Raw genomic sequence first — 57,671 nt, 5'->3', positions numbered from 1 at the left:
TGGAAAGCACATTATAAAGCCACTGGTCCAGAAATTTGGAGAGATACACAAGGTGAAGTCACTCATTTTGTGTCGGCCATGGGAACTACGGGGACTATTATGGGCGTTTCAACCTATTTAAAAGAGAAAAATAAAAACATTACTATAGTTGGGGCACAACCTGATGATGGTTCTAAAATTCCAGGCATAAGAAAATGGTCGCCAGAATATGTGCCTAAATTTTTTGATAGATCGAAAGTAGATATCGTTATTGAAGTAACGGAAGATGAAGCAAAAACCATGACCCAACGCTTAGCAAAAGAAGAAGGCATTTTTGCAGGTATGAGTAGTGGTGGGGCTGTTTTTACAGCTTTAAAATTAGCAGAAACTTTAGAGAGTGGTGTTATAGTTGCCATTATTTGCGATAGAGGCGACAGGTACTTGTCTTCAACATTATTTGAATAACACTATTTGAGACCTGTCAGGTTTTTAAAACCTGACAGGTCTGAGAACGAAATTAAGTAGGATAACAAAAATATAGTTAGTATTTTTGCACACGAGTTCATAACCTTATTAATTGTGTTATCAAGAAAGGTTGAGGGAATAGACCCGTTGAAGCCTTGGCAACCCTTTACATGTCCTGATGGCCATCAGGGCCTTAAAAGAAGGTGCTACGTTCTACTGCTTGTCCTGAATTTATTTCAGGAGCTATTCAGAAAGATAACGAAAAGTGTTTCTTTTACTTTTCTTGATGACATTCAGATATAAAAACATCAACATGTCTAACATACATAAAGCTTTACAAGACCGTATTCTAGTACTCGATGGTGCTATGGGAACGATGCTTCAACAATATAAATTTACTGAAGAAGATTTTAGAGGCGAGCGCTTTAAAGATTATCCAACACCATTGCAAGGTAATAATGATTTGTTGTCTCTTACACAACCAGAGGCTATTAAAACGATTCATGCTAAATATTTTGAAGCAGGTGCGGATATTGTAGAAACCAATACATTTTCGGGAACAACGATTGCTATGGCAGATTATCAAATGGAAGATTTGGTGTATGAGTTGAATTACCAATCGGCTAAAATAGCAAAAGAAGTTGCTGATGAATTTACCAAAAAAGAACCTAATAAACCTCGTTTTGTGGCAGGTTCTATTGGACCAACAAACCGTACGGCTAGTATGTCACCCGATGTAAACGATCCCGGTTATAGAGCGGTCACTTTTAATGAGTTGCGTATTGCATACAAACAACAAGTGGAAGCACTAATTGATGGTGGAGTCGATTTACTTTTGGTTGAAACCGTGTTTGATACATTGAACGCCAAGGCGGCATTATTTGCGATAGAAGAAGTTAAGGAAGAACGCCATATTGATGTGCCTATTATGCTAAGTGGTACAATTACCGATGCGTCTGGTAGAACATTGTCGGGACAAACTGCCGAGGCATTTTTAATCTCGGTGTCGCATATTCCACTATTATCTATTGGGTTTAATTGTGCTTTAGGAGCTAATTTATTACAGCCTCATTTAGAAGCTATAGCCAATAAAACAGACTTTGCTATTTCTGCACATCCCAATGCTGGTTTGCCAAATGCTTTTGGTGAATACGATGAATCTCCAGAAGAAATGGGTGAACAAATAGAAGAGTATTTAAAAAAGAATTTAATAAATATTATTGGCGGTTGTTGTGGAACAACGCCAGAGCATATTAACGTGATTGCGCAATTAGCAGCTAAATACAAACCAAGAAAGTTTGTCATTCCTGTGGAGGCAGGAATCCAATAAAAGAACTGATTATGATTCTAGAAGTTGCTGTTTTAAATATAAAAAAAGGACTTTCAAAAGATTTTGAAAAAAGTTTTCATGAAGCACAAAGAATAATCTCATCCATGAAAGGATATATATCCCATGAATTGAAGTCATGTATAGAGCAACAAGATAAATATTTACTATTAGTGAATTGGGAAACCATTGAAGATCATGAAGAAGGATTTCGTAAATCTGAGGCATACCAAGAGTGGAAAAAATTATTGCATCATTTTTACGAACCATTTCCAACAGTAGAACATTATAAATAATGAGCACCAACACCCAACACCCAACACCCAACACTCAAAGAAAGTTCATGAGACTTTCAGGATTAGAACCTCTAGTCCTAAATGAAAACAGCAATTTCATAAACGTTGGTGAGCGTACTAATGTAGCTGGTTCCAGAAAATTTTTAAGACTTATTAAAGACGAACAATTTGATGAAGCCTTAGATATTGCGCGTCATCAAGTAGATGGAGGTGCACAAATTATTGATATTAATATGGATGACGGACTTATAGACGGTAAAGAGTCTATGGTACGTTTTCTAAATCTTATTGCTGCTGAACCCGATATTTCCAGAGTGCCTATTATGATCGATAGCTCTAAATGGGAAATCATAGAAGCCGGTTTGCAAGTTGTACAAGGTAAATGTGTGGTGAATTCTATTTCCTTAAAGGAAGGCGAAGACAAATTTATTTGGGAAGCCAAACAGATAAAACGTTACGGTGCTGCCGTTGTAGTTATGGCGTTTGATGAGGTTGGACAAGCCGATAATTATGAACGTCGATTAGAAATATGTAAACGTTCGTATGATATTTTAGTAAATAAAGTAGGCTTTCCTTCCGAAGATATTATTTTTGATTTAAACATATTTCCTGTAGCAACAGGAATGGATGAACACCGTAGAAATGCCATCGATTTTATTGAAGCCACACGTTGGGTCCGTCAAAATTTACCAAACGTAAGCGTTAGTGGAGGTGTGAGTAACGTGTCGTTTTCGTTTAGAGGAAACGATGGGGTTCGTGAAGCGATGCACTCAGTGTTTTTATATTATGCTATTCAAGCGGGTATGAATATGGGTATTGTAAACCCGTCGCTTTTAGAGGTGTATGATGATATTCCAAAAGATTTGTTGGAACACGTTGAAGATGTTATTTTAGACAGACGTGACGATGCTACCGAACGCTTATTGGACTTTGCGGAAACCGTAAAAGGTTCTAAAGTAGAAAAAGGAGTTGATTTATCTTGGCGAGAAAATCCGATTCAAGACAGAATCACTCATGCATTAGTAAAAGGTATTGATGCGTTTATCATTGAAGATGTAGAAGCCGCTAGATTGCAAGCTGAAAAACCTATAGATGTTATTGAAGGTCATTTGATGATTGGAATGAACGTGGTAGGTGATTTGTTTGGAGCAGGAAAAATGTTCTTGCCACAGGTCGTAAAATCGGCACGTGTTATGAAAAAAGCCGTTGGTTATTTAAATCCGTTTATTGAAGCCGAAAAAGGTGAGTTTCAACAAGCTATTGGTAAGGTGTTGATGGCAACAGTAAAGGGCGATGTACACGATATTGGTAAAAATATAGTAAGTGTTGTTTTAGCATGTAACAATTATGAAATAGTCGATTTAGGGGTTATGGTACCACCTGAAAAAATTATATCTGAGGCAAAAGCACATAATGTAGACGTCATTGGACTATCTGGACTAATCACGCCATCTCTTGATGAAATGGTGTATTTGGCAAAAGAAATGGAGCGTCAAAATTTCAGCTTGCCTTTACTTATTGGAGGAGCAACCACATCAAAAGCGCATACAGCTGTAAAGATTGATCCACAGTATAAAAATGCCGTGGTTCATGTGAACGACGCATCTAGAGCTGTAACCGTTGTGGGTGATTTACTGAACAAAAAAACAGCCAATGCGTATGTAGCAAACTTGAAAAAGGATTATGATGAATTTCGTACCAAGTTTTTAAAACGAGGCAAAGAGAAATTATATATTTCAATAAATGAAGCTAGAAAAAGAAAGTTTAAAATTGATTGGGAAACATCGGAAATTGTAAAGCCAAACGAACTGGGTATTCAAGTTTTAAAGCAATTAAGCTTAAAAGAACTAGAGCCTTATATCGATTGGAGCCCGTTTTTTAGAAGCTGGGATTTGCATGGTAAATTTCCAGATATTTTAACTGACGATGTTGTTGGCGAACAAGCTACCATTATGTATAATGAAGCGCAAGCCATGATAAAAGAAATTATTGCTAAACAATCATTAAAGCCTAGAGCCGTTTTTGGTTTGTTTGAAGCAAACACTATCAATCATGACGATATTTCAGTTCAGAAAAAAGGAAAGGAAATAGCTGTTTTTAGAACCTTACGTCAGCAATTAAGTAAAAGAGAAGGGATTCCAAATATAGCTTTAGCCGATTTTATAGCGCCAAAAGACACGGGGAAAACCGATTATATGGGTGCGTTTTGTGTGGCTATTTTTGGTGCACAGGAGCTAGCCGATAGTTATAGAGCCAAAGAAGACGATTACAATGCGATTATGGCGCAAGCCATTGCCGATAGGTTTGCAGAAGCTTTAGCCGAATACTTACACAAACAAATACGAACCAAACACTGGGGCTATGATGCCAATGAAACGCTTTCAAATGATGATTTAATTAAAGAAAGCTACAAAGGGATTCGTCCAGCACCAGGGTATCCAGCATGCCCAGACCATTTAGAAAAGGAAACGATTTGGAGTTTGTTGGATGTTGAAAAAATTATTGGTGTCCAATTAACCGAAAGTTTAGCGATGTGGCCAGCAGCAGCGGTTTCGGGTTATTATTTTGGAAACCCCGAAGCGAAATATTTTGGCTTGGGAAAAATAACAGATGATCAAGTGACAGATTATGCAGTACGTAAAGGCATCACAAAGGAAAAAGCTAGAAAATGGTTGCATCCTACTATTGCAGATGAATAATCCCCACCTAGCCTCCCCATTTCGACTGCGCTCAATGCAGGCTTGGGGAGGGACTGTTGCGGTTTAGACCTCACAGGTTTTTAAAACCTGTGAGGTCTGGTAAAAAAAACGATATGAAAGACAAATTTATAGAATTAACATTGGGTAGCTACATCATTTCCCATGGCTATAATGCCAAGAATAAAGAAATGATGGAACCTATTTCTTCTGAAAATTTTGCAAAAAAATTAGTGCCTATTTCCAGGATAAAATCGGTTAGTGAGAAATATATTTTAACAGATTATGTTGATGGTAGATGGATTTATTGGGAATATCAAGAAGACTATGAAGCCATTAAAAAGTTATTGCTTTAATTTGCGTTAGCGATTGCAGTGGAAAGCCCGCAAGCAACGCAGGAGCGAGGACTTGCAACGAAAAGTGCGACCCTTGTGGTAACGCCCAAAATAATTAAAAGTTTTAGAAATTTATTCGTGTATTTTTGGCGAATAAAAATAAGAATTAATATTAAATAAGATTCCTGCCTTCGCAGGAAATGGGAATGAAAGTAACAGATCACATAAAAAAAGCTAACGGAAAAACATTATTCTCTTTTGAAGTGGTACCACCTCAAAAAGGCAAAAATATTCAGGATTTGTATAACAATATAGATCCGTTAATGGAGTTTAATCCGCCGTTTATTGATGTAACGACCTCTAGAGAAGAATATGTGTATGTTGATAAGGGCAACGGACTTTTGGATAAACGTATTACGCGTTTACGTCCGGGAACCGTTGGTATTTGTGCTTCCATTATGCATAAATATAAGGTAGATGCTATTCCGCATTTGTTATGTGGTGGTTTTACTAAAGAGGAAACCGAATATGTTTTGGTAGATTGTCACTATTTAGGCATTGATAATGTGGTGGCATTGCGTGGTGATTCAAGAAAAGATGAACCTTATTTTGTTCCTACCAAAGGCGGAAATGCTTTTGCAAGCGAATTGGTACAGCAAATTACAAACTTAAATAATGGTAAATATTTACACGACGAGATAGAGGTTGAACACAATTACGATTTTTGTATTGGTGTGGCTGGTTACCCAGAAAAGCACATGGAAGCACCTTCATTTAACTCCGATTTAAAGCGTTTAAAAGAAAAGGTAGATGCTGGTGCCGATTATGTTGTAACACAAATGTTTTTTGATAATAAAAAGTATTTTGACTTTGTAGAAAAAGCTAGGGAAATTGGTATTACGGTGCCTATTATTCCAGGCATTAAACCACTTGCCATTAAACGTCACTTACAAATTTTACCGCAGGTTTTTAAAATAGACTTACCCGAAGAACTTATTGAAGCGGTTGAGGCTTGTAAAGATAATATTGCTGTAAGGCAAGTAGGTATTGAATTTGCCATTCAGCAATCTAAAGAATTGAAAGCAGCAGGTGTGCCGTTTTTACATTATTACTCTATGGGTAAGAGCGATAATATAAAAGCGATTGCATCGGAATTGTTTTAATTAATCTGTTACTTTTTCGTAACTGCAAATCTTTTAATGAAGCACTTTTTAACCTACACTTTTTTAATAGTAACGCTTTTTGTTTTTTCACAAGAAAAACAACATACATCTTACTTAGATGTTAACTATTTTAGAGGTAATATAGCATTACATAACAACGATATTCTGCATTTAATTAATGGGCATCCCGAAGGTTATATATTAAGTTGGAATAAAAAAACTTATGGATTTAATGCTTGGGAACAACGTTATAATTATCCCGATTATGGTGTGACTTACATTTACCAAAACCTGAAAAATGAGGTTTTAGGTAGTAATGCATCCCTTTATGCACATTATAATTTCTATTTTTTAAATCGGAATTTAATGTTCAGAATCGGACAAGGTATTGGGTACACTCCAAATCCATATAATAAAGAAGAAAATTATAGAAACATTGCGTTTGGCACTCATTTATTGAGTAGTACCATGATGATGCTTAATTACAAAAAGGAACGAATCATTGGTGACTTTGGATTACAAGCGGGATTTTCGCTAATTCATTATTCAAACGCAAATGTGAAAGCACCAAATGCGAGCGTTAATACCATTGCTTTTAATTTGGGTGTGACCTATAATTTAGATGACGAAGCACCTGAATATATTACAACCATAGCAGATGGTGAAAAGGAAAAATTTACCCAACACATAAAGTATAATGTTGTTTTTAGAGGTGGTGTTAACGAAAGCGATGTTGTTGGTAGTGGTCAATTTCCGTTTTATATCGTTTCAGCTTATGCCGATAAACGTATTAATATTAAAAGTGCGTTGCAATTAGGAACCGATGTGTTTTTTTCAAACTTTTTAAAAGAATATATTCATTATAGGTCGGTGTCTTATCCAGAAGAGCTCATAACAGGAAATGAAGACCATAAGCGTGTTGGTGTTTTTGCTGGTCACGAACTGTTTGTTAACAAAACGTCATTGGTTACACAATTAGGGTATTATGTGTATTATCCATTCGATTTTGAAGGGAGAACCTATTTCAGAATCGGTTTAAAGCGTTATCTTAACGAAAAGTGGTTTGGTGCGCTAACTTTAAAATCGCATGGAGCAAAAGCGGAGGCTGTTGAATTAGGAATAGGTGTGAGATTATAATTTAGATGAAAAAAATAACATACATAGTGATTTCTGTTTTGATGATTGCTTGCAACAGCGAACAAGCGGGCGACTGTTTTCAAACTACAGGAACTATTATTCGACAAGAAGTTTCAGTTTCTAATTTCGATAAAATATTAGTCAATAGAGCTATTGAATTGATCATAAAAGAAGGTGCGGAGCAAAAGGTAATTATTGAAACCGGTAAAAACTTATTGAATGATGTTGAAGCGGTGGTTACCGATGGAAAACTCATTCTAACAGATAATAATAGTTGTAATTATGTGCGAGATTATGGTATTACAAAAGTGTATGTAACATCTCCAAACATCACCGAAATTAGAAGTTCTACACAATATGACGTGCGTTCCGAAGGGATTTTGACATACCCTACTTTAACTATTTTGGCGGAAGATTATAATGCTCCTGATACTTTTACCAGTGGCAATTTTAAGTTGCAAATTGATAATGTGACGTTCAGATTGGTATTTAATAACTTGTCCAATTGTTATATTTCAGGGAAAACCGATAACCTTGATATTACATTTGCAGCAGGCACATCACGTTTTGAAGGGGCTAATTTAGTGGCTCAAAACGTCACACTTTGGAACCGAAGTTCTAACGATATGATTGTAAACCCGCAACAATCTTTAGCAGGAAAAATATCTGGTACAGGTAACGTTATTTCGGTAACGCATCCACCAATTGTTGAGGTTCAAGAATTATATAAAGGACGCTTAATTTTTAATTAAATCCACCGACTGCTTAGCTATTTCCAATTCTTCATTAGTTGGAACTACCAATATTTTCGCATGAGAATCTTCTTTGTTTATAGCTCGAATGGTTCTTAAATCAGAATTATTTTTTTCAGCATCCAAATTAATTCCTAAAAACTCTAAATCTTCACAAATTAACTGGCGCATAAATTTTGAGTTTTCACCAATACCGCCCGTAAACACAATAGCATCAAGTCCGTTTAGTACTGCAGCATAACTCCCTATATATTTTTTTATTCGATAGGCGTTCATATGTAAAGCCAATATGCAATCTTTATTACCTTTCGCTGCCATAATTTCTATATCTCTTAAATCGCTATATCCAGTAAGTCCTAACATACCACTTTTTTTATTCAATAAGGTGTTTATATCCTTTAAATGATATTTTAGTTTGTCTTTTAAATAAAAAATTATGGAAGGGTCAATGTCTCCAGATCGTGTACCCATAATTAAGCCGCTAAGAGGCGAAAAACCTAAAGAATGATCAATGCTTTTTCCATTTTTTACAGCCGTCATACTGCAACCATTTCCTAAATGAATGGTGATGATTTTAGACTCTTTTTTGCCTAAAAACGCCATGGATTTTTCTGAAACATATTTATGGCTTGTTCCATGAAAACCATACAATCGGATATTATGTTCTGTTAAAAACTGATTAGGGATGGCATATTTATAGGCATGTTCTGGAATGCTTTGGTGAAAAGCGGTATCGAAAACAGCTACCTGTTTTGCTTTTGGAAAAATATCTTCGGCTACGACGATGCCTTCTAAATTAGCAGGATTATGTAAAGGTGCTAAAGATGATAAGGCTTTTATTTTCTCTTTAACTTCCTCTGTGATTTCGGTAGTGTTACTGAAATAAATACCACCATGTACTACTCTGTGGCCAACTATGGTAATATCTTCGGGCGATTTTATAACACCTACATTTTTATCTAAAAGATGCTGCGCTACTAACTTCAACCCCATTTTATGGTTTAAGATTTTCGATTCCAATTCAATGGCATCTTTACCAGTTTTAAATTTAAAAATAGCATCGTTAAAACCAATACGCTCCACAATTCCAGAGCATAAAATGGTTTCATCTGGCATTGAGAATAATTGAAACTTTAGGGAAGAACTCCCAGAATTTAATATTAATACTTGCATGTTTAATTTTCTTGAGCTTGTATAGCAGTTATTATAACGGTGCTGTAAATATCGTCTACGGTGCAACCTCTACTTAGGTCGTTAACAGGTTTGTTCAATCCTTGTAAAACTGGACCAATGGCTAGTGCACCCGTTTCACGTTGTACTGCTTTGTAAGTGTTGTTTCCTGTGTTTAGATCTGGAAAAATAAGCACGCTGGCACTACCTGCAACTTCAGAATCGGGCATTTTACTTTTTCCTATGCGCATATCAACCGCAGCATCATATTGAATGGGGCCTTCTATTTTTAAAGTTGGTGCTTCCAATTTAACTATTTCGGTTGCTTCCCTAACTTTTTCAACATCGGCACCTTTTCCCGACGCACCCGATGAGTACGATAACATAGCTACTTTAGGTTCAATTCCAAAATCTTTAGCAGTTTGCGCCGATGAAATGGCGATTTCTGCCAATTCTTGGGCATTGGGGTTTGGGTTAATGGCACAATCACCAAAAACCGAAATTCTATCTTCTAAACACATAAAGAAAATCGACGATACAATATTCACGCCCGGTTTTGTTTTAATAAACTGTAAAGCAGGGCGTAAGGTGTGTTGTGTCGTGTGTACAGCACCAGAAACCATACCGTCGGCATGCCCTTTGTAAATCATCATGGTTCCAAAATACGATACATCAGACATGGCATCTCTTGCCATTTCTAAGTTGACGTTTTTATGTTTTCTAAGTTCGTAAAAGGTGTTTACGTAATCCTCAAAATATGACGATTTTGTGGGCGATACTATATTTACGGTATTTAAGTCTAAAGAAATATCGAGCTTTTCAATACGTTCTTTAATTAATTCTTTATCACCAATAAGTGTTAATTCTACGACTTGTGCATTTATTAATCGGGCAGCGGCTTCTAAAACGCGTTCATCGTAACCTTCAGGCAATACAATATGTTTTTTGTTTTTTAAAGCACGTTGTAATAAATTGTATTGGAACATTCTCGGTGTGAATACACCCGATTCAAAGGTTATTAATCTATCGGCTAGTTTATCAGTATTCACATGTTTTTCAAAAGTTGAGATGGATGTGGTTATTTTTTCGGTGTTTTCGGCATATATTTTAGATTTAATATTTCCAATTTTGTTGGTAACTAAATACGTGCCGTCTTTTACACTAATAATGGGTACAACACTGGAAAGACCTTCAATAAGTTTTAAAATAGGTGCTTCGGGAATAAGACCGCCAGTTAAAATAATTGCTGAAATTTTAGGATAATTTTTAGATATATTGGCTTGTAACGCTCCTAAAATGATGTCGGCTCTATCGCCTGGGGTAATAACCAAAGCGTTTTCTTTTAAATGGATAAGATAGTTGCGCAATTGCATCGCACCCACACTAGAGCTGTCTATAAGGTTGTTTAGCATGTCCTTACCAAAAAGCACTTTACCATCAAGCAATTTCATAACCTCTTTTACAGTGGGACTCAATAAACTGTGGATTTTTGGAATGACCGTGATATCGGTATTGTTTATACGCTTGAGCAGTAAATTTTTTAAGTTTGAAATGTCTTCTGGGTTTACCTTGTTGGCCATTATGGAAAGTACGTCAACCTCATTTCTAAAGGTGTCATGTGCCAATTGAACGCTATCGACAATTTCTTTAAAGTCTTTTTTGTCGCCTTGCATGACTATAATAACCGGAAGCCCCAAGTTTTTTGAAATTAGAATATTTAAATCTAATTCTATACTGGAGTTTTCATGCGAAAAATCGGTGCCTTCAACTAAAACAAAATCGAAAAGTTGCTCAAGGTGTTTGAATTTTTTAATGATTTCATCAATAACCTCTCCAGATTTACCTTGGTTATATAGGTCAAGCACTTCATTTCGGGTAAAGGCAAAGGTTTTTTTATAATTGATATCAATCTCAAAATGTGAAAGTACGGTACTGATATGGTTGTCCATTTCGCCATCGTCTAAATCTTCAATAATAGGTCTGAAATATCCAACTTTGGCTGTTTTTCCTAAAAGCATACGCATTAAACCTAAAACAACAACCGATTTTCCGCTGTTTGGTTCAATGGTAGTTACATAAATTCCTTTACTCATCTGGTGTTTTGTAGTTTTATAAAGATAATTGTTTGCTTTGTTTTAAGCCAACAACATACTTATTTTTATTGTTGAAATAGTGATGCTACAAAATTAATACCTACATTTTTTAGTAAAGATGATATTGGTCATACTTCCTTTTTAATACGAAAATTTAAACAATCTCTAAATATTTGCTGGTTTATTTTGAAGTCAATTCTCTAAACAAACTTTCTAAACTCGCATTTTTTTGGTTGAGTTGTAAAATCTTTAATTTATTGTCGTGTGCAAAGTCAAATACATGCGAACGCATGTCTTGAGATGTAGAAAAAGTGATTTCATAAACAAAATCGTGCGTATTGACCACCGTTTTAACTTTTGGTAGTTTTAATAAAAAAGTATCTTCGACACGGTAATCAAACTCGACCACAACGATTTGTTGTTGGTTTTCGTGTAAGTCTTTTAGTTTTTTGTCGGCTACAATTTCACCTTTATTAATAATTATAACACGGTCACACATCGCTTCTACTTCTTGCATAATATGCGTGGAAAGAAATACGGTTTTGGTTTTGCCAATAGATTTTATAAGGTTTCTAATTTCTACCAATTGGTTGGGGTCTAAACCTGTGGTTGGTTCATCTAAAATTAAAACATCGGGGTTATGCAATAGGGCATTGGCTAAGCCCACACGCTGGCGATACCCTTTTGATAGTTGTCCGATTTTTTTGTGAGCTTCGGGGGTTAGCCCAGTAAGTTCTACAACTTCATCTATACGTGCTTTGCTAATCTTATAGATGCTAGCATTAAAAGCCAAGTATTCTTTAATATACATGTCCAAGTACAATGGATTATGCTCGGGCAAATAACCAACACTTTGTTGAACTAGCTGTTTATTAGCTTTTACATCAAAGCCATTTACGGTAGCGAAACCTTCGTTGGCATCTAAGTAAGTGGTTAAAATTTTCATCATCGTAGATTTTCCGGCGCCATTTGGTCCCAGAAAACCAACAATTTCAGGTTTTTCAACTTTAAAAGAGATGTTGTTTAGTGCTTTTTGGTTTCCGTAAAGTTTTGAAATGCCTTCTACCTGTATTGACATATTTAAAATTATTTATTCAAAAATAATGATTATATAATGTAATGTGAGTTTTGCTGTAAAATATTTAAAACTTTTAATAAATATGAAAAAAAGGTTTTAAGCTGTTTTGATTTCTTAAAATATTAATTACTTTAGCCGCATAATTATGAAGACAACAGTAGGTTATACATATTTTAGCGGATTTTATTTTTTCTTTAGCGGAAAAAACGAGACGTTGTATGTATAATTTATAAACATAAATTTTAATACTAAGTCTCGATGAAAATCGGGACTTTTTTTTGTATATGATAAAAACAGTGGCCATACAGGGCGTAAAAGGATCTTTTCATCATATTGTGTCGCAGCAATTTTTTGATAAGCCTGTTGATGCTATAGAATGTTTGACATTCGATCAAGTTGTTGATTCTTTAATAACTAAAGAAAGCGACGCTGCTATTATGGCTTTAGAGAATTCCATTGCAGGGTCTATCATTCCCAATTATGCTTTAATTAACAAATTTGGGTTGCATATTGTAGGTGAGCATTATTTAGATATTCAGCACAATTTAATGGCGTTGCCCAATCAGAATATCAAAGAAATTAAGGAAGTGTATTCGCACCCAATGGCATTGTTACAGTGTATGGAGTTTTTTAAACTACACCCACATATTAAACTGATTGAAGATAAAGACACTGCCGAGGTTGCCCAACGTATTCAAGAAAAGCAACTAAAAGGTGTTGGAGCTATTGCTAGTGCTGTGGCTGCCGAAATTTTTGAATTGGATATTTTAGCACATAGTATTCAAACTATAAGACATAACGAAACACGTTTTGTAATTGTAAAGCGTACAAATTCTGAAGTGCCGGAAAACCAAATTAATAAAGCGTCGGTTAAATTTGAAGCAGACCATAAAAGAGGAAGTTTAGCCGCTATTTTAAATGTGATGAGCGATTGTAAATTGAATTTAACGAAAATACAATCGTTGCCAATTGTTGAAACACCATGGAAATACGCCTTTTTTGTTGATGTTACTTTTGAAACGTATAACGAATTTAAAAAGGCAAAATCTATTATAGAAATTATGGCACAAGGATTTAAAGTTTTGGGTGAATATAAAAATGCCAAGATATGATTGAAGCAGCTAACAGATTAAACACCGTTGAAGAATACTATTTCTCAAAAAAATTGAGAGAAGTGAATTTGCTTATTGCAAGTGGTAAGCCTATTATCAATTTAGGTATAGGTAGCCCCGATATGCAACCGCCACAAAAGGTCATTGATGCTTTAAATGAAGGGTTTTCTAATCCAAGTGCGCATAAATATCAAAGTTACCAAGGGTTGCCTGAGTTGAGAGAAGCCATTGCAGGATTTTATAAAGCACATTTTCATGTGAATTTAAGCCCTTCAACAGAAGTGTTGCCGTTAATGGGAAGTAAGGAAGGAATTATGCATATTTCTATGGCATATTTGAATGAAGGGGATGAAGTTTTAATACCAAATCCTGGGTATCCAACCTACCAATCGGTTACAAATTTAGTTGGTGCAGTTCCGGTTTTTTATGAACTGGATGAAGCTAACAATTGGTTGCCTGATTTTAAGGCTTTAGAGAAATTGGATTTAAGTAAAGTGAAAATAATGTGGGTTAATTACCCACACATGCCGACAGGTGCACAACCAAGCAAATTTTTATTTGAAGAGTTGGTGGCCTTTGGTAAAAAACATGATATTTTAATTGTTAACGACAACCCATACAGTTTTGTTTTAAACGATACATATAAAAGTATATTAGAAGTTAAAGGTGCTAAAGACGTTTGTTTGGAGTTGAATTCGTTAAGCAAAACCTTTAACATGGCAGGATGGCGTGTAGGTATGGTGGTTGGTGACAGTACACACATTAATAATGTTTTAAAGGTAAAAAGCAATATGGATTCCGGAATGTTTTATGGCATTCAAAAAGGAGCTATCGAAGCTTTAAAATGTTCACAAATGTGGTTCGTTACCTTGAACAATGTTTACAAACAGCGTAGGGATTTAGTATGGCAATTAGCCGATGCGTTAAATTGTACTTACGATAAAAATGCGACAGGATTATTTGTTTGGGCAAAATTACCATCAGGTATAAAATCGGAAGCATTTATAGATTTGGTACTTAAGAACAATCATATATTTATCACACCAGGAACTATTTTTGGTAGTAAAGGTGAAGGGTACATACGGTTTTCGTTATGTGCTTCAACCGAGGTTTTAGAAGAAGCCATTACAAGAGTAAATAATTAATAATTGATATTTCTTCCCTTAGGGAAGATGTCTCAAAGAGACAGAAGGAATGAAAAACATATACATCATAGGAGTTGGGTTAATAGGCGGAAGTCTTGCTATTGATATTAAAAATAAATATCCAGATGTGGTTATTCATGGTATCAGTAGAAAAGAAACAACGCTTGACGAAGCATTAGCTCTTAAATTAATTGATAAAAAAGCAACATTAGACGATATTGTTCATGCCGATTTAGTCATTATTTCAATACCTGTTGATGCTACGGTAAAATTATTGCCGTTAATTTTAGATAAAATACAAGATACTGGTTTGGTGGTAGATGCTGGATCGACAAAAGCCGATATTTGTAAAGTGGTTGAAAATCACCCCAAACGCCGTAATTTTTTAGCAATGCACCCTATTGCGGGTACTGAATATTCGGGACCTAGTGCAGCAATTCCTGATTTGTTTGTTGGAAAAACAAATATTATTTGTGAAGTTGAAAAAACAACATTCAAGCTTCAAGAAAAAGCTTTAGAGTTGTTTAAATCTATTGGCATGCGTATTCGTTATATGAATCCGGAAGCACACGACAAACACATTGCTTACATGTCGCATTTATCGCATATAAGTTCTTTTATGCTGGGTAAAACGGTTATTGAGAAAGAAAGAAATGAACGCGATATTTTTGATATGGCTGGAAGTGGATTTGCTTCAACGGTACGATTAGCAAAAAGTTCACCTGAAATGTGGACACCCATTTTTAAACAAAATAAACAAAACGTTATAGAAACATTAGAAGAATACATCTACAATTTGACGCATTTTAAAGACTTAATGAAGAGTGACGATTTTGAAGCTATCTTTAATGAAATGAAAGAAACCAATCATATAAAAGATATTTTAAACGGAATAAATTAAAGTAAAATCAATATAAAAAAATTATTTTGAAACATGTGATGCCCCACATTTAGTAGATTTAAAGTAAATTAAATAAAATGGAAAACAAAAAAGAAATGAGAACGTGGTTAGATGATTTAAATTTAAGTCATCCACTGGTAATTGCAGGACCTTGTAGTGCTGAAACAGAAGAGCAAGTATTAAAAATAGCACATGAGCTAAAAGATACAGATGTAAGTTATTTTAGAGCAGGTATCTGGAAACCAAGAACACGTCCAGGCATGTTTGAAGGCGTTGGTGCATTAGGCTTAAAATGGTTGCAAAAAGTAAGGCAAGAAACAGGTATGAAAATTTGTACCGAAGTTGCAAACGCTGCCCATGTAAAATTAGCTTTAGAGCATGATGTCGATTTGCTTTGGATCGGTGCACGTTCTACAGTGAGTCCATTTATCATGCAAGAAATTGCCGATGCTTTAGAAGGGACCGATAAACCAGTGCTAATTAAAAACCCTGTAAACCCAGATTTATCCTTATGGTTAGGTGGTATTGAAAGAATTTACAAAGCAGGTGTTAAAAATATTGGTGCGATTCACAGAGGGTTTTCAACATATGAAAAAACAAAATACAGAAACAATCCAGAGTGGCAAATGGCTATTGAGTTTCAAAACAAATATCCAGACATTCCTTTAATTAATGACCCGTCGCATATTACAGGAAAACGTGATATGATTTTTGATGTATCCCAAACGGCTTTGGATTTGAATTTTGATGGATTAATGATTGAAACCCATTACGATCCAGATAATGCTTGGAGTGATGCGTCTCAACAAGTAACACCAAAAACCTTAGTTCAAATTATGAAAGATTTGAAAATAAGAAAAGAAACGGATCCGGAAGTAGATTATAATAAAAAACTTGATAATTTAAGAGCACAGATTGATGTGGTTGATAACCAAATTATCGAATTGTTAGGTAAACGTATGAAAGCTGCCGATGGTATTGGAGCACTTAAAAAACAGAAAAACGTTGCCGTTTTACAAAGTAAACGTTGGAACGAAATTTTAGGAAAAATGGTCATTGAAGGAGAAGCTCAAGGGTTAAGTGAAGAGTTCATTTTAAAAATGTTTAAAGCCATTCACCAAGAATCTATCAATCATCAGGAGAAGATAATTAATGGTTAATAAAAAAAAACGCCTCACAACTGTGAGGCGTTTTTTTTATGCGCCCTTATTTGTTGTGAATTGCTTTAGCTCATTAAATATTATTTTAAATTGGTATTCGCTGATTTACGCTTCGCTTCAATTCAAAATTGGTTTTTACTTATAATTCCCAACTGATGGCTGTGACTGTAAAAAGTCTAATTCTATATTCCTATTGAGTTTGTCGAAATATTTTAACTTACTGGTGATTAATATCGGTTTCGGCAAGCTCAACCTGACAAATTAAATTTAAAGGACTTTTTTGGCAGCCTCTTTTTGTTTTATATCTTGAACTCGTTTAAAGTTTTTCAGTTTGCTAAAAAATTGCTGATTTCAGCTCTGTTTTTGCCTTTTCTTCCTTCCGTAGCACTGCTATGCAACTCAAAAAAGTTTTCAACAAAACTAAAACCTCTTAATTTTCACTTATTTTCAAAAACTTTAAATGAGTTCCTTTTCTAAACGTTATAATAATTCCAAAGTACGTTCTAAAGCCATGCCTCGCGACCCTTTTATTAAAAGTGTTGTGTTTTTAACTTGGGTGATATCAAAATCATTTTTAAATGCATCGAAGGTTTTAAATGGAATGATCTTTTTTGATTTGACTACGGTTTTATAAAAATTCTCACCTATTAGTATGGCCTTGTCGTAGTTTAAGGTTTCTAAGAGTTCTACAATGTTTTGATGTTCTATTGTGGCATCTTGTCCCAATTCAAACATATCGCCTAAAATGGCAATTTTTGAAGTGTCATTAAGTTTTTCAAAGTTTAATAAAGCAGCCTGCATGCTGGTTGGATTGGCGTTGTAGGCATCCAAAATAATTTTATTTGATGCTTTTAATAAAACTTGAGAACGGTTATTGTTGGGTATATAGTTTTCTATAGCAGATTTAATGGCTTTATCTTCAACTTTAAAATAATTAGCAATTGCTATAGCCGCAGCGATGTTATTGAAGTTGTATTCGCCAATTAGATGGCTTTGAATGGTTAAATTATTATAGCTAACGCATACATTTGGTTGTGCTTCAATAAAACTGATTTGAATATCAAAATCGTCATTGTTTCCAAATATATATGCATTTGATTGTTTGGTTTTTTCAAGCTGAATGGCATCGTTTCCATTTACAAAAATGGTTTTATTGTTTTCAATTAAAAAATTGTAAAGTTCACTCTTTCCTTTAATAATGCCTTCAACACTTCCAAATCCTTCTAAATGTGCCTTTCCAAAATTAGTAATATAGCCATAATCCGGTTTTGCAATGTTGCATAAAAACTCAATTTCTTTTAAGTGATTAGCACCCATTTCAACAATACCAATCTCGGTATTTTTGGTCATTGAAAGTAGCGTTAAAGGGACACCTATATGGTTGTTTAAATTGCCAACTGTTGCAGTGGTTCTATATTTTTGGGATAGGGTAGCGTTTATAAGTTCTTTGGTGGTTGTTTTGCCATTGCTACCCGTAAGTGCTATAATGGGAATGTTTAAAAATGTTCGATGAAATGCTGCTAACTCTTGAAGTGTTTCAAGCACGTTATCGACTAGAATGGTCTGAGTATTTTTATAATACTCGGGTTCGTCAATAATAACATATTTTGCACCAAGATTTATAGCTTGTGCGGCATATGTGTTTCCATTGAAATTATCGCCTTTAAGAGCGAAAAACATGTCATTTTCTTTTATTTTTCGAGTATCTGTGCATGCTGAATAACATTCTAAGAATAAGGTGTGCAGTTGTTGAATTTTCAAGAGTAAAAAGCTTTTAATTATAAAATTAAATGTATTAAAAAAGTCCTAACATTTGCTAGGACTTTGAGTAATATTTAAAAGAATTTATAAGAGACTGTTTAAATTAATTCTTTGTTTTATTTTTTTCTTTGGATTTTGAACCAACACGAGACATGGCACATCTAAATCCAATATAATCGGTAGCCATATCTTGAGGGAAATAGCGTCTTTGAGCCGGGTCTAACCAGTACTCTCTGTCTTTCCAAGAACCACCTTTGTAAACTCGAACTTCATCATTTATTAAAGAAGTTCTCGTGTTGGATTTATCATATTCTCTAATGATATTTCCTAATGAATCTCTACTAATAACATTTTTAGGTGAGTTATACATTTTACTGGTTTGGGAAGCTTTAGTGTTTCCATTCTCATCATCTTCATTGAAACTTTCAAAATTACGTGAAGATCGTTTGTCACCATCTCTAAAGTTTATTTGGTTACTCTTATCAAAGTTGGTGCGTAAATAAGTTTCGTTTTCATCAATAGGTACTTGTAATATTTCTCCTGGTAAGTCTCTAGCAACTACTTTACCGTTTGATAAAGTATCATAAACAATATCGTCAGCAGTTACTACTTTTACGGTACCATCTTCATTGATGGCATTTTTTGTGTAAACGTTACCTCTGTAGTAGTTGAAATCGTTAAACTCATCATCTATAATTGGTCTATAAACATCGGCTACCCATTCGGCAACATTTCCGGCCATATCATATAAACCAAAGTCGTTAGGTGCGTATGATTTTACTTTGTTTGTAATATCTGCACCATCGTCGGACCATCCTGCAATACCGCCATAATCACCTTTGCCTTGCTTAAAGTTAGCCAATTGGTCTCCTCGGTATTTGCGAGAATCGTTACGTGTATATTGTCCATCCCATGGGTATTTTTTACGTCCACGGTACAAATTATAACTTCTAATTTCACTTAAACCTAAAGCGGCATATTCCCACTCAGTTTCGGTTGGGAGTCTATATTTTGGTGTAATTAGACCCGTTTCTCTGGTTGCATAGATATTACTTTCGTTACCGTCTGCATCCGTTCTAACAAATCTTTTATTGCCTCGCTCTGGGTTAATAATTTCTTCGTTGCCTCCGTAAGTTAAACTAGGTGCGTTTATGTAGGTGTCTGTGTTGAATGTAGATTCGGCATTAACATCAACTATTTTAGCATCACGTTTTAAGTAGCCTGCTTGTTCTAAATTATATTCATTAACACGGTCTGATCTCCAATTAGCAAATTCGACAGCTTGTATCCAGCTTACACCAACTACAGGATATTCTCCATAGCCTGGGTGACGTAAATAGTTATCTGTCATCACTTCATTGTAACCTAATCGGTTTCTCCAAACAAGTGTGTCTGGTAATGCACCGTTATAAATGGCTCTAAAATTTTCATCAGACGGTGGGTAAACACGCTTAATCCAATCTAAATACTCCATGTACATAGCATTGGTGACCTCTGTTTCGTCCATGTAAAACGACTGAACGTGTTGTTGGTTAGGGGTGTTGTTCCAATCGTGCATCACATCGTCCTGAACGCGACCTTTTGTGAAAGTTCCACCTTCAACAAATACCAATCCTGGAGAAGTTTCTTGTTCTTTAAAGTCAGTATTGTACTGAAAACCACCCTCTCTGGAGTTTATTTGCCATCCGGTAGCTCTAGAACTATTCTTTGAACTCGAAGATTTTTTACAACCAGTTGTAGCTATAGTTAATGCTAAAACTAATAAAACCTTGAATGCTACTACTTTTTTCATATCCATACGTTTAAGTAAGCTAATAATATTTTTGGTGCTGCAATATAAGAATTAAACCGAATACTGCAAGCTATTTTCTGCATTTTATCTAAAAAAAAGTGTATTTCACCCTATTTTTTAGTCATTACAACGATGTTTTTGCTGTTTTTCACCGTTCATTTGAGTTATATTAACGTATGATTTACTCATTTATTATTGTATTTTTGTTTCAGTTTTTAATTTTGTTATTTTTTTAATAATAACACGACATTAATAACGTTATTTTAGCAATGAAAGAGAAAATTTTACTTCTATTATACATTAGTTGTTCTGTTGTGTTTGCGCAACAACAAAAGTTTACTATCAATTGGGAGTCTTCTCAAAAGATCTCTGGCGGTACTTATACGTTAGAAATCCCATCTTTTAATAAAGAAAATTTCAGTTTTGGTTTTGATGAAGGGTTACAGTTCGTAGCGCAATGGCCTGTTTCAAATACCGTAAACGAATCTTCAATTGCAGTTAGTAATGTTTCTTATGTATCTATTTCTAAAAACGATTTAAAGGATTTAGATGTTAATACCATTCCTGCGCAATTAACTTTCAGTTTAAAAAATTCCATAGCACGAGATAAGCAGTTTGCTGTTTTTAGATTATCACCTATTATAAAAGAAGCAAACGGGAGTTATAAAAAAGTAACGTCTTTTCAAATTAATTATACAGTAGGTGGTAACACCAATAGAATTTCTTCATTAAACAAAATAAGTAAAAGCAATGCCATTACAAATTCGGTTTTAAGTACTGGTGAATGGTACCGATTTTACGTAGATACTACGGGTGTTTTTAAATTATCGAAAAGTTTTTTACAACGTTTGGGTGTTAAAGTGAATGAGGTAGATCCAAGAACCATTAAATTGTATGGTAATGGAGGACGCATGATTCCAAATTCCAATGCGGTTGCATATCCGTTTGACATTGAAGAAAGTGCTATCAAGTTTGTGGGGGAGACCGATGGCGTTTTTAATAATGAAGATTATATTTTGTTTTATGCCGAAGGACCAAAAGGCTATAATGTAGAAAGCAACACCAATATAAATTGTTTTACCGATAAAACATACTATTATATTAATGTGAGTTCGGGCTTAGGGAAACGTATGCAGCCATTTACACAGCCAACAGGTTCTGTAAACTTAGAAATTAATACGTATGAAGATTATAAATTTCACGAAATTGATCAATATAACATTGCCTTTTTAGGAAGGCGTTGGTTTGGAGACCGTTTTGATATTGATACAAACAAAACATTTACTTTTGATTTTCCGGATTTAGTTACTTCAATACCAGTAAGGTTAAAGGTTTATGTGGCATCGGCTTCATCGACACAAACATCTATGCAATTGTTGGTTAATGGGGCATCTATAACGACGTTATCTATAGCGGGTGCGTCTAGTCCAAGTTTGGCAAATGAAGCTGCTTATAATAATACGGTTAATGTAAATACCTCTAAAATAGTGGTAGGGCTGAATTACAACAAGCAAGGAAACCCAAGTGCATTGGGGTATTTAGACTATATTTCTATTGAAGCCACTCGGGCATTAAATTTTAATGATAAACAATTTCAGTTTAAAAATAGTATGGTAACATCGGCGTCAGGTATCGGTCAATATACCATATCCAATGCTGCCAAAATTTCTGAAGTATGGGATGTCACCGATATTTATAATGTGTCAAATTTTTTAAATCCCGAGGCGACTTCAAGTTTAAGTTTTACAGCAAACATGGGTGTTTTAAAAACCTACGTTGCAGTGACTCCGCAAGATTATTTTGAACCTAAATTCGATTCTAAAACAACAATAGCGAATCAAAACATAAAAGGAACGGTGTTTTTAAATAGTCAAGGAGAGTTTCAAGATGTCGATTATATTATCGTAGCACCCAACAATATGCTTGCTCAAGCAGAACGATTGGCTCAGATAAATAGGAATCAATACAATTTAAATGTGAAAGTTTTTGGGCTAGACGACATTTATAATGAGTTTAGCACAGGCAATCAAGATGTTGGAGCTATTCGGAATTTAGTTAAATATGTTTACGATAATGCCAGTGCTCCAGAGAAAAAAATAAAATACCTGTGCTTATTTGGTGATGGCTCTTTCGATTATAAAAACAGAGTACCCAACAACACCAACATAGTGCCTTCATGGCACTCTTATAGTAGTTTTAATTTAACAAGTTCTTTTGTGTCTGATGACTTTTATGGCATGATGGATGCCAATGAAGGTACTATGTCAACAAACGATAAGTTAGATATAGCTGTTGGTAGAATTTTGACCGACACCCCACAACGTGCCAAAGAATTAGTTGATAAAATAGAATTGTATTACAGTAAAGAGTCTTTTGGCAGCTGGCGGAATAATTTTGTAGTGGTTTCTGATGATGTTGATCAAGATTGGGAAGGAATATTGCAAGAAACTACTGATAATGTAGGTAATTTGGTTACGCAGAATAAGCCATTTATGAATGTGGTTAAAATCCATTCAGATGCTTACAAACAAGAAACATCTGCTGGTGGTAATAGATATCCACAAGTAACTAATGAGCTGGTAAATGCTATTGATAATGGTGCGCTTGTGGTTAATTATTTTGGTCATGGCGGAGAAGATGGGTTGGCTCAAGAACGTATTTTGTTAAAAACCGATATAGAAGGATTTCGTAATTTCAACAAATTTAATTGCTTTGTAACAGTAACCTGTGAGTTTACAAAGTTTGATAATCCGTATAAAGAAACGGCTGGCGAGTTTACTTATTGGAACAAACAAGCAGGTGCCATTGGCTTAATTACCACAACAAGGCAAATATTTGTGAATTTTGCCATTTCGTTTAATAATTTATTGGGGCAATATTTGTTTTCTTACAGCGATAACGATACTTATGAAGATTATGAATATCCTTCAATGGCTGAAGCTTTAAGGTTGACAAAAAACAATCCTTCAATAACAGGTCAAAGTCAAAATCGATTAATCTTTTTTATTGGCGACCCCGCCATGAAGTTGGCATTTCCTAAGCCTAATGTTCAACTTACAAAAATTAATGATGTGCCCATTGGACAATCAACCGATACTTTAAAAGCGTTGAGTTATGTGAAACTTGCAGGTGAGGTAACCGATTTGTCAGGAAGTTTACTTACTAATTATAACGGTACACTTGCTGTAACCATTTACGATAAAGATATCGATAGGCAAACATTGGCAAATGACGGCACGCGATTAAATGGCGAATTGGTAAAGTTAGATTTTAAAACCCTTGGCGAAATTATTTTCAGAGGGCAAGCATCGGTAAAAAATGGGCTGTTTGAATTCGATTTTGTGGTGCCAAAAGATATTAGCATTCCTGTTGGTTTTGGGAAGGTGAGTTTTTATTCAAAAAATGATGCCCTGTTAGAAGATCAAGCAGGTGCAAGCGTCAACACTGTTAAAATTGGCGGATTGAATAGCAATGCTGAAGAAGACAATATAGGACCTGTAATTGTTCTTTACATGAACGATGAAAACTTTGTATCTGGTGGTATAACCAACGAATCACCCACGTTATTAGCAAAGTTAGAAGATGCAAACGGTATTAATACGGCAAGTGGTATTGGGCACGATATTGTAGCCATTATTGATGGCGATGAGACAAACCCAATAATTTTAAACGATTATTACCAAACCGAAGTTGACGATTATCAAAAAGGCGTCGTTAGTTTTCCGTTTCGGGATTTAGAGCCAGGTCTTCATACATTAACACTTAAAGCTTGGGATGTGTATAATAATTCATCAATAGCTGAAATTCAATTTGTTGTGTATGATAAAGATGAAGTTTTACAAATAAATAACGTACTTAATTACCCAAACCCGTTTGTAAATTATACCGAATTTTGGTTTAATCACAATAGTTCAGCACCTTTAAACGTTTCTATACAGATATTCACCGTCTCAGGTAAGTTGGTAAGAACCTTAAACGGGCAAACGTCTGGTGGAGCCATAACCAACAGTTCATTGTCAAGAGATCTTGTTTGGGACGGTAGAGACGATTTTGGAGATAGAATTGGTAAAGGCGTTTATATTTATAAGCTAACAGTCCAGTCCGAACTCCTCAATAAAAAAGTAGAAAAAATAGAGAAACTTGTAATACTATGAACCCATTTAGATTTTTTGGATTGAAGCGAAAATTATTCATTTTGTGTCCATTTGAAGGCTTTTTTGAGTTGCATAGCAGGGCTACGGAAGGAAAAGAAGATGAAGAATGGGTGCAAAAGGGCAATTTTTTAGCCAATTGAAAAAGTTTAAATGAGTTCAATAATAAACATTTATATTTGTCAAATAAAATTAATTCATGAAGAACCAACTATTACTATTAATCGCCTTTGTTTTTGTGTTAAAAGCAAGTGCGCAAGAAGTTATTCCGTTACCAAATCAGGATAGAAGAGTTATCACCACAGGAATGCCATTTACATTAATTGCACCAGATGCTAGAGCTGCAGGTATGGGCGATATGGGGGTTGCTACCTCTGTTGATGCGTTTTCACAACAATGGAATTCATCAAAATATGTATTTTCCGAAACAAAATCAGGCATTTCTTTAAGTTATACGCCATATTTAAAAAAATTAGTCAATGATATTGGAGTAGGTTATTTGACTTATTTTAATCGTTTAGATGAGCGTAGTGCGTTTGCTGCAAGTTTTAAATACTTTGGCTTGGGAGATATCGAGCTTACTGATATTTCTGGAAACGTTCTTGAAACAGTAAAACCAAATGAGTTATCGTTAGATGTTTCTTATGCTTTAAGATTATCCGACCAGTTTGCTATGTCTGTTGCTATGAGATATTTACTTTCTGATTTAAGACTTAATTATGATGAAAATAGTGACGCTAGTGCAGCCAGTTCCTTTGGTGTTGATATTTCAGGTTACTATCAAAGTGAAGAAGAAGCTTATGCCGATTTTAATGGACGTTGGAGAATGGGTTTTGCACTTCAAAATATTGGGCCAAAATTTAAATATGATGAAGGTGGTGAAGAAAACTTTCTGCCTACCAACTTGCGTTTAGGAGCAGGATTCGATTTTATATTTGATCAATATAATAAAGTAGCAGTAACTGCCGAGGTTACAAAGTTATTAGTGCCAACACCTCCTATTTATGGTTTTGTTGATTCAGATGAAGATGGAGAATATGATGAAGGTACAGAAGAAGTTGTTATTTATAAAGGTAAAGACCCGAATATAGGTTTTTTATCGGGCATGTTCCAATCGTTTGGTGATGCACCCGATGGTTTTAGTGAAGAGTTAAAAGAATTCACATGGTCTTTAGGAGCTGAATATGTATATCAAGATTCATTTGCTTTTAGAACAGGCTATTTTAACGAAAGTGAAGAAAAAGGTGCTAGAAAATTTTTCACACTAGGCGCTGGCTTTAAAGCTAACGTGGTAAATATAGACTTGGCATACTTGTTTTCAGCATCAAAAGTGCAAAGTCCTTTAGACAGTACTTTGCGTTTCTCGTTAACCTTTAATATTGGTGCTGGTGAATACAATGAGTATTAAATAAATACCAAATAAATGATATAAAAAAACTATTGCAAATCGCAATAGTTTTTTTGTGTTAAATAGTTTCTTAACTTTATTAAAAACAGAAATGCATGAAAGAAGTAAAAATTGAATCAACATTATATGTTTTCGAAACTATGGAAGAACTTCCAAAAGAAGCTTTTTCTTTAATGCAAAAAGCCTTTGAAGCTAGAGATAAAGCCTATGCACCTTATTCAAACTTTAACGTTGGTGCAGCTATACTGTTAGATAATGGCGAAATTATAACAGGCAATAATCAAGAAAATGCTTCGTATCCGTCTGGCTTGTGTGCCGAACGTACCGCTATTTATTATGCCGGGTCTCAATATCCCAACACCAAAATTGTAAGAATGGCCATTTCAGCAACTTCAAAAAACAAACCAACTGCAAACCCTATCCCGCCATGTGGTGCTTGTAGGCAAGCTATTGCCGAATATGAAATAAAGCAAAAGTCGCCAATCGAAATTTATTTTATGGGTGAAACAGGAAACGTGGCAAAATCAACATCGTTAGCGAACTTATTGCCACTTGTTTTCGATAAATCTGTTTTATGATTTTTTATGATTTTAATGGTTTTTTGAATAATTCAATCGTTTGAAATTTTCAATACATTAATATTCATTGCCAAAAATTATTAAATAAGCAATTTAGTATGTAGAGTGCTGTTCTTTTTTATAATTTTTAGACTTTAAGCGTATTGCATTTTCGCAATAAGCTACAATGTATTACTTTTGTATCCTGCGTAATTAAAATTTAATAGGAGTCGATGCAAAAAATCACAAAAGAGGTTTACCTCAAATGGTATGAAGACATGTTATTCTGGAGAAAGTTTGAAGATAAACTAGCTGCCGTTTACATTCAACAAAAAGTAAGAGGATTTCTTCATTTATACAACGGTCAAGAAGCTGTTTTAGCAGGTGCTTTACATGCTATGGATTTGACAAAAGACAAAATGATTACTGCTTATAGAAACCACGTACAACCTATAGGTATGGGTGTAGATCCTAGACGTGTTATGGCAGAATTATATGGAAAGGTTACGGGAACTTCTAAAGGTATGGGTGGGTCCATGCACATTTTTTCTAAAGAACACCGTTTTTATGGAGGTCATGGTATTGTAGGAGGTCAAATTCCTTTAGGTGCCGGTATTGCATTTGGTGATAAATATCACGGAGTTGATGGTGTCACATTATGTTGTTTTGGTGATGGTGCTGCACGCCAAGGGTCGTTACATGAAACGTTTAACTTGGCAATGCTTTGGAACCTTCCAGTAGTATTTGTTTGTGAAAACAATGGATATGCTATGGGAACATCTGTAGAACGCACGGCAAATCACACCGAAATTTGGAAATTAGGTTTAGGATATAATATGCCATGCGGACCTGTTGATGGTATGAACCCTATAAAAGTTGCTGAAGCTTTTGACGAAGCTATTCAGCGTGCACGAAAGGGTGGTGGTCCAACTTTCTTAGAGTTGAAAACATACCGTTATAGAGGTCATTCTATGAGTGACGCCCAACATTATAGAACGAAAGATGAGGTTGAAGAATACAAAAAAATCGACCCGATTACTCAAGTGAAAGATGTTATTCTTGAAAAGAAATATGCAACCGAAGACGATATTAAAGTTATTGATAAACGTGTGAAAGATTTAGTTGCTGAATGTGAAAAGTTTGCTGAAGAATCTCCATATCCAGAGACTCAACAGCTTTACGATATGGTTTACGAACAAGAAGATTATCCATTTATTAAACACAAAATATAAGTTATGGCAGAAATTATAAATATGCCGCGTTTAAGCGATACGATGGAAGAAGGTACTGTTGCCACTTGGTTGAAAAAAGTAGGTGACAAAATAAGCGAAGGCGATATTTTAGCTGAAATCGAGACTGATAAAGCAACTATGGAATTTGAATCATTCCATGAAGGTACGTTGCTGCACATTGGTGTTCAAGAAGGAGAAACCACTAAGGTTGATGAGCTTTTAGCCATTATAGGGGAAGCTGGTGAAGATATTTCCGGTTTATTAAAAGGAGGTAGTGCGCCTAAAGAAGCTGTTGCTACTCCAGAAACCAAAGAAGTATCAGATGAAACCGCTACAGCATCTTCTCCAGCAAAAGAAGAAACTACAGCTTCAGCAGAATTACCAGAGGGTGTTATTGTTGTAACTATGCCACGTTTAAGCGATACCATGGAAGAAGGTACCGTTGCAACATGGCTTAAAAAAGTAGGAGATAAAGTTTCTGAAGGTGATATTTTAGCTGAAATAGAAACTGATAAAGCCACCATGGAATTTGAATCGTTCCAATCGGGTACTTTATTACATATAGGATTACAAGAAGGAGAATCTGCAAAAGTAGATTCGTTATTGGCAATTATTGGCCCTTCGGGAACTGATGTTTCTGGAGTTGCGGCTAATTTCTCAGTATCAGCACCTGCTGCTAAAAAAGAAGAAGCTCCAAAACAGGAAGCTCCTAAGGCAGAAGCTAAAGTTGAGGCTCCTAAAGCAGAAGCGAAACCATCAAAACCTGCTGCAACGACATCTACTAATGGTCGTTTATTTGTTTCACCTTTAGCTAAAAAAATAGCAGAAGAGAAAGGTATTAATCTATCACAAGTAAAAGGTTCTGGTGAAAACGGACGTATTGTAAAAAGCGATATAGAAAATTATACGCCTTCTGCGGTAGCATCCGTTGGTAAATTTGTACCAGCAGGTCAAGAAGATTTTGAAGATGTTCCAAACTCGCAAATGCGTAAAGCTATTGCAAAAGCATTAACAAATTCTAAGTTTTCAGCACCTCACTATTACTTAAGTGTCGAGTTTGATATGGAAAATGCCATAGCGTTCCGAGCACAATTCAATACCATTCCGGATACTAAAATATCTTATAACGATATGGTTGTTAAGGCATGTGCTTTAGCATTAAAACAGCACCCACAAGTAAACTCACAATGGTTTGCCGATAAAATGCGTTTAAATAACCACGTACATATTGGTGTAGCAGTAGCTGTTCCAGACGGATTGGTAGTGCCTGTAGTTAAGTTTGCAAACGAGCAAAGTTTACCACAAATTGGTGCAGCTGTTAAAGATCTTGCAGGAAAAGCTAGAAACAAAAAACTAACGCCTCAAGAAATGGAAGGCAGTACGTTTACGGTTTCTAATTTAGGTATGTTTGGTATTGATACTTTTACGTCTATTATCAACCAACCAAATTCAGCAATCCTTTCTGTTGGAAATATTGTTGAAAAGCCAGTGGTTAAAAATGGACAAATAGTTGTTGGAAATACTATGAAATTGTCTTTAGCTTGCGACCACAGAACGGTTGACGGTGCAACGGGTGCCCAGTTCCTTCAAACCTTGAAAGGATATATTGAAAACCCTGTGACTATGTTGGTATAACAAATTTCTGCGAAGGCAGAAATCTCATCATATTAAAAACCTGGTTCATTCATTTGAAGGCAGGTTTTTTTATTTAATGTGAGTTTCTATGTTAATTTAAATTTGAAGGCGTCTTATTTATCACCAGCCGTAGATGGATCAATGATAGTGGCAACTTTTGCAACTGAATTTGCTGGAAAACCACCTAGTTTCGCATGCTCTAAAACCATTTCTTCATTCGGTGCTGTATAAACGCAGTAAATTTTATCGCTTGTAACATAACTATGTAGCCATTTTATTTCAGACCCCATTTTTTCCAATACATTACATGAGCTTTGTGAAATTGCTTTCAATTCTTCTGAAGTTAAACTGCCAGCTCCAGGGATTTCACGTTCAATAACATACATGTTTTGATTTTGAGTAGTTGTTTCGTCTCTTAATATGTCGGCAACGGATTTTTCATTATTGGCACAGTTTATAAAAGTTAATGCCAATATAAAAACAGAAAATATTTTTAAAGTTTTCATATATAAAATGTTTAGTTGTTAGTTTGTAATACTTGTATAAGATACTGATTTTTATTTACTTGTAGAAATATTTTTATTTAACATTGAAAAACCACCGTCTTTGATGGTGGTCATGTTTTAAAGGCTATACCATTATTTAGGATTAATCGGTTTTGTATTTTGATTGTGTAAATTTGGTATAGTGAGTTCTTAAATTAGGTTAACTTGATAAAGATGTGATGCCCCTTTGGGGCTAATCTGAAATCCAAATCCACCGTTTTTAACGGTGGTTGTTTACTTGAGGCAGTTTTTTTTGATTTATCAGATAGATGTCTTATTTATCACCAGCCGTAGATGGATCAATGATAGTGGTAACTTTTGCGACTGAATTTGCAGGAAAACCGCCTTGTTTCGCATGCTCTAAAACCGCCATAGGGGTTTATTTTACTCTGTTGGATTCGCATCAAAAGGAGCTACTAGAGCTATAAATAATACGCAGGGACCGCTGTCTAGACATTTTGCTTTGTGGGGTTTGCCTGCAGGACCATATAAATAGCTCCCTGCTTTTATTATTCGTGTTGGCTCACCTTCATAAGTTACTTCAAGTTCCCCTGTAATCAGTACCATTCGTTCGGGTGAATTATGGGTATGACTAATAACGTCGGTATTAGGTTCTATTTTAAAGAACAAATCTAAGTTGGGTTTAGAGATATCTCCATTTAAAATAGTAAAAGAGCAATTAGGAAAAAAATCTGGAGCCTTATGCCATATAAGATCAGCATCACCAATAGTATTTGCAATTGACATTTCTGAATTGACCGTTGCTACTGTTTGGGCACAAAGGCTAAGGCCATTGAGCACAAAAACAATTAAACAAGAATAGATAAATTTAAATTTTGTAGTTTCCATGACAAGTTATTTTTTAGTTTTTAAATAATATGTTATACCTACTAGGCAGGTTTGATATTCTGATTCACATTAAACAAATTGTTAGCATCATACTTTCTTTTAATTTTTGAAAGTCGCTCGTAATTGTGTCTATAACTCGCTTTTACACGTTCTTGCCCTTCATCCATCATGAAGTTTGAATAGGCACCGCCAGATGAGTAGGGATGCAATGCTTCCCAATAATCTTTACACCAATTAGTGATTTTATCTGCGTCTTTTGGGTCTGGCGATACGCCTACAATGACGCCTGCATATTTTGCATCCCGATACGCCCAAGGAGTTTCTTCTGCTCCAACACGACTTGCTGCACCACTAATGGGATATAAATGCATTTGAGATAATGGTGTTGGAATACGAGATCCAAATTTTAAATGCTGTGCACTGACCTCTGAACCTAATTCATTAAAAAAATCGGCTCGCCAGTACCATTGCAATCCAGGAGGCATCAAGCCATCAAAGAGGGTTTGTATGGAAGGATAAGGCATTTCTCCTACATGTTCAAAAACAGGATTTAAATCCATAGCAGGTTTTATGAGTTTGTTGAACGCTTCCTGACTACCGGTATAGCACCATACAATACCACAATATTGATTTCCGTGTAAAAAATCGGGAAATGGAGGGCCAGGAATAATCATGGTGGCTATAAATCCATTTAACTCGTCTGGAGCATTATTAATGAATTCATGGTACCATGCCATAATCTCTTCAGTGCGTTCTATGGGCCACAAAGTGGGGCCACCAATAACAGTTTTAACTTTATGGGCTTGAAATTTAAAAGATGTAATAATGCCAAAATTTCCGCCTCCACCACGAATTGCCCAAAATAAATCGGTATTTTGGTTTTTATTAACCGTAACAAAAGAACCATCAGCTAGAACCATGTCAGCTTCTAAAAGGTTATCTATTGTTAGTCCATATTTTCGTGATAAATGGCCAACACCACCACCAAGGGTTAATCCGCCCACACCTGTAGTGGAAATTATGCCAGCAGGAACTGCTAAGCCAAAAGGATGTATTGCATGATCTACTTCGCCCCAAAGGTTTCCGCCACCAACTCTTACGGTATTGTCTGATGTGTCTACACGAATAAATTTTATTCCCGATAAATCTATTACCAATCCACCATCACATAAACCCAATCCGCCACCATTATGGCCGCCACCTCTCACGGCAATTAATAGATTGTTTTCTCGCCCAAAGTTAACAGAAGCCATAACGTCGGCTACATCTACGCACATAACAAACATGCCTGGGTGTTTATTTATCATGCCATTATAAACCTTTCGTGTTTCATCATAGTTAACATCTTTAGGCATTACAATCTTTCCTCTCAATTTCGATGAGAAGTCTTCAATAAGTGAAGGGTCTAAATTTTTAACTTGATTTTTCATTTTAGTTTGGTTTATTTTATTTAGAAATTATCATACCTTTTAAAGACCATAAAATAGAAAGAACATCTTTTTTTGAGTCTTCATCAATGCCGTTTTTATCTAAAGCAGCAAAAATATCATCTACCACATGCATATATTCAGCAGGGCTAATATTCATACCTGTATGGGCGGTTACCATATCTTTCCCTTTATATGCTGCTGGACCACCACTGCCTGCACTAAAAAAATCGATGGTGTGTTGCTTTATGATAGCTAAATGTTCGGGTCTATCTTTAAAAGGAAGAAACCGAGCATTAACTTCAGGGTTGTTCATGTGGTTTTCAACGGTATCATCAACGATGTTTGAAATTCCATCACTACCTCCTAAGCGTTCAAAAAGTGTTTTAGTCATAATATTAAGTATAGGTTATCTACCAAAATTAAGAAGACTACAAACTGAAGACCTATAGATTTAATTCAAAAAATGATAATTTTGAATCAATGTGCTAAATATTTAAATCACATGTTGCTGAAGGTATTGAGAAGGCAGCATTCCAAATTTATTTTTGAAGCAAGTAGAAAAATAAGCGGGACTATTAAATCCGGTTTCAAAAGCAATTTCTGAGATGTTTCCTTGTTGATCATGCAGTGCTTTAAGTGCTTTTTGTAACTTATAATCTACAATAAAGTTGTTTGGTGATTTTCCTGTAAGGCTTTTTAGTTTTCTATTAAGTTGCGATTTGCTGTAACCCAATGTTGTACTAAAATCGTTAACATTAAAATCTGGTTTATTCCAAATAGTTGCTACAAAATCCATCAAATCCGTTAAGAATTTTTCTTCATTTTTATTTATAGATCTTATATGTTCTTTATTAATGAATTCATTTCTATTCTCACTTTCGTAGAGTGATTTTATTTCAGAAGTAATAACTATTTGGTCATTAACAATTTCACACAACCGTGTAGCTAATGTTATGCTTTCTTCAAAAAAGGAATCTTTATTGGTAACAGGAACTCCAGAGCTAATGCCCATGTTTAGTGTTCTCATTGAAGCGTCATATTTTGTGGTTATGTATTTGAAATTATACTGAATTTTTAAAGCACATAAAATAGCATCAGAAACCGATACAAAAGAAACCAAATAGCTGTTGTTATCTTGTTTTACAATACATCCTTCAAATTGTTTAAGTAATTTTGTAACGCTGTTATGGAATTTCTGTGTGAACAAACTAAACTGATTTCCTTCTAGTCTGTGCAAATAATCACTGGTTTCAATAAGCATTATAACCCTAAAGGCAGGATCGTTAATAATGTTCAACTCAGTGTTTTGTGATTTTTTAGGGTCTTCAATTCGTCCTAAAAAAGATTCTACAATCGTTTTATTTACTTCTATAATTCTATGAGGTACTTCACCATGAGCATTATTGTGCATGTCTTTAATGGCCTTCTCATTTGGTGCTTCAATTAAACAAAAAGCGGTTCTTCTATGCTCATCACACCAATATGTCATGCCTTTACATCCATATAAATGTTGCACTTTTAAATCTTCCTGATGCATTAGAGCGACATGTTCGGCAGTGATTTCTTCCGGTATGTCATGGCGATCCATGTATATTGGCATAGTGTGTGTTTTTTATACAAGTTAATGATATTTAGGATAATAAGCTAATTTTTGATGCATTTGGCAATGAAACGCCCATGAGAATTGTACTTATACACATGAGAATGATTATTCAGGGCGTTCCATCTGACCGGATTAAAACAATAAATAATATTCAATTTTTTATCCCAAGGTTTTTTATCTTTAAACTCTTAATGATCTTATGCAACATCTATTGCTACAAATTTTCTTACACAACAGAATGATTCATATAATGGATGTTACATCTGACCAATTAAAATAATGAATAGAAACAAATGAAAAATGTGATTTTCTTTTTGGTATTAATAATCGTTATCGGTTGTAAATCGCCAATAGCCACCGTTAACAGTGAGGATTTAAATAAAAGCGTCATTCCAAAATCTTCAAAAAGAGATATTGCTATAGCATCTTCTTCAAAAACTATAAATAATTATTTAGTAACAAGCGAAAAACTTGAGGGCATAGTAACTTATTTGGCATCCGATGACTTAAAAGGAAGAGATACAGGTTCTGAAGGTATTGAAAAAGCGGCAGTTTATATAGAGGCTATTTTTCAGGAAAGCAATATAAAACCTTATTTTAAAACCTATAGAGATAGCTTTAATTTAAAAGGGACGCATGCCTATAATATAGTTGGTTTTATTGAAGGCAACGATATGGCTCTTAAAAACGAGATTATTATTATTGGTGCGCATTACGACCATATTGGTTCAGCAAAAAAAGTGAATAACGATAGTATTGCTAATGGTGCTAACGATAATGCTGCGGGAACCAGTGGGGTTTTGGAAATTGCGAAATATTTTGCAACTACAAAAAACAATAAACGAAGCATCATGATTGCTTTATTTTCTGCGGAAGAAAAAGGACTTGTGGGTTCTGAGCATTTGGCTAAAAAGTTGAAAGCTGAAAATATTGATTTGTACACCATGTTGAATTTTGAAATGATTGGTGTGCCATTTAAGGATAGGCCTTATGATGCTTTTATAACAGGATACGAACTTTCTAATATGTCTGCAAAAATAAACGAATACACCCATTCCAATCTCACCGGGTTCTCGGAAGTATCAAAAAAATACGATTTGTTTAAGCAATCCGATAATTATGCGTTTTATCAAGCGTTTAAATTGCCTTGCCAAACCATTTCTAGTTGTGATTTATCAAATTATGACTATTACCACCATGTAGATGATGAAGCCGATAAATTGGATTACAGCCATATGGCGAGTTTAATTAATAAAGTGATTCCAGCCATAGAAACCATGTGTAACACACCAACCAAAGAAATACAAATGAAAAATGAGTAAAAACGTTATTATAACAGGAACAAGTAGAGGTATAGGCTTTGAGTTGGTACAACTTTTTGCAAAAGCAGGGCATCAAGTATTGGCACTTTCGCGGAACAACCAACCCGTTGAAGCCCTTAAATTGAAAAATGTAACATCTTTGTCGTTCGATTTAAGCAATAAAGACGCTTATAAAAAAATAGAGAGTTTTGTTAAAGCGAATTGGCAACAGGTGGATATTTTAATAAATAATGCAGGAATTCTTATTAATAAACCATTTTCAGAATTGTCTATGGACGATTTTGAAGCTGTTTATAAAACCAATGTGTTTGGGGTTGCCGAATTAACGCGCATCATGCTACCTTTTACAAAAAAAGAAAGCCATGTAGTAACTATTAGTTCTATGGGTGGCGTACAGGGTAGTATGAAGTTTCCAGGGTTGGCAGCATACAGCTCCAGTAAAGGGGCCGTAATAACTTTAACAGAATTATTAGCCGAAGAATATAAAGAAACAGGACCAAGTTTTAACGCGTTGGCTCTAGGTGCGGTACAAACCGAAATGCTGGAAGAAGCATTTCCGGGTTATAAAGCATCAACATCGGCATTAGAAATGGCACAGTATATTTTTGATTTTTCGCTTAATGGAAATAAATATTATAATGGGAAATTGTTGCAGGTTTCTAATTCTACGCCCTAATTTATGAGCAAACACAAGTGCATCATTTTCGATTGCGATGGCGTTTTGGTAGATAGCGAACCCATTAGTATCCAAATATTAGTAGATATGGCAAATAACTATGGAGCGAATATAGATTTGGCTTATGGTATGAAACATTTTAAAGGCAGTTTTATGAATGCTTGTATTGAAAAGATTTCAATGCTTACCAACCAACCATTACCCTATTCTTTTCAAGACGATTATAGAAAACGAAGTTTTGAGGCTTTTAAAAAAGGTATGAAACCCGTTGATGGTATAAAAATCGTATTAGAGAGTTTAACCATTCCTTTTTGTGTCGCCTCCAGTGGACCCGAAGATAAAATACGCCTTAATTTATAGTTATTATCTGTTTATTGGGAAAGATAATCCTATGGCGGCAGCACCACTAAATTGGTTTATTTCGGGATGAAAATAATACGTAAAGGCAACTTCAACACCATTTTCTTTTCCTAAAGCTAGTCCAAGAGTAACAGGAATATGCATTAATACTCCGCTTTCTTTTTTATTGTCAATGGGTGTGTACGTTTCAAAAGAGCCAGCAGAAAGTCCAATACCTAATTCAAAATAGGGAGCAACCCAAGGAATAGGTGCACAAATACGTGCTTTTCCGCCCAATAAAAAAGCTTTAGAGGTTACTCTATATTCAGATAAACTGGTATCGGTACCACTCTCGCTAGGCGTTGTTGATATAAATCCTGCATAAGGTCTTACTCCAAGCCATTTTTTAAAAGCATATACGTATTCAACCTGGGCATAAAAACCAGTACCCATGATGTTATATTCTTCGTAAGGCGCACTCATCCCTAAACCTATAGAAGCTTGAATAAATTCACCTTTTTTTGGTTGTGCATTTGAAATATTTGAAAATAATACCGCTATGATTAATGAAAAATAAAAACTGTAAATTTTGGAAGACATATTACTTATTTTAAAGATTGCAATATTATTCTTTTTTTTTGTAGCAAGTGTAAATACTTCAATATTTTTGACTGATAAAAAAACTTAATATATGAACAAATACAAGTGCATCATTTTCGATTGCGATGGCGTTTTGGTAGATAGTGAACCTATAAGCATTCAAATATTAGTTGATATGGCAAATAGCTACGGTGCTAATATAGATTTGGTTTACGGCATGAAACATTTTAAAGGCAGTTTTTTTGATGCTTGTAAAAACAAAATAGCCCAATTAACCGATATTCCAATACCCAATTCGTTTCAAGAAGATTACAGAAAACAAAGTTTTGAAGCTTTTAAAAAAAATATGCAACCCGTTAAAGGTGTGCAAGCCGTGTTAAATAATTTAAGTATCCCCTTTTGTGTTGCATCCAGCGGACCCGAAGACAAAATAAGGCTTAATTTAGGGTTGGCGGGTTTGTTGCCTTATTTTGAAAACAACATATTTAGTTGTTACGCTATTAATAAATGGAAACCAGACCCAGCCGTGTTTTTATGGGCAGCCGAAACTATGGAGTTTAAACCAAGTGACTGTTTGGTTGTTGAAGACAGTTTATCTGGAGTACGGGCAGCTAAAAATGGTGGTTTTGATGTGTTTGGTTTTACGGCACATGATTATAATAATGAGTTGGAAAATGAAGCAACCAAAACTTTTAATAGTATGGATTTGCTATTGGAGTTGATTTAGGATTTTGAGCTATATGTTGATGGTTAAACAAAAACTAAGAAACATTTTTAACACGTAAAAATTAGTCTTTTTGTTTAGTTGTGTATAAATTGGTTATTGTCATTTCTCTAACACTTTAATTTTAATATTCTTAAACCATATTGGTTGTCCTTCCGCTTGTAATGCAATATGTCCATAGCTAACAAGCTTACTAGCTCCGGCAGCGATTAATCGTTTGGCATCGTTATCTGTGTCATCAAGTTGTGGATGCGTAAATCGAATTACTTCGTCATCATTTATTCTGTAAATTATCTCTTCATGTCCGTTAACTTCTGCTTCAAAGGTTACCCATGTATCTACTGGGAAGAGTTTTGAATTTGAATTAATAATATGTTCTTTATTGAGTTTTCCATCAATTTCAATATGCATGCCCGGTGTAACCGCGTTACCGGTTTGTGTTCCAGCAGTAGCACCTTCTGCAAGAAATTGTCCTTCGAGGCTAACAGGAAAGGCTTGGTCAATACGCATACTTTGAGGTGATTGTGCATGGAGCATGATACCACTATTTAAATTTGTCCAGTGAGGTGCATCGGGCATTCCTGTGCCAAGAATTCTGTAATCAACCCTAACTATATAATGCGAATAAGCTATGTTTGTGAAGATATGACCAAACTGCATATCAAATTTTTCATAGCCGTCATAGGAAACTTTAAGTATGCCGTCCTCCACATAAAAAGTATTGTGTAGGTTTTCATTTATTGGCTTACCATTAATTTTAACAGTCCAGCCATCTAAGTTTTTACCATTGAAAAGAGGAATCCAGTCCGAGTCTTCAATAGTTTCTATTTGGCAATAAGAAAAAGAAAAAAACAGGATAAATGAAAACAGGAAAAAGTGTTGAAATAGCGAATGGGTAAGCATACGATTTAATTTTTTGCGGCTTACTATATGGAAAATAAAATTTTCAAATGTTATTGACTTTCCTTTAATCATTTGGTTTGTTTGAATGGTTTTAATTAAAAAACTAACTAGGGTTATTTATTCTTCTTTCACAAAATCAATACTTTTACAGTAAAAGCCGTTTAAAGGTAAAAAGAATTCCTGTATTTTTGTAGTAATGCAAAACAAATTACAAGACTATATTTCACCCAATGCCATACCTCAAGTTTTAAAACTTTTAAAACATGACCATTTGGTGATAAAAATAAAAAATGAGCGCAAAACCCGACATGGCGATTATATGCGCTTGCCAAATGGCAAACATCAAATTACCATAAATTCAAACTTAAACGAATACCGGTTTTTGATCACTTTAATTCACGAAATAGCACATTTTGAAGCTTATAAAACCTACGGACGTTTTATAAAACCACATGGTATAGAATGGAAAAAAACGTTTCAGCACTTAATGTTGCCTTTTTTAAACCCTGAAGTTTTTCCAACAGCCTTATTGCCGCTTTTAGCTAAACATTTTAAAAACCCTAAAGCATCCAGTGATAGTGATGCTATATTGGCGTTAGCATTAAAGCAATTTGACGAACCTAATAATAAAACCTTTATTTTTGAAGTGCCTTTGGGGCAAACTTTTAAATTATACAACGGTAAAATATTTAAAATGGGTGTAAAACGAACCAAAAGATTTGAATGTATTGAGTTGAAAACAGGAAGAATGTATCTTTTTAACCCCAATGCCGAAGTAGAACTAATTCCTGCGAAGGCAGGAATCTTATAAATTGAAACTGGTTTTTTTAAAATTTAAAAGACTAATTGAAAAATTAAACTAAACAGATTATCTTTTTAAAGAAATACTAAAAAATGAACAACAAAAATTATTACGCCATATTAATGGCAGGTGGTGTAGGCTCACGCTTTTGGCCAGTAAGTACCGAAGCATTTCCTAAGCAGTTTCACGATATGTTGGGAACAGGTGATACCTTAATTCAAAAAACATTTCATAGGTTAGCACATTTAATTCCGAAGGAAAACATCTTTATATTAACCAACGAGCGTTATAACGATCTGGTTTTAGAACAATTACCGGAAGTTACACAACGCCAAGTAGTGTTAGAACCCGCCATGCGAAATACCGCACCGTGTATTTTGTATGCATCATTAAAAATTCAAAAAGAAAATCCCGATGCTGTTATGATTGTGGCACCAAGTGACCATTGGATTGAAGACGAAGCTACATTTTCGAAAAATGTACAGCAAGCTTTCGATTTTTGTTCAAAAAACAATGCGTTGATGACGCTTGGTATTCAGCCAACATTTCCAAATACAGGCTATGGGTATATTGAGTTTGATAAAACGTCAGCGGAAGCGATAAAATCGGTCAGTCAATTTAGAGAAAAACCCGATTACGAAACTGCCAAACAATTTATAGCACAAGGCAACTTTTTATGGAATGCCGGTATTTTCATGTGGAGTGTAAAAAGTGTTATTGAGGCTTTTAAAAACAACCAACCTCAATTATATGCCCTTTTTGAGGGAGGAATGAGTGTATATAATACCGAGTCGGAAGCGCAATTTATAGAGGATAATTACCCAAATGCCGATAATATTTCGGTAGATTATGCCATTATGGAAAAATCTCATAATGTGTTTGTTATTGCTGCAGAATTTGATTGGAATGATTTAGGAACCTGGGGTAGCTTATACGATAAATTAGATAAAGATAGTGCAGGCAATGCTGTGGTACATGCTAGAACTTTGACAGAAGATGCATCGGGCAATATGATTAGAACCAAAAAGGATAAAATTGTTGTAGTTGATGGGCTGCAAGATTATATTATTGTAGATAAAGATGAAGTGTTGCTTATTTATCCAAAAACTAAAGAGCAGGATATTAAACAAGTACTCCAAAAGGTGAAAGGTAAATTTGGTGAACATTATGGGTAGTATAGTGTTTGTTTTACAATGACAGTATTCAGTAAAAACAGATAAATTTATCTATATTCGTGTTCATAGTGGCTAACATTTAAAATAATGGAAGAAAACAACTCTGATAGTGCAAAGAAAGTTGAGCAGACTAAAGAAGCTATGAAGCAAGATGCCATAGGTTTATTGGCTAGCATTAAACGTTTTTTTAGAGAATTATTAGACTTTCGTGAAGATACCGACCGTGACGCCACTATACAAGCCATAAAAAATGATATTCCGTTTAAAGGTGCCACAGCTTGGATTTTGGTATGTTCTATTTTTGTAGCGTCAATTGGTCTTAATGCAAACTCTACAGCGGTTGTTATTGGTGCCATGTTAATTTCCCCATTAATGGGACCTATTTTAGGTATCGGCTTATCGGTGTCTATTAATGATATTGATACGTTAAGAAAATCATTAATCAATTTTGGTGTTATGATTTTTTTAAGTGTACTAACGGCATTTTTGTTTTTTTGGCTATTTCCGTTAAGTGAGGAATCATCTGAATTATTAGCAAGAACAAAGCCAGACATTCGCGATGTGTTAATTGCCTTTTTTGGTGGGTTAGCCTTAATAATAGCACGCACAAAAAGAGGAACTATTGCCTCTGTAATTTTTGGTGTAGCTATAGCAACTGCTTTAATGCCACCTTTATGTACGGTAGGGTATGGACTTTCGGTAGCCTTAGAAGACGATTTTTCTAAAGGTATGAAGTTTGCCCTTGGCGCTTTATATCTGTTTACTATTAACACCATTTTTATTGCTTTGGCTACGTTTTTAGTAGTTAAAGTTTTAAAATTCCCCATGCTTAAATATGTTAATTCTGCCAAAAGAAGACGTACTGGTAGAATAGCAACTTTTTTAGCCATTATAGTTATGATACCTGCTTTGTGGACCTTTGTAAAGGTATTAAGTGAAAGCAGGTTTGAAAGAGATGCTAGGAATTTTATAAACAAAGAGTTAAGTGCATTACCGCATGCAGACTATATTATAAAAAATGCCTCTTATAAATATTCTGATGATGATAAGTTAATATCTTCAATTGAACTGAATACATTTGGATTGGATGAAATACCAGAAAGTACTATTGCATTGCTTAATGATAGATTAAAAAAATATGATGCTTTAAAAAATGTAAATCTAATTTTCAACCAAAACAGAAACAAGAATCTTGACAATTTGAAATATATGGAGCAAATTAGATATCGAGATTCTATAGACATGTTATCGCAATCACAAAAAATTGCATTTCTTGAAGGGAAATTAAAAAGTTTGGCAAAACTGGAAGCACAACAAATTCCGTTCGATAAGTTAACAAAGGAGGTGAAAATTAACTATGAAAATGTATCTAGATTATCTTATTCTACAGTAATAACCTCAAACTTTTCAAAAATAGATACATTGTCGGTTTTTACGGTGAAGTGGAATGAAGGTTCTGTTAAAGAAGCCGACATTTTAAAACAACAAAATAAATTAGAACGTTGGCTAAAACAGCGGTTTGATTTGGATAGTTTAATTATAAAACGCGAAAAATAGTTACTGCCTTTCCTCAATATACATTTGACGTACTTTTTTCATTAATTCAGACGAGTAAACAAAGTCGGTTACCACTTCGTTATCCGTTTTAAAAATGGTTTTTTTAGAGCCTTCCCAAGCTTTTAAACCATTTTTTAAAAACACTATTTTTTCACCAATTTCCATTACCGAGTTCATATCGTGCGAGTTTATTACAGTGGTAATGTCGTATTCTTCGGTAATCTCTTTTATAAGATTATCTATTACAATAGCAGTTTTTGGATCTAATCCAGAATTTGGCTCATCACAAAACAAATATTTTGGTTTATTAACAATAGCTCTGGCAATGGCAACACGTTTTTGCATACCGCCCGAGGCTTCACTAGGTTTCTTTTTATGAGCATCAGCTAAATTTACTCGGTTTAAAACAAAATTAACGCGGTCTTCCATTTCACTTTTACTTTGTTTTGTAAACATACGCAGTGGGAACATCACGTTTTCGGCAATCGTCATTGAATCAAATAAAGCACTTCCTTGAAATACCATACCAATATCGCCTCGTAAATTACGTTTTTCATCTTCGGTTAGTTCAGAAAAAACTTTGCCATCGTAAGCAATACGGCCTTCTTCATAATTAAATAATCCTAAAAGACATTTTAAAAAAACTGTTTTACCTGAGCCACTTTGCCCAATAATAAGGTTGGTTTTTCCCTTTTCAAAAGAGGTGCTAATACCTTTTAAGACTTCAACACCACTAAACGACTTATGTAAATCTTTAACTTCTATCATTAACTTAAAAGCATTTGAGTTAGGAAATAATTTAAAAGGATGATAACAACGCTGGTCCACACAAACGATGTGGTACTTGCTTTTCCTACTTCAAGAGCGCCACCTTTCATATAATAGCCATGAAAAGCAGGAATTGTTGCCAAAACAAAAGCAAAAACAAAGGTTTTTATAAATGCATACGTAATGTGAAAAGGAATAAAATCTGTTTGAATGCCATAAATATAATCTTCTAACGAGCTAAAACCTCCATAAACACAGGCAGCCATACCGCCAAGAATACCTAAAAACATACCTATGGCTATTGCAAAAGGGTACAGCATTAAAGCTACCGCTTTAGGGAAAACTAAATAATTTAATGAATTTATACCCATAACTTCTAAAGCATCAATTTGTTCAGTAACACGCATGGTGCCAATACTGGAAGTTATAAACGAACCCACTTTTCCTGCCATAATAATAGAGGTAAAGGTGGGAGCAAATTCTAAAACTACCGATTGTCTAGTAGCAAAACCTACCAAGTATCTAGGAATTAGCGGGTTGCTTATATTGAGAGCCGTTTGAATGGTAATAACACCACCAACAAAAAACGATATAAAAGCGATGATGCCTAAAGAGCCAATAATTAAATCGTCAATATCTTTAAATATCAACTTTTTCATCACAGACCACTTGGTGGGTTTGCGAAACATTTCGGCAATCATTATAAAATAAGTACCAATATTATGTAGATAAGTCATAATCAATTTTAATAGTGCTAAAGTAAAAAAAAGTTACAGGTATTTAACTTTAATTTTAAATTAAGATATTTTTAAATGCTTAATTTTGAATCGTAATTATATAGAGCCATGATGAAAAATATCGTTTCCTTTCTTTTTTTGTTCATTTTCGTTTTTTCTAGCCAAGCCCAAAGTCAAGTTGTTTCGAGTAAACAAAATGATAACCCAAAGTTAGTGGTAGGTATTGTCGTAGATCAAATGAGATACGATTATTTAACACGTTTTTATAACAAATATGGTGAAGGCGGTTTTAAGCGTATGATAAATGAAGGGTATAACTGTAAAAACAATCATTTTAATTACGTCCCTACTTATACGGGGCCTGGGCACACGTCGGTTTATACAGGAGCAACCCCAAAGTATCATGGCATTATTGGGAATAATTGGTATGACAAAGAACTTAAAAAAAGTGTGTACTGTGCTGGAGATGAAACAGTGCAGTCTGTTGGAACGACAGACATAGCGGGACAAATGTCGCCTCATAGAATGAAAACAACCACTTTTGCAGACGAAAACAGATTGTTTACCCAAATGCGAGGAAAAACTATTGGTGTTGCTTTAAAAGATAGAGGTGCTATTTTACCGGCTGGTCATACTGCCAATGCAGCGTATTGGTTTCATGGAAAAGATGAAGGTAATTGGATTTCGAGTACATTTTATATAAAAGAATTACCAAAGTGGGTTTTAAATTTTAACAAAAAGAAATCAGTAGCTTCGTATTTTAAAGAGTGGAATACCTATTATGATATATCAACTTACACTGAAAGTGGTTCTGATCTGAACAATTTTGAAGGTGGTTTCAAAGGAAAAGAAACAGCAACGTTTCCATATGATTTGGAAGCTTTAAAAAAGCAAAACGGTAATTACGAAATCTTAAAAATTTCGGCTTATGGTAATGATATCACTACCGATTTTGCACTTGCAGCCATCGAAGGTGAGCAACTTGGTGAAGATAATTACACAGATATTTTAACATTAAGTTACTCGAGTTCAGATTATGTTGGGCATAATTTTGGCGTAAATTCTAAAGAAGTACAAGATACTTATATACGTTTAGACAAAAATTTAGAACGTTTGTTCAGTTATTTAGATGCCAATATTGGAAAAAATCAATATACGGTGTTCCTAACTGCTGATCACGCAGCTGTAGATGTGCCTGCATATTTGCAAACTGTAAAGATACCTGCGGGCTACATTGATTCTAAAGCACAAAAGAACAAATTTATGGAGTTTGTTGAAGCTGAATATGGAACTGCCGATCTAATTGAAAACGTAAGCAACAACCAGGTGTTTTTAAACAGAGCAAAACTAAAAGAACTCGATTTAGATTTAGATGATGTCCAAAATGCTATAGTAAATGAAATTATTAATTACGAACACATAGATAAAGCCTACACAGCAACGACTATGAGTTCAACAGAGTTTAATTCTGGTATTGAGGCCTTATTGCAAAAGGGGTTCAATCAAAAAAAGTCTGGCGATGTTATTTTTGTTTACGATCCTGCATTTATCTCTTATAGCAAAACAGGTTCGACACACGGTTCGGGTTTAAATTACGACACACACGTACCACTTTTATTTTTCGGAAAAGGGATTAAGCACGGCAACACTTTTCAAAAAACCGAAATAACCGATATAGCCCCAACCATGTCGGCACTTTTAGGAATTAGTTTCCCTAACGGGGCTATTGGTCAGCCCCTAGAATTTGTTTTAGAATAGTTTGAACAGTAAAACAAAATACACATTATTAGCGATAATACTTGTTTTTGGGGTTTATGGCTATGAACATTTTTTAAAGACTGAAGAAGTAACCCAAACTATAAATAAAGGTAAAGAAGTAAAATCGAATACCAACGAGTATTTTTTACCAACAAGTACCACTGGACAAATAGTACACCACGAAGGGTATTCGCTTTCTTATAGCGAACCATATGAACAAGCTGAGTGGGTAGCATACGAGTTAAAGAAATCTCACTTGTCGAATGCCAATTTCAAGCGGCCTTATTTTGAAGTTGATAAAGCGGTTAAAACAGGAGCAGCCGATTGGAGAAACTATAAAAACTCAGGATATGACCGTGGACATTTATGCCCTGCGGGCGATAGAAAATATAGCAAACAAGCTCATGATGAAACTTTTTTAACAAGCAACATTACACCACAAGAACATGCATTTAATTCCGGAATTTGGAATACTTTGGAACAGAAAGTACGCTATTGGGCAAGTAAATACGATGGGGTTTTTGTGGTTACAGGAGGCGTTTTAAAAGGAAACATGAAAACCATTGGAAGTCAAAAGGTAGCTGTTCCGAATCAATTTTATAAAGTGTTGATTGATGTTAATTCTGGGAAAGTTAAAATGATAGCATTTTTAATGCCTCATAAAAATTCTAATAAACCAATGTATGATTTTGCGGTTTCGGTAGATTCTATTGAAAAGCTTACGGGTATTGACTTCTTTCCACAGTTAGAGGATGCTTTGGAAAACGAACTAGAGGCTTCAAGCAGTTACAAAGACTGGAGTTTTAATTAGGTTTTGGTTCTAGGTTCTAGGTTCTGGGTGTTAGGTTTTGGGTGTGTTTCATGATATCACAACAAAAGTTTTATTTTAGTTTGTTCAACATCCCCTTCCAACGTAAATCTCGAATAAATTTCCCTTCTTCTTCAGTCACTAAAAAGTCAATCTTATGTTTTTTAGCTTTGAAATAACCAGCTAAATAATCTTTAAACAGACTCAGACTCCTTTTTTTATAAGCCAATTTAATAGCAGAAATTAAGGTAATTAGAAATCCATAACGCATTTTGTACATGGCTTCACCTTGCAAATATTTTGAGGCTTTGTTGTAGCTGATTCCAGTGGGTTTTAAGTGTTTTACCTGTAAAGAAGCATCGGTTAAGATGTCCCAGCCATAAAACTTAGCAAGTAATTCGTCAACCGTGTCCCAGCCCATAGAAGGTTTTAACTTGCCTATTTGTAAAAAACAGTCTTTTTTGTAGGCTTTTAAAGCACCCCGAATGTGGTCTTTGTTCGTTAAGTTTTCTAAAACCCAATCGTTGTTCTTTTTAATATAGCAAAACCCCGAAGCCATACCCAGTTTTTCATTGTTTTTAAAATGAAAGGAAAGTTGTTCTAAATAATTGTTAGGAAAAATTAAATCGGCATCAAACTTACAAATCACATCATAGTTGGCATCTACAGTTTCAAACCCTTTATAAAACGCATTTATAATTTTGGAACCTGGTAAATGTTCGTTTGACGATTTTGAATTAATTAATTCAATCCAAGAATATTTAGTACGATAAGTGTTTACGATATTTTGAGTATTATCCGTAGAATTATCATTCACCACCACAATACGTTTTGGTTTTAATGTTTGTTTCACTAAAGAATCGAGGGTTAAACCAATCGAGCTTTCTTCGTTATGTGCCGGTATGATGATGTAGAAGTTCAAAAAATTAATCTTTATCACAAATTTACATTTTATAGTATATAATACTGTGAAATATTTTAATTATCATTTGATAGTTATGACTCTATAATAGTTGATTTTATTTAATCAATTTTAAAAACACAAAAATTATGATATTAAAAATCATTACAAAAAGATAATTTTGGTTCAGGTACTTATCTAATAAGCCTTTTTGTTAATGGTAAGAGTCTAGATACTAAGAAAATAATCTTTGACTAAAGTATTAATTGCTATTTTTGGAAAATAATAAAATTCTGATTTATTAAACTCAGAGTTTTTAATTTGATAATTATGGGAATTGTAAAGGATACTTTATTTAAAGTTTCTAACAAAAAGTTTTTGCCAATATTTAATAAACAAACTATTTTCCCTTATTATCATATAGTAAGAGATAACCAAGTAGCTCATATTGAAAATTTATATGAATTTAAAAACTGCTCACAATTTATTAGTGATCTTAATCTTTTGACAAAAATTTATAAACCTCTCATTCCTAAAGATGTTTTAGAAAATAAAATCTCAAATAATAGTTTCCTGCTTTCTTTTGATGATGGTTTACAAGAAGTATATACCATTATTTACCCAATTCTAAAAGAAAAAAACATTAAAGCAATATTTTTTATAAACCCAAATTTTGTTGATAATAATGAAGGTTTATATAAACATTATATCAGCATCATTATTACATATCTAAAAAATAATGGTTTTGAGAAAGATACTTTAGATAAAATTAGTGACAAATTTTCATTCACCTATAACTCCGTTACAGAATTCAAGCAAAAATTCATTAATATTAAATTTACTGAAAGAGAGAAAGTTAATGATGTTTTAAATTTTCTAAATATAAATATAGAAGATTATTTGAAAACTCATAAATTGTATATTACCAAAGAACAAATTCAAGAAATGATGAATGACGGTTTTTATTTTGGTGGTCATACCATGTCTCATCCTTATCTTGATAAATTATCGCATGAAGAACAGAAAGCTGAAATAATTAATTCTATAGATTGGCTAAAACATAATTTCGATATTAATTATTCCTTATTTGCTTTTCCTTTTTCAGACAAATCAATTTCAAAGAAATTATTGGAAGAACTATTGGAATATGATGGGAATATTAAAATTTTCGGAAATTCAGGTTTAAAAAAAGATATTGATTTTAGAATCATTCAACGATTTTCTCTCGAAAACCCAAATAAGCAGATAGATAAGACTATTGTTGAAGAAAACCTTTATAAATATTTCAACAAAGTAATAGGAAAGTACCATATCAAAAGAAAATAAAATTCTTTCAGTTAGCTTGTTTTAGGGGATAACAATACATTTTTTGTACATAAAGCAACCATAAAAGACTGTTAAAAATGTTATTATAATAGACCCGAATAAAAAGACTTCATTTATATTTACAATATTAAAACATGGCATTGCGGGTTATAAAAATTAGGTGTAAACCATCATTCTAAATTATGCCCCCATTTTAGTGTTAGACACTTGAAGTAAATATGTACGAATCAGAAGTATACATTAAAACAATACAGGAAAATTTACCTCATGACATTTGGAAGAAATTTTCAGATACCTATAAAGGTATAAAGTGCAGAAGCATGCTTCATTGGACAGAACACTGTACTGAATGCTCCATGCCTGCCTGCTTTAAAACTTGCGATTTGTATTCTCCAAGGATTGATGGTAAATGTCAACGATTTGTTGAAGGTATAGAAAGGGTCATGCTACCTAACGGAGTTGAGAATACTTCCCAAATACTAAAAATTCAATTTAAAAAATGGGGTGTGTTAGCTACTCAAGGAAATAATGAATTATACGATTATAAAGAAACAGAAAAGAGAGAAAGAAGTGAATTAGAACTTGCAAGAGCTATTCATCTAGTGCCACTAAAATTTATTAAGAAAAAATTAATTCAAAAAAGGTATAGCCAAAAAAAGAAAACAATAATAAGTAAGCAAAATAACGGCACAAAAACTCCTGACGGTTTTTTAATGGAAATTTACAATCCTACTGAAAATATGATACCAATAGGATTGGTCATTAGAAATGACAATCCAAATTATAGTAAGATTCCTTTTCAGTACAGAATCGAACTGCAGCCAGGATATAACAAAGAAATAATTCCATTTGATGAGATTGCGAAAAGAATTAAAATAGAATTACCCTATCGTATTAATTTTATACCTGAAGATATAGATAGTGAAACCCCTCTATATTTTGGAACAACCGAATTTGTAAAATTAAAGGATTATAAAAATGCTCTTGAAGAAGCTAAAAAAATTAAATGTATTGTTTGGGATTTAGATAATACGATATGGAGTGGTACACTTTTAGAAGATGGTATAGAAAATCTTAAACTTAAAGAGGGTATTAAAGATATTTTAAATCAAGTTGAGCAAAAAGGCATTGTAAATTCTATAGCAAGCAAAAATAATTTTGATACTGCCATGGCGGCATTAAAGCATTTTGGGATTGATGATTTTTTTCTATATCCAAAGATTTCATGGCTTCCTAAAAGTAAAAGTTTGAAGGAAATAGCTTTTGACCTGAATATTGATATTAATACTTTTTTATTCATCGATGATTCTGAATTTGAAAGAAATGAAGTTGAAATGACTTTACCCCAAGTTAGATTAATGGATGCCATTCATTACCAAATGATACCAGATTTGGATGAGCTTCAAATTCAAATTACAGATGAAAGTATAAAACGAAAGACATTTTATGCTAACGAAGCCATAAGAAGAAAAATTTCTGATAATTATGAAGGTGATTATTTGGATTTCCTTTATAGCTGTAATATTAAATTAGAAATAGAATCTTTAAAAGAAGAACATTTTGAAAGAGTCTATGAGCTTACTCAAAGAACGAATCAAATGAATTTTTCGGGAAATCGTTATACCAAAGTTGATATATCTAATATCTATGATGATGCCGACCTTTCCAGTTACATATTGAGATGCAGGGATCGATTTGGAGATTATGGAATCATTGGGTTTGGTATTATTAAAAAATCTAAAAATCAACTTATTGACCTCATGTTTAGTTGTCGTATCCAGAGTAAAAGGATAGAACATGCTTTTTTAACTTATATTTTAGAACGGTATCTTAAATTAGGAGATTTTTGGGTAACTTACCGCCACACAGAAAAAAACAAATTCTCTGCACAGGTCTTTAACGATTTTGGTTTTGAAATTATAAAAACAGAAGATTCTTTTAGAGAACTTAAATTTAGTCACGACAAAGACATAAGCAACGATAAAATAATAACGGTAATAGAAACGTAAATAAAATATGCCATTTCATCCCTTTTTGTCAAAGACAAAACTATATGAACCCATAAAGAGCCTATGTAAACCTTTCCATATAATTTTTAAGTATATGGAGTTTGTTAACTTTATAAGTGAAAATAGGAATAAAGGTAAAATTAACGATTATTATAATAAATCTACAGCATATAAAAATAGATTTCAGCTTCATGAAAAACTTTTATTAGAGCTAAAAAATAAACCTATTTTTTATTTTGAGTTTGGTGTTGCAGGTGGTAATATGATTAAGAAATGGTCATCAACTAACCAAATGAAGGAGTCACGCTTTGTTGGTTTTGACTCTTTTGAAGGGCTTCCCGAAAGTTGGGAAGACAAAAAAGAAGGGCATTTTGATCAGAAAGGAAACTTTCCTGATATTACCGATAGTAGAGTAAGGTTTGTGAAAGGGTGGTTTCAGGATTCTGTATATATGGCATTATTGGATTGTGATTTTCATGAGCAATGTGTATATCATTTAGATGCTGACTTATTCTCATCGACACTTTATGTGTTGTTTCAAATTTATCCCAAACTCAAAGCAAACGATATCCTGATATTTGATGAATTTTCAAGTCACAATCATGAGTTTGAAGCATTCGAATTATTTAAAAAATGTACGAATAATAAATGGCAGTTTGAATTTATTGGAGCTGTTAATAATTATAGGCAGGTTGCGTTTATATTGAAATAGAATAGATTTCAACTTAATAACAAACTTTTGTTAGAGTAAAAAACAAATTGGATAGACAAGTTTAAAGATGCAATTAATTAAGATTAATTGGGGATTTTAATTCTTTCAGCATAAACAATGTAATATCTTGGAGTAAACCAACGTAAAATAGGTCTAAAACCAATTTTATTTGTTGGGTTTGTCCATTTTTCACTAGCTATAATTTTCCAGCCAGCTTTTTCTAATAACCAATCGAATTGCCAGTCTTCAAATTCATGATAATGTCTGTCTAACATATCAGTTTTACTTCTGTAAGCTGAAGAAAACCATAATCTTAAAGGAATACTTGCTACTAGTTTATCTGTTTTTATAGATTGAAGTACGGTAAAAGGAGATAGTAAATGTTCGAAAATTTCGAATGCTGTTATTACGGTAGCATTTGAATTTTCAATAGCTGAGGTATCAAAGTCTAAATCTTCACCTGTTGTATTTTCAACCTTAAAACCATGTTGTTTCATGATGTTTGAAAACGGGTTTACAACACCCAAATCCAAAATAGGTTCTGAAGTTGCAATATGCTTTTTTAAAAATTGGATGGTATGCTTAAACCGTTTATTAGGAAATGTTTTTTCGTACATTAAAAATTAAATTTCTTTATCTCCGCAAAGGTGAAAATCTTTAGTATTTATAAACAATGGCATTAATATGCATACCTGCACCAACACTTGCAAATATAACAACATCGCCTTTGTTGAGGTTGTGGTTTTCTAATTTATGGTTTCTAACCAAATCTAAAAGTGTGGGGATTGTTGCTACCGAACTGTTTCCTAAGGTTTGGATACTCATAGGCATAATATTTTCTGGTATCTCGGTTTTGTAAAGTCGGTAAAAGCGTTTTAAAATGGCTTCATCCATTTTCTCATTAGCTTGGTGAATAAAAATCTTTTTAACATCTTCAATGGCTGTACCACTGTTGTCTAAACACGTTTTCATGGCTTGTGGTACATGAAGAAGTGCAAATTCGTAAATTTTACGTCCGTCCATTTTTATGTAGCGCGTGTCTTTGGAAAGGCTTTGATTGTTGGAACTCCCAAAATATAAATAATGAGCTTCATCATAAGTAAAACTTGCTGTTTCATGGGCTAAAATACCACCTGCTTCTTCGGTTGCCTCAACAATAGCAGCACCTGCTCCATCAGAAAAAATCATAGCATCTCTGTCATGTTTATCGATCACTCTTGAAAGGGTTTCGGTGCCGATAACCAAACAGCGTTTTGCCATGCCTGATTGGATAAATGCTTTTGCTTGAATAACGCCTTCAATCCAACCTGGGCATCCAAAAAGGATATCGTAAGCGACACATTTAGGGTTTTTAATACGCAAATTATGCTTTATCCTTACAGCTAATGACGGAAGAATATCGCTTTGAATGGTATTATGTTTAACGTCTCCAAAATTATGGGCAACAATTATGTAGTCGATAGTTTCTGGATCTATTTTCGCATCCATGATGGCTTTTTCGGCTGCAAAAAAACCGATATCGGAAGCGTTTAAATGTGAGTTTGCGTAACGCCTTTCAGCAATACCTGTAATGGCTTGAAATTTTTCAATAATAACGTCATTAGGGTAGTTGATTACTGAGCCATCGGTGTTTAGAAATGCATGTTCGTGGAAAGCATCGTTTTTTTCAATGGTATCAGGGATGTAGCTTCCAGTACCGGTAATTTTAATGTTCATAAAAAGAAAATTTGCCTTTTTTAATTTACTCATACAAGGTACAAGATTTTAATAAAAGGCAAATTTATTTTTGTGCTTTTTTACGATGTTCAACGACTACTTTTAGGCATCGGCGTATGCTTCAATTGGAGCACAAGAACATATTAAATTTCTATCTCCATAAGCATCATCAACACGTCTTACACTTGGCCAGAATTTGTTGTCTCTTATATAGTCTAATGGAAACGCAGCCTCTTCACGTGTGTATGGAAAATACCATTCGTTTGAAGTTATCATTTCTAGAGTATGTGGTGCATTCTTTAAAACATTATTGTCATCATCTTTAGAAGCTTGGTCAATTTCCTTTTTGATGGAAATCATAGCATCACAAAAGCGGTCAATTTCAGCTTTACTTTCACTTTCCGTAGGCTCAATCATTAAGGTTCCTGCAACTGGGAATGACACGGTTGGTGCATGGAAACCATAATCCATTAAACGTTTTGCGATATCGGTTACTTCAATGCCATTCGCTTTAAATGGACGGCAATCAACAATCATTTCATGTGCTGCACGACCACGTTCACCAGAATATAAGGTATCGAAACTTCCTTGTAAGCGGTGTTTAATATAATTAGCGTTTAAAATAGCTATTTTGGTCGATTCTGTTAAACCTTCGGCACCAAGCATTTTTATATAACCATAAGAAATTAAGCAAGCCAATGCAGAACCATAAGGTGCTGCAGAAATAGCGGTAATGGCTTTTTCGCCACCAACTTTTTTAACAGGATTGCCCGGTAAAAAAGGCACGAGCTGTTTGGCCACACAAATAGGTCCCACACCAGGGCCGCCGCCGCCGTGAGGAATGGCAAATGTTTTGTGTAAGTTTAGGTGGCAAACATCAGCCCCAATATTCCCAGGATTTGTTAAGCCTACTTGAGCATTCATATTAGCACCATCCATATATACTTGTCCGCCGTTATCATGGATAATTTTGGTAATTTCTTTAATGGCTGATTCGTAAACACCATGTGTAGATGGGTATGTAACCATTAAACACGATAAATTATCTTTGTATAAAATGGCTTTTTCACGTAAATCTTCAACATCAATATTGCCTTCGGCAGTTGATTTTGTTACAATCACTTTCATACCTGCCATAACAGCACTTGCAGGGTTGGTGCCGTGAGCAGAAGCGGGTATTAAACAAATATTCCTGTGTCCTTCGTTACGGGATTCATGATACGCTTTTATAACCATTAAGCCTGCATATTCACCTTGAGCACCAGAATTTGGTTGTAAAGATGTAGCAGCAAAACCTGTAATTTCGGTTAATTGGTCCTCTAATTCTTTTAAAACGGTTAAATAGCCCAATGCTTGTTTTTTAGGAACAAAAGGGTGGATATTTGCCCATTTGAAAATGCTTAATGGCAACATTTCTGATGCCGCATTTAGTTTCATGGTACAAGAACCTAACGAAATCATGGAGTGGTTTAAAGCTAAGTCCTTACGTTCTAACATTTTTATGTAACGCATCAATTCGGTTTCAGAATGATACTTGTTAAACACATCAAGGGTTAAAAAATCGGAGGTTCTTTTTAAGTTTTCAGAAATGTTGTTACCTTCGGAAATAGTTGTGATAGTGATGGTTGCTTTTTCCGCAGCTTCAGCAAAAACAGAAATTAAATAGTTTAAATCCCTAACCGAAGTCGTTTCGTTTATAGAGATAGTAACTGTTTCTCTATCCGGATAAAATAAGTTTACCTTTTTTTCTTTGGCAATCTTTTTTATTTTTCTTGAATCTGTTTTTATTTGAAGTGTATCAAAAAAATCGGTATTTATTTGATTGTACCCTAATGTTTTTAAAGCCTCTGCAAGCGTAGATGCTGTATTATGTACTTTATTGGCTATGAATTTCAAGCCTTTAGGACCATGATATACAGCATACATACTAGCCATAACTGCTAATAAAACTTGAGCAGTACAGATGTTTGAAGTTGCTTTGTCACGTTTAATATGTTGCTCACGGGTTTGTAACGCCATACGTAAGGCTCTATTGCCATCAGTATCTTTGGTAACACCGATAATTCGCCCCGGAATATCACGTTTATAAGCTTCTTTTGTTGCAAAATAAGCAGCATGTGGGCCACCATATCCCATAGGGATTCCAAAACGTTGGGTAGTACCAACAACGACATCGGCTCCAAATTTACCAGGAGCTTCCAACTTAACCAAGCTTAAAATATCAGCAGCTACGGCCACTTTTATTTGTGCGCCCTTCGCTTTGTTAATAAATGTTTTAATATCGGTTACTTGACCGTCTTTTCCTGGGTATTGCAAAATAGCTCCGAAGAATTCAGAAGAAAAATCAAAAGTTTCTTCATTGCCAACAACCAATTCAATACCAATTGGAGTTGCTCTGGTTTGAAGCAAAGACAAGGTTTGAGGTAATATATTTTCAGAAACAAAGAACTTGTTAACGTTGTTTTTCTTTTGGTCGCGTTCACGAACGGCAAACAATAAACTCATGGCTTCTGCTGCGGCTGTACTTTCATCAAGAAGCGATGCATTGGCAATTTCCATACCTGTAAGATCCATTACCATGGTTTGGTAATTTAAAAGTGCTTCCAAACGTCCTTGGGCAATTTCGGCTTGATAAGGTGTGTAAGCGGTGTACCAACCCGGATTTTCAAGAATGTTTCTTTGAATTACGGCAGGTAAAACGGTTGGGTGGTACCCTAAGCCAATATAGGTTTTGTAAGCTTTATTTAGTTTCGATAATTCGTGAATATGAAGTAAATATTCATATTCTGTCATAGGTTCATCTAAATTCAAACCATTTTTTAAACGAATATCGTCTGGAATGGTTTCGTAAATTAACTGATCTAAAGAGTCTACGCCAATAGTTTTTAGCATAAGTTTTTGGTCGTCTTCTCTAGGTCCAATATGACGCAATGCAAAAGCGTTTGTATTCATTAAATTAAAATTGTTTATATAATTCGCAAAAATACGTAATAATATATGCGTTTTGTTGCATTAAATGGAAAGTTTTTAACCATTTAAAAGTGTTGTTAACAGTTTGCTTATTTTTGTTGTATGAAAGTACTAAAACAACTTTTTGATTTTTACATAAATAGTAGTATTCACGTGGCTTTGTCGGTATTTTCGTTAACATGGATAACACTTTTGGAATACGGTATTCTGTATGATGAAGTTCTGTTGTCTTTTGTTTTTTTTGCTTCAATTTCGGGTTACAATTTTGTAAAGTATTTTGGAATAGCAAAATTTCATCATAGAAGCTTAGCGGATTGGTTGAAGGCTATTCAAATATTTTCATTTTTATGTTTCATTTTTATGTGTTATTATGCATTACAATTACGTATAAACACCATGTTTTTTATTGCGGCTTTGGGGTTGGTGACTTTTTTTTACGCTATTCCGTTTTTGCCAAAACATTTATTCTTAGACAGTAAAAATAATTTAAGAAATGTTGGGGGGTTAAAGGTGTATCTTATAGCATTGGTTTGGGCTGGAGTTACGGTATTTCTTCCGATAATAAATAACGATTATGCAGTAAATACAGATGTTGTGATTACAGGTATTCAACGTTTTGTTTTTATTGTTGTTTTAATGTTGCCTTTTGAAATTAGGGATTTAATGTATGATAGTTTGAAATTGGCTACCATTCCACAGAAAATAGGGGAGAAACAAACTAAAATTATAGGCGTGGTATTGTTAGGGTTGTTTTTGTTTTTGGAGTTTTTTAAAGTTAGAACCACTGCTAAAAGTTTGTTGGTTTCTATATTAATAAGCGTTATAATAAGTTTGTTTTTATTATATTCTAAAAAAGAACAAGGGAAATATTATAGTTCGTTTTGGGTAGAAGGTTTGCCTGTTTTATGGCTTTTCTTAATATTTTTGTTTAAGTAAGTTCTTAGTTAATAAGTGTTTCTTTAATGGCTTTATCCAATTCTTGTTTCATCTTCTCTTTGCATTTTTTATCTAAACATTTGATATCCGATTTCTTTACCATTTTTGTAAGTTTCGCATTGTTTTTAGTGTATTTTCTGCAAGCTCTACAATAAATTAAATGAATGTTCAGTTTTATTTTTTCCCATAAAGTCGCATTTTTATACTGCGTTTTATCACACACATGATTTGCTTCATCACAAGGAATTACAATTTTAATTTTATCACTCATAATTAAAACCAGTTTTCTTTTAAACATTCTGCCATAGCGGTACGGGCTCTGTGGATAATTACCCAAAGGTTAGACGCTGTAATATTCAGTTCATTACAAATAACTTCAGTTTCATAGCCTTCAATGGTTTTCATTCTAAAAACTTGGGCTTGCTTCTCGGGCAACTTGCTTAAACAATTAAAAATAGCATCACTAAGTTCGTTGTTTTGTATGGTGTCTTCAGCAGTTTTGTCAAACGGGTCTGCAACACGTTCTTCTAACCAATCGCCTTCTGTTTCACTGTCGGTGTTATATGTTATGCGTACTTCGGCTTTTCCTTTATTCGAATTTATTTTACGATAACGGTCAATGATTTTCCGCTTTAAAATTGAAATTAACCACGTACGTTCGCTGGCTTCACCTTTAAAATTTTTCATCGATTTTAAGGCTGCCAAAAAAGTATCTTGTACCAAATCTTGCGCCACCTCTCTATCACTAACACGCGAAATGGTGTAGTTATATAGGTAATCGGAATATAAATCGATCCACTTATTGGGATTAATTTGATGGTTAGACATGGTGAAGCATTTTTTTCAATTTTCAAAAATAGGATAAAAAATTGAATAATTTGTTTTTTATGAATGACTCCTAGTTGCAAACTGATTTCACATGGATTGTAAACTTTTATTGGAACTTTCCTTTTTCTACCGCTACTGATGAACCGTCAACAAAACAAGTTGATATGTGTTTTATATTTTTAAATGTTTTAGGCAACAAATTCAATAGTTCTTTGTCAAAAGAAGCATTGTCTAAATGGTAAAGTTGCCAAGGTTTATGGTATATTCTATACTGTAGTGTTTTGCTTTTTCTGTTTTTTATGAACGCAATAGATCTGTCAACTACAAAATGT

52 protein-coding genes and 1 riboswitch (2 of these 53 cut by a window edge) are annotated in these 57,671 nt (G+C 34.2%); of the genes, 31 read left to right on the top strand and 21 right to left on the bottom strand.

From position 1 onward, the window contains the following. From cysM to ACGLWY_RS02995, 8 genes are all read left to right on the top strand, one after another. Window positions 1–444: the final stretch of a cysteine synthase CysM gene (cysM, locus tag ACGLWY_RS03030; protein ID WP_396618190.1), read on the top strand. 444 nt of this gene lie to the left of the window's left edge; only the last 444 of its 888 coding nucleotides appear in the window; the start codon falls outside the window, past its left edge; the stop codon is at window positions 442–444. A gap of 114 nt (window positions 445–558) precedes the next feature. Then, a riboswitch (SAM riboswitch) is annotated at window positions 559–706 on the top strand. A gap of 51 nt (window positions 707–757) precedes the next feature. Beyond that, entirely contained in the window at window positions 758–1,774 is a 1,017-nt protein-coding gene (locus tag ACGLWY_RS03025) for a homocysteine S-methyltransferase family protein (protein WP_396618189.1), read from the top strand. Between the two features lie 11 nt (window positions 1,775–1,785). After that, window positions 1,786–2,067, top strand: coding sequence for an antibiotic biosynthesis monooxygenase family protein (locus ACGLWY_RS03020; protein ID WP_396618188.1), 282 nt, complete (start codon window positions 1,786–1,788; stop codon window positions 2,065–2,067). Next, on the top strand, window positions 2,067–4,766 hold the full coding sequence (gene metH, locus ACGLWY_RS03015) for a methionine synthase (RefSeq protein WP_396618187.1): 2,700 nt from the start codon (window positions 2,067–2,069) through the stop codon (window positions 4,764–4,766). Before ACGLWY_RS03020 ends, metH begins: the two co-directional genes overlap by 1 nt. Before the next feature lie 113 nt (window positions 4,767–4,879). Continuing rightward, the gene (locus tag ACGLWY_RS03010) at window positions 4,880–5,119 is read left to right on the top strand and encodes a hypothetical protein (RefSeq protein ID WP_396618186.1); all 240 of its coding nucleotides are present in this window, start codon (window positions 4,880–4,882) and stop codon (window positions 5,117–5,119) included. Window positions 5,120–5,304: 185 nt separating this feature from the next. Next, window positions 5,305–6,261 (top strand): methylenetetrahydrofolate reductase [NAD(P)H], encoded by a 957-nt coding sequence (gene metF / locus ACGLWY_RS03005; RefSeq protein ID WP_396618185.1) that lies wholly within the window; start codon window positions 5,305–5,307, stop codon window positions 6,259–6,261. Between the two features lie 36 nt (window positions 6,262–6,297). Continuing rightward, window positions 6,298–7,398: an acyloxyacyl hydrolase gene (locus ACGLWY_RS03000; protein ID WP_396618184.1), complete on the top strand. Its 1,101-nt coding sequence runs from the start codon at window positions 6,298–6,300 to the stop codon at window positions 7,396–7,398. Window positions 7,399–7,403: 5 nt separating this feature from the next. After that, the gene (locus tag ACGLWY_RS02995) at window positions 7,404–8,150 is read left to right on the top strand and encodes a head GIN domain-containing protein (protein ID WP_396618183.1); all 747 of its coding nucleotides are present in this window, start codon (window positions 7,404–7,406) and stop codon (window positions 8,148–8,150) included. On the opposite strand, the gene ACGLWY_RS02990 is transcribed toward ACGLWY_RS02995, so the two are convergent. The 3 genes from ACGLWY_RS02990 to gldA all read right to left on the bottom strand — a co-directional run bounded on the left by ACGLWY_RS02990 (window position 8,136) and on the right by gldA (window position 12,491). Next, complete coding sequence (locus ACGLWY_RS02990; protein WP_396618182.1) at window positions 8,136–9,323, bottom strand: acetate/propionate family kinase; 1,188 nt, start codon at window positions 9,321–9,323, stop codon at window positions 8,136–8,138. The genes ACGLWY_RS02995 and ACGLWY_RS02990 overlap by 15 nt on opposite strands. A 2-nt stretch (window positions 9,324–9,325) precedes the next feature. Further along, the gene (pta, locus tag ACGLWY_RS02985) at window positions 9,326–11,413 is read right to left on the bottom strand and encodes a phosphate acetyltransferase (protein WP_396618181.1); all 2,088 of its coding nucleotides are present in this window, start codon (window positions 11,411–11,413) and stop codon (window positions 9,326–9,328) included. Between the two features lie 181 nt (window positions 11,414–11,594). Then, entirely contained in the window at window positions 11,595–12,491 is an 897-nt protein-coding gene (gldA, locus tag ACGLWY_RS02980; RefSeq protein ID WP_396618180.1) for a gliding motility-associated ABC transporter ATP-binding subunit GldA, read from the bottom strand. A gap of 284 nt (window positions 12,492–12,775) precedes the next feature. On the opposite strand from gldA, the gene ACGLWY_RS02975 reads away from it, so the two are divergent. The 4 genes from ACGLWY_RS02975 (at window position 12,776) to ACGLWY_RS02960 (ending at window position 16,809) form a co-directional block, all read left to right on the top strand. Continuing rightward, on the top strand, window positions 12,776–13,603 hold the full coding sequence (locus ACGLWY_RS02975; protein WP_396618179.1) for a prephenate dehydratase: 828 nt from the start codon (window positions 12,776–12,778) through the stop codon (window positions 13,601–13,603). Then, the gene (locus ACGLWY_RS02970) at window positions 13,600–14,748 is read left to right on the top strand and encodes a pyridoxal phosphate-dependent aminotransferase (protein ID WP_396618178.1); all 1,149 of its coding nucleotides are present in this window, start codon (window positions 13,600–13,602) and stop codon (window positions 14,746–14,748) included. The genes ACGLWY_RS02975 and ACGLWY_RS02970 overlap by 4 nt, the downstream gene beginning before the upstream one ends. Window positions 14,749–14,797: 49 nt before the next feature. Then, window positions 14,798–15,649 carry a prephenate dehydrogenase gene (locus ACGLWY_RS02965; RefSeq protein ID WP_396618177.1) on the top strand — a complete coding sequence of 284 codons (852 nt, stop codon included), beginning with the start codon at window positions 14,798–14,800 and terminating at the stop codon, window positions 15,647–15,649. 77 nt (window positions 15,650–15,726) lie between these two features. Further along, window positions 15,727–16,809 (top strand): chorismate mutase, encoded by a 1,083-nt coding sequence (locus tag ACGLWY_RS02960; protein ID WP_396618176.1) that lies wholly within the window; start codon window positions 15,727–15,729, stop codon window positions 16,807–16,809. A gap of 480 nt (window positions 16,810–17,289) precedes the next feature. Here ACGLWY_RS02960 and murF read toward each other — a convergent pair whose 3' ends face one another. Further along, window positions 17,290–18,570, bottom strand: a complete 1,281-nt coding sequence (murF, locus tag ACGLWY_RS02955; RefSeq protein ID WP_396618175.1) for a UDP-N-acetylmuramoyl-tripeptide--D-alanyl-D-alanine ligase — start codon at window positions 18,568–18,570, stop codon at window positions 17,290–17,292. Window positions 18,571–18,673: 103 nt separating this feature from the next. Continuing rightward, complete coding sequence (gldJ, locus tag ACGLWY_RS02950) at window positions 18,674–20,368, bottom strand: gliding motility lipoprotein GldJ (RefSeq protein WP_396618174.1); 1,695 nt, start codon at window positions 20,366–20,368, stop codon at window positions 18,674–18,676. A gap of 263 nt (window positions 20,369–20,631) precedes the next feature. On the opposite strand from gldJ, the gene porU reads away from it, so the two are divergent. From porU to ACGLWY_RS02920, 6 genes are all read left to right on the top strand, one after another. Further along, the gene (porU, locus tag ACGLWY_RS02945; protein ID WP_396618173.1) at window positions 20,632–24,516 is read left to right on the top strand and encodes a type IX secretion system sortase PorU; all 3,885 of its coding nucleotides are present in this window, start codon (window positions 20,632–20,634) and stop codon (window positions 24,514–24,516) included. Then, window positions 24,513–24,656 (top strand): hypothetical protein, encoded by a 144-nt coding sequence (locus ACGLWY_RS02940; protein ID WP_396618172.1) that lies wholly within the window; start codon window positions 24,513–24,515, stop codon window positions 24,654–24,656. The genes porU and ACGLWY_RS02940 overlap by 4 nt, the downstream gene beginning before the upstream one ends. A 56-nt stretch (window positions 24,657–24,712) precedes the next feature. Beyond that, complete coding sequence (porV, locus tag ACGLWY_RS02935; protein WP_396618171.1) at window positions 24,713–25,921, top strand: type IX secretion system outer membrane channel protein PorV; 1,209 nt, start codon at window positions 24,713–24,715, stop codon at window positions 25,919–25,921. A gap of 95 nt (window positions 25,922–26,016) precedes the next feature. Next, the gene (gene cdd, locus ACGLWY_RS02930) at window positions 26,017–26,499 is read left to right on the top strand and encodes a cytidine deaminase (RefSeq protein WP_396618170.1); all 483 of its coding nucleotides are present in this window, start codon (window positions 26,017–26,019) and stop codon (window positions 26,497–26,499) included. Window positions 26,500–26,711: 212 nt separating this feature from the next. Then, window positions 26,712–27,710, top strand: coding sequence for a pyruvate dehydrogenase (acetyl-transferring) E1 component subunit alpha (gene pdhA / locus ACGLWY_RS02925; RefSeq protein ID WP_396618169.1), 999 nt, complete (start codon window positions 26,712–26,714; stop codon window positions 27,708–27,710). A 3-nt stretch (window positions 27,711–27,713) separates the two neighbouring features. Beyond that, window positions 27,714–29,345, top strand: coding sequence for a pyruvate dehydrogenase complex dihydrolipoamide acetyltransferase (locus tag ACGLWY_RS02920; protein WP_396618168.1), 1,632 nt, complete (start codon window positions 27,714–27,716; stop codon window positions 29,343–29,345). Window positions 29,346–29,458: 113 nt separating this feature from the next. On the opposite strand, the gene ACGLWY_RS02915 is transcribed toward ACGLWY_RS02920, so the two are convergent. From ACGLWY_RS02915 to ACGLWY_RS02895, 5 genes are all read right to left on the bottom strand, one after another. Further along, window positions 29,459–29,851: a DUF4242 domain-containing protein gene (locus ACGLWY_RS02915; RefSeq protein WP_396618167.1), complete on the bottom strand. Its 393-nt coding sequence runs from the start codon at window positions 29,849–29,851 to the stop codon at window positions 29,459–29,461. A 423-nt stretch (window positions 29,852–30,274) separates the two neighbouring features. Further along, window positions 30,275–30,739 carry a cupin domain-containing protein gene (locus tag ACGLWY_RS02910; RefSeq protein WP_396618166.1) on the bottom strand — a complete coding sequence of 155 codons (465 nt, stop codon included), beginning with the start codon at window positions 30,737–30,739 and terminating at the stop codon, window positions 30,275–30,277. Window positions 30,740–30,780: 41 nt separating this feature from the next. Further along, on the bottom strand, window positions 30,781–32,169 hold the full coding sequence (locus tag ACGLWY_RS02905; RefSeq protein WP_396618165.1) for an FAD-binding oxidoreductase: 1,389 nt from the start codon (window positions 32,167–32,169) through the stop codon (window positions 30,781–30,783). Between the two features lie 16 nt (window positions 32,170–32,185). Further along, window positions 32,186–32,560 carry a group 1 truncated hemoglobin gene (locus ACGLWY_RS02900; RefSeq protein WP_396618164.1) on the bottom strand — a complete coding sequence of 125 codons (375 nt, stop codon included), beginning with the start codon at window positions 32,558–32,560 and terminating at the stop codon, window positions 32,186–32,188. A gap of 102 nt (window positions 32,561–32,662) precedes the next feature. Next, window positions 32,663–33,769, bottom strand: coding sequence for a nickel-binding protein (locus ACGLWY_RS02895; RefSeq protein WP_396618163.1), 1,107 nt, complete (start codon window positions 33,767–33,769; stop codon window positions 32,663–32,665). Window positions 33,770–34,065: 296 nt separating this feature from the next. Here ACGLWY_RS02895 and ACGLWY_RS02890 point away from each other — a divergent pair, with 296 nt between their 5' ends. Genes ACGLWY_RS02890 through ACGLWY_RS02880 form a run of 3 tightly spaced genes read left to right on the top strand, consistent with a single transcriptional unit; the run spans window position 34,066 to window position 36,130 of the window. After that, on the top strand, window positions 34,066–35,094 hold the full coding sequence (locus tag ACGLWY_RS02890; protein WP_396618162.1) for a M28 family peptidase: 1,029 nt from the start codon (window positions 34,066–34,068) through the stop codon (window positions 35,092–35,094). Then, complete coding sequence (locus ACGLWY_RS02885) at window positions 35,087–35,770, top strand: SDR family NAD(P)-dependent oxidoreductase (RefSeq protein ID WP_396618161.1); 684 nt, start codon at window positions 35,087–35,089, stop codon at window positions 35,768–35,770. Before ACGLWY_RS02890 ends, ACGLWY_RS02885 begins: the two co-directional genes overlap by 8 nt. A 3-nt stretch (window positions 35,771–35,773) precedes the next feature. Further along, the gene (locus tag ACGLWY_RS02880; protein ID WP_396618160.1) at window positions 35,774–36,130 is read left to right on the top strand and encodes an HAD hydrolase-like protein; all 357 of its coding nucleotides are present in this window, start codon (window positions 35,774–35,776) and stop codon (window positions 36,128–36,130) included. A gap of 3 nt (window positions 36,131–36,133) precedes the next feature. Here ACGLWY_RS02880 and ACGLWY_RS02875 read toward each other — a convergent pair whose 3' ends face one another. After that, complete coding sequence (locus ACGLWY_RS02875) at window positions 36,134–36,709, bottom strand: hypothetical protein (RefSeq protein WP_396618159.1); 576 nt, start codon at window positions 36,707–36,709, stop codon at window positions 36,134–36,136. A 91-nt stretch (window positions 36,710–36,800) separates the two neighbouring features. On the opposite strand from ACGLWY_RS02875, the gene ACGLWY_RS02870 reads away from it, so the two are divergent. Beyond that, complete coding sequence (locus ACGLWY_RS02870; protein ID WP_396618158.1) at window positions 36,801–37,436, top strand: HAD family hydrolase; 636 nt, start codon at window positions 36,801–36,803, stop codon at window positions 37,434–37,436. Window positions 37,437–37,535: 99 nt separating this feature from the next. Here ACGLWY_RS02870 and ACGLWY_RS02865 read toward each other — a convergent pair whose 3' ends face one another. Beyond that, entirely contained in the window at window positions 37,536–38,336 is an 801-nt protein-coding gene (locus ACGLWY_RS02865; protein ID WP_396618157.1) for a DUF1080 domain-containing protein, read from the bottom strand. A 196-nt stretch (window positions 38,337–38,532) separates the two neighbouring features. Between ACGLWY_RS02865 and ACGLWY_RS02860 the strand changes: the two genes are divergently transcribed. From ACGLWY_RS02860 to ACGLWY_RS02850, 3 genes are all read left to right on the top strand, one after another. Continuing rightward, window positions 38,533–39,147 (top strand): SprT-like domain-containing protein, encoded by a 615-nt coding sequence (locus ACGLWY_RS02860; RefSeq protein ID WP_396618156.1) that lies wholly within the window; start codon window positions 38,533–38,535, stop codon window positions 39,145–39,147. Between the two features lie 83 nt (window positions 39,148–39,230). Next, complete coding sequence (locus ACGLWY_RS02855; protein ID WP_396618155.1) at window positions 39,231–40,313, top strand: mannose-1-phosphate guanylyltransferase; 1,083 nt, start codon at window positions 39,231–39,233, stop codon at window positions 40,311–40,313. An 87-nt stretch (window positions 40,314–40,400) separates the two neighbouring features. After that, window positions 40,401–41,870, top strand: coding sequence for a DUF389 domain-containing protein (locus ACGLWY_RS02850; protein ID WP_396618154.1), 1,470 nt, complete (start codon window positions 40,401–40,403; stop codon window positions 41,868–41,870). Here the strand turns inward: ACGLWY_RS02850 and ACGLWY_RS02845 are convergent, their stop codons facing one another. Both ACGLWY_RS02845 and ACGLWY_RS02840 read right to left on the bottom strand, forming a co-directional pair. Then, window positions 41,871–42,638, bottom strand: a complete 768-nt coding sequence (locus ACGLWY_RS02845; RefSeq protein WP_396618153.1) for an ABC transporter ATP-binding protein — start codon at window positions 42,636–42,638, stop codon at window positions 41,871–41,873. It lies immediately after the preceding gene. Beyond that, on the bottom strand, window positions 42,638–43,375 hold the full coding sequence (locus ACGLWY_RS02840; RefSeq protein WP_396618152.1) for an MlaE family ABC transporter permease: 738 nt from the start codon (window positions 43,373–43,375) through the stop codon (window positions 42,638–42,640). Before ACGLWY_RS02840 ends, ACGLWY_RS02845 begins: the two co-directional genes overlap by 1 nt. A 111-nt stretch (window positions 43,376–43,486) precedes the next feature. Here ACGLWY_RS02840 and pafA point away from each other — a divergent pair, with 111 nt between their 5' ends. Together pafA and ACGLWY_RS02830 are read left to right on the top strand one after the other, a co-directional pair. Then, the gene (gene pafA / locus ACGLWY_RS02835) at window positions 43,487–45,133 is read left to right on the top strand and encodes an alkaline phosphatase PafA (protein WP_396618622.1); all 1,647 of its coding nucleotides are present in this window, start codon (window positions 43,487–43,489) and stop codon (window positions 45,131–45,133) included. A gap of 1 nt (window position 45,134) precedes the next feature. Next, on the top strand, window positions 45,135–45,944 hold the full coding sequence (locus ACGLWY_RS02830) for a DNA/RNA non-specific endonuclease (RefSeq protein WP_396618151.1): 810 nt from the start codon (window positions 45,135–45,137) through the stop codon (window positions 45,942–45,944). A 70-nt stretch (window positions 45,945–46,014) separates the two neighbouring features. On the opposite strand, the gene ACGLWY_RS02825 is transcribed toward ACGLWY_RS02830, so the two are convergent. After that, on the bottom strand, window positions 46,015–46,863 hold the full coding sequence (locus ACGLWY_RS02825; protein ID WP_396618621.1) for a glycosyltransferase family 2 protein: 849 nt from the start codon (window positions 46,861–46,863) through the stop codon (window positions 46,015–46,017). A 309-nt stretch (window positions 46,864–47,172) separates the two neighbouring features. Here ACGLWY_RS02825 and ACGLWY_RS02820 point away from each other — a divergent pair, with 309 nt between their 5' ends. The 3 genes from ACGLWY_RS02820 (at window position 47,173) to ACGLWY_RS02810 (ending at window position 50,889) form a co-directional block, all read left to right on the top strand. Then, entirely contained in the window at window positions 47,173–48,168 is a 996-nt protein-coding gene (locus ACGLWY_RS02820; RefSeq protein ID WP_396618150.1) for a polysaccharide deacetylase family protein, read from the top strand. A gap of 218 nt (window positions 48,169–48,386) precedes the next feature. Next, window positions 48,387–50,177 (top strand): HAD-IIIC family phosphatase, encoded by a 1,791-nt coding sequence (locus ACGLWY_RS02815; RefSeq protein ID WP_396618149.1) that lies wholly within the window; start codon window positions 48,387–48,389, stop codon window positions 50,175–50,177. Window positions 50,178–50,271: 94 nt separating this feature from the next. Then, window positions 50,272–50,889 (top strand): TylF/MycF/NovP-related O-methyltransferase, encoded by a 618-nt coding sequence (locus ACGLWY_RS02810; protein ID WP_396618148.1) that lies wholly within the window; start codon window positions 50,272–50,274, stop codon window positions 50,887–50,889. An 83-nt stretch (window positions 50,890–50,972) separates the two neighbouring features. Here the strand turns inward: ACGLWY_RS02810 and ACGLWY_RS02805 are convergent, their stop codons facing one another. The 3 genes from ACGLWY_RS02805 to gcvP all read right to left on the bottom strand — a co-directional run bounded on the left by ACGLWY_RS02805 (window position 50,973) and on the right by gcvP (window position 55,557). Beyond that, a complete protein-coding gene (locus ACGLWY_RS02805; RefSeq protein ID WP_396618147.1) occupies window positions 50,973–51,506 on the bottom strand; it encodes a methyltransferase in 534 nt (177 codons plus the stop codon). A gap of 40 nt (window positions 51,507–51,546) precedes the next feature. Next, window positions 51,547–52,605, bottom strand: coding sequence for a 3-oxoacyl-ACP synthase III family protein (locus ACGLWY_RS02800; protein ID WP_396618620.1), 1,059 nt, complete (start codon window positions 52,603–52,605; stop codon window positions 51,547–51,549). A gap of 102 nt (window positions 52,606–52,707) precedes the next feature. Further along, window positions 52,708–55,557 (bottom strand): aminomethyl-transferring glycine dehydrogenase, encoded by a 2,850-nt coding sequence (gcvP, locus tag ACGLWY_RS02795; protein ID WP_396618146.1) that lies wholly within the window; start codon window positions 55,555–55,557, stop codon window positions 52,708–52,710. A 120-nt stretch (window positions 55,558–55,677) separates the two neighbouring features. Here gcvP and ACGLWY_RS02790 point away from each other — a divergent pair, with 120 nt between their 5' ends. Continuing rightward, on the top strand, window positions 55,678–56,511 hold the full coding sequence (locus ACGLWY_RS02790; RefSeq protein ID WP_396618145.1) for a hypothetical protein: 834 nt from the start codon (window positions 55,678–55,680) through the stop codon (window positions 56,509–56,511). A gap of 4 nt (window positions 56,512–56,515) precedes the next feature. On the opposite strand, the gene ACGLWY_RS02785 is transcribed toward ACGLWY_RS02790, so the two are convergent. From ACGLWY_RS02785 to ACGLWY_RS02775, 3 genes are all read right to left on the bottom strand, one after another. Next, complete coding sequence (locus ACGLWY_RS02785; protein WP_396618144.1) at window positions 56,516–56,782, bottom strand: hypothetical protein; 267 nt, start codon at window positions 56,780–56,782, stop codon at window positions 56,516–56,518. 2 nt (window positions 56,783–56,784) lie between these two features. Beyond that, window positions 56,785–57,339: a sigma-70 family RNA polymerase sigma factor gene (locus ACGLWY_RS02780; RefSeq protein ID WP_396618143.1), complete on the bottom strand. Its 555-nt coding sequence runs from the start codon at window positions 57,337–57,339 to the stop codon at window positions 56,785–56,787. Window positions 57,340–57,445: 106 nt separating this feature from the next. Then, on the bottom strand, window positions 57,446–57,671 hold the end of the coding sequence (locus ACGLWY_RS02775) for a DUF2071 domain-containing protein (protein ID WP_396618142.1). 467 nt of this gene lie beyond the right edge of the window; only the last 226 of its 693 coding nucleotides appear in the window; the start codon falls outside the window, past its right edge; it ends in the stop codon at window positions 57,446–57,448.

It is taken from the genome of Mariniflexile sp. HMF6888 (assembly GCF_044335535.1).
Taxonomy (GTDB): Bacteria; Bacteroidota; Bacteroidia; order Flavobacteriales; family Flavobacteriaceae; genus Mariniflexile.
Note: the sequence above shows the minus strand (reverse complement) of the source record. Positions and strands in the feature narration are given on the sequence as shown.

Bases quoted from the DNA above. Each gene is read 5' to 3' on its own strand.
- ACGLWY_RS03025 (WP_396618189.1), top strand. From the start codon at position 758: ATGTCTAACATACATAAAGCTTTACAAGACCGTATTCTAGTACTCGAT.
- ACGLWY_RS03020 (WP_396618188.1), top strand. From the start codon at position 1,786: ATGATTCTAGAAGTTGCTGTTTTAAATATAAAAAAAGGACTTTCAAAA.
- metH (WP_396618187.1), top strand. From the start codon at position 2,067: ATGAGCACCAACACCCAACACCCAACACCCAACACTCAAAGAAAGTTC.
- ACGLWY_RS03010 (WP_396618186.1), top strand. From the start codon at position 4,880: ATGAAAGACAAATTTATAGAATTAACATTGGGTAGCTACATCATTTCC.
- metF (WP_396618185.1), top strand. From the start codon at position 5,305: ATGAAAGTAACAGATCACATAAAAAAAGCTAACGGAAAAACATTATTC.
- ACGLWY_RS03000 (WP_396618184.1), top strand. From the start codon at position 6,298: ATGAAGCACTTTTTAACCTACACTTTTTTAATAGTAACGCTTTTTGTT.
- ACGLWY_RS02995 (WP_396618183.1), top strand. From the start codon at position 7,404: ATGAAAAAAATAACATACATAGTGATTTCTGTTTTGATGATTGCTTGC.
- ACGLWY_RS02990 (WP_396618182.1), bottom strand. From the start codon at position 9,323: ATGCAAGTATTAATATTAAATTCTGGGAGTTCTTCCCTAAAGTTTCAA.
- pta (WP_396618181.1), bottom strand. From the start codon at position 11,413: ATGAGTAAAGGAATTTATGTAACTACCATTGAACCAAACAGCGGAAAA.
- gldA (WP_396618180.1), bottom strand. From the start codon at position 12,491: ATGTCAATACAGGTAGAAGGCATTTCAAAACTTTACGGAAACCAAAAA.
- ACGLWY_RS02975 (WP_396618179.1), top strand. From the start codon at position 12,776: ATGATAAAAACAGTGGCCATACAGGGCGTAAAAGGATCTTTTCATCAT.
- ACGLWY_RS02970 (WP_396618178.1), top strand. From the start codon at position 13,600: ATGATTGAAGCAGCTAACAGATTAAACACCGTTGAAGAATACTATTTC.
- ACGLWY_RS02965 (WP_396618177.1), top strand. From the start codon at position 14,798: ATGAAAAACATATACATCATAGGAGTTGGGTTAATAGGCGGAAGTCTT.
- ACGLWY_RS02960 (WP_396618176.1), top strand. From the start codon at position 15,727: ATGGAAAACAAAAAAGAAATGAGAACGTGGTTAGATGATTTAAATTTA.
- gldJ (WP_396618174.1), bottom strand. From the start codon at position 20,368: ATGGATATGAAAAAAGTAGTAGCATTCAAGGTTTTATTAGTTTTAGCA.
- porU (WP_396618173.1), top strand. From the start codon at position 20,632: ATGAAAGAGAAAATTTTACTTCTATTATACATTAGTTGTTCTGTTGTG.
- ACGLWY_RS02940 (WP_396618172.1), top strand. From the start codon at position 24,513: ATGAACCCATTTAGATTTTTTGGATTGAAGCGAAAATTATTCATTTTG.
- porV (WP_396618171.1), top strand. From the start codon at position 24,713: ATGAAGAACCAACTATTACTATTAATCGCCTTTGTTTTTGTGTTAAAA.
- cdd (WP_396618170.1), top strand. From the start codon at position 26,017: ATGAAAGAAGTAAAAATTGAATCAACATTATATGTTTTCGAAACTATG.
- pdhA (WP_396618169.1), top strand. From the start codon at position 26,712: ATGCAAAAAATCACAAAAGAGGTTTACCTCAAATGGTATGAAGACATG.
- ACGLWY_RS02920 (WP_396618168.1), top strand. From the start codon at position 27,714: ATGGCAGAAATTATAAATATGCCGCGTTTAAGCGATACGATGGAAGAA.
- ACGLWY_RS02915 (WP_396618167.1), bottom strand. From the start codon at position 29,851: ATGAAAACTTTAAAAATATTTTCTGTTTTTATATTGGCATTAACTTTT.
- ACGLWY_RS02910 (WP_396618166.1), bottom strand. From the start codon at position 30,739: ATGGAAACTACAAAATTTAAATTTATCTATTCTTGTTTAATTGTTTTT.
- ACGLWY_RS02905 (WP_396618165.1), bottom strand. From the start codon at position 32,169: ATGAAAAATCAAGTTAAAAATTTAGACCCTTCACTTATTGAAGACTTC.
- ACGLWY_RS02900 (WP_396618164.1), bottom strand. From the start codon at position 32,560: ATGACTAAAACACTTTTTGAACGCTTAGGAGGTAGTGATGGAATTTCA.
- ACGLWY_RS02895 (WP_396618163.1), bottom strand. From the start codon at position 33,769: ATGCCAATATACATGGATCGCCATGACATACCGGAAGAAATCACTGCC.
- ACGLWY_RS02890 (WP_396618162.1), top strand. From the start codon at position 34,066: ATGAAAAATGTGATTTTCTTTTTGGTATTAATAATCGTTATCGGTTGT.
- ACGLWY_RS02885 (WP_396618161.1), top strand. From the start codon at position 35,087: ATGAGTAAAAACGTTATTATAACAGGAACAAGTAGAGGTATAGGCTTT.
- ACGLWY_RS02880 (WP_396618160.1), top strand. From the start codon at position 35,774: ATGAGCAAACACAAGTGCATCATTTTCGATTGCGATGGCGTTTTGGTA.
- ACGLWY_RS02875 (WP_396618159.1), bottom strand. From the start codon at position 36,709: ATGTCTTCCAAAATTTACAGTTTTTATTTTTCATTAATCATAGCGGTA.
- ACGLWY_RS02870 (WP_396618158.1), top strand. From the start codon at position 36,801: ATGAACAAATACAAGTGCATCATTTTCGATTGCGATGGCGTTTTGGTA.
- ACGLWY_RS02865 (WP_396618157.1), bottom strand. From the start codon at position 38,336: ATGCTTACCCATTCGCTATTTCAACACTTTTTCCTGTTTTCATTTATC.
- ACGLWY_RS02860 (WP_396618156.1), top strand. From the start codon at position 38,533: ATGCAAAACAAATTACAAGACTATATTTCACCCAATGCCATACCTCAA.
- ACGLWY_RS02855 (WP_396618155.1), top strand. From the start codon at position 39,231: ATGAACAACAAAAATTATTACGCCATATTAATGGCAGGTGGTGTAGGC.
- ACGLWY_RS02850 (WP_396618154.1), top strand. From the start codon at position 40,401: ATGGAAGAAAACAACTCTGATAGTGCAAAGAAAGTTGAGCAGACTAAA.
- ACGLWY_RS02845 (WP_396618153.1), bottom strand. From the start codon at position 42,638: ATGATAGAAGTTAAAGATTTACATAAGTCGTTTAGTGGTGTTGAAGTC.
- ACGLWY_RS02840 (WP_396618152.1), bottom strand. From the start codon at position 43,375: ATGACTTATCTACATAATATTGGTACTTATTTTATAATGATTGCCGAA.
- pafA (WP_396618622.1), top strand. From the start codon at position 43,487: ATGAAAAATATCGTTTCCTTTCTTTTTTTGTTCATTTTCGTTTTTTCT.
- ACGLWY_RS02820 (WP_396618150.1), top strand. From the start codon at position 47,173: ATGGGAATTGTAAAGGATACTTTATTTAAAGTTTCTAACAAAAAGTTT.
- ACGLWY_RS02815 (WP_396618149.1), top strand. From the start codon at position 48,387: ATGTACGAATCAGAAGTATACATTAAAACAATACAGGAAAATTTACCT.
- ACGLWY_RS02810 (WP_396618148.1), top strand. From the start codon at position 50,272: ATGGAGTTTGTTAACTTTATAAGTGAAAATAGGAATAAAGGTAAAATT.
- ACGLWY_RS02805 (WP_396618147.1), bottom strand. From the start codon at position 51,506: ATGTACGAAAAAACATTTCCTAATAAACGGTTTAAGCATACCATCCAA.
- ACGLWY_RS02800 (WP_396618620.1), bottom strand. From the start codon at position 52,605: ATGAACATTAAAATTACCGGTACTGGAAGCTACATCCCTGATACCATT.
- gcvP (WP_396618146.1), bottom strand. From the start codon at position 55,557: ATGAATACAAACGCTTTTGCATTGCGTCATATTGGACCTAGAGAAGAC.
- ACGLWY_RS02790 (WP_396618145.1), top strand. From the start codon at position 55,678: ATGAAAGTACTAAAACAACTTTTTGATTTTTACATAAATAGTAGTATT.
- ACGLWY_RS02785 (WP_396618144.1), bottom strand. From the start codon at position 56,782: ATGAGTGATAAAATTAAAATTGTAATTCCTTGTGATGAAGCAAATCAT.
- ACGLWY_RS02780 (WP_396618143.1), bottom strand. From the start codon at position 57,339: ATGTCTAACCATCAAATTAATCCCAATAAGTGGATCGATTTATATTCC.